Annotated in this window: 52 protein-coding genes and 1 pseudogene (2 of these 53 only partly in view); 12 read left to right on the forward strand and 41 right to left on the reverse strand. The window is 37.9% G+C overall.

The features are described from left to right. The 16 genes and pseudogenes from MHH51_RS16875 to MHH51_RS16950 form a co-directional block, all read right to left on the reverse strand. Positions 1-1,289 carry the 5' portion of a polyprenyl synthetase family protein gene (locus MHH51_RS16875; protein ID WP_339282570.1) on the reverse strand. 1,024 nt of this gene lie to the left of the window's left edge, so only the first 1,289 of its 2,313 coding nucleotides appear in the window; it begins with the start codon at positions 1,287-1,289; the stop codon falls past the left edge of the window. Positions 1,290-1,433: 144 nt separating this feature from the next. Further along, positions 1,434-2,633: pseudogene (eutH, locus tag MHH51_RS16880) on the reverse strand (ethanolamine utilization protein EutH). Between the two features lie 287 nt (positions 2,634-2,920). After that, positions 2,921-5,569, reverse strand: coding sequence for a cation-translocating P-type ATPase (locus MHH51_RS16885; protein ID WP_339282571.1), 2,649 nt, complete (start codon positions 5,567-5,569; stop codon positions 2,921-2,923). 424 nt (positions 5,570-5,993) lie between these two features. Further along, positions 5,994-6,461 (reverse strand): anaerobic ribonucleoside-triphosphate reductase activating protein, encoded by a 468-nt coding sequence (gene nrdG / locus MHH51_RS16890; protein WP_147211684.1) that lies wholly within the window; start codon positions 6,459-6,461, stop codon positions 5,994-5,996. Continuing rightward, positions 6,461-8,338, reverse strand: coding sequence for an anaerobic ribonucleoside triphosphate reductase (locus MHH51_RS16895; RefSeq protein ID WP_339282572.1), 1,878 nt, complete (start codon positions 8,336-8,338; stop codon positions 6,461-6,463). The genes nrdG and MHH51_RS16895 overlap by 1 nt, the downstream gene beginning before the upstream one ends. Positions 8,339-8,641: 303 nt before the next feature. Then, a complete protein-coding gene (locus tag MHH51_RS16900) occupies positions 8,642-9,619 on the reverse strand; it encodes a TraB/GumN family protein (protein WP_339282573.1) in 978 nt (325 codons plus the stop codon). Positions 9,620-9,941: 322 nt separating this feature from the next. Further along, positions 9,942-11,339, reverse strand: coding sequence for a Fe-S cluster assembly protein SufB (gene sufB / locus MHH51_RS16905; protein WP_339282574.1), 1,398 nt, complete (start codon positions 11,337-11,339; stop codon positions 9,942-9,944). A gap of 39 nt (positions 11,340-11,378) precedes the next feature. Beyond that, a complete protein-coding gene (sufU, locus tag MHH51_RS16910) occupies positions 11,379-11,807 on the reverse strand; it encodes a Fe-S cluster assembly sulfur transfer protein SufU (protein ID WP_147210346.1) in 429 nt (142 codons plus the stop codon). Continuing rightward, positions 11,794-13,017: a cysteine desulfurase gene (locus MHH51_RS16915; protein WP_339282575.1), complete on the reverse strand. Its 1,224-nt coding sequence runs from the start codon at positions 13,015-13,017 to the stop codon at positions 11,794-11,796. The genes sufU and MHH51_RS16915 overlap by 14 nt, the downstream gene beginning before the upstream one ends. Beyond that, positions 13,017-14,327, reverse strand: coding sequence for a Fe-S cluster assembly protein SufD (gene sufD / locus MHH51_RS16920; protein ID WP_156984828.1), 1,311 nt, complete (start codon positions 14,325-14,327; stop codon positions 13,017-13,019). Before sufD ends, MHH51_RS16915 begins: the two co-directional genes overlap by 1 nt. 17 nt (positions 14,328-14,344) lie before the next feature. Next, entirely contained in the window at positions 14,345-15,133 is a 789-nt protein-coding gene (gene sufC / locus MHH51_RS16925) for a Fe-S cluster assembly ATPase SufC (RefSeq protein WP_077602046.1), read from the reverse strand. Positions 15,134-16,171: 1,038 nt separating this feature from the next. Beyond that, a complete protein-coding gene (locus tag MHH51_RS16930; protein WP_147210343.1) occupies positions 16,172-16,492 on the reverse strand; it encodes a thioredoxin family protein in 321 nt (106 codons plus the stop codon). A 110-nt stretch (positions 16,493-16,602) separates the two neighbouring features. Next, positions 16,603-16,965, reverse strand: coding sequence for a toprim domain-containing protein (locus MHH51_RS16935; protein WP_147210342.1), 363 nt, complete (start codon positions 16,963-16,965; stop codon positions 16,603-16,605). A gap of 167 nt (positions 16,966-17,132) precedes the next feature. Then, positions 17,133-17,513, reverse strand: coding sequence for a glycine cleavage system protein GcvH (gene gcvH / locus MHH51_RS16940; protein WP_339282576.1), 381 nt, complete (start codon positions 17,511-17,513; stop codon positions 17,133-17,135). 73 nt (positions 17,514-17,586) lie between these two features. Beyond that, complete coding sequence (locus MHH51_RS16945; protein WP_156984830.1) at positions 17,587-17,943, reverse strand: arsenate reductase family protein; 357 nt, start codon at positions 17,941-17,943, stop codon at positions 17,587-17,589. A 17-nt stretch (positions 17,944-17,960) separates the two neighbouring features. Further along, a complete protein-coding gene (locus MHH51_RS16950; protein WP_156984831.1) occupies positions 17,961-18,437 on the reverse strand; it encodes a DinB family protein in 477 nt (158 codons plus the stop codon). 262 nt (positions 18,438-18,699) lie between these two features. Between MHH51_RS16950 and MHH51_RS16955 the strand changes: the two genes are divergently transcribed. Beyond that, complete coding sequence (locus tag MHH51_RS16955) at positions 18,700-19,512, forward strand: ion transporter (protein WP_339282577.1); 813 nt, start codon at positions 18,700-18,702, stop codon at positions 19,510-19,512. 42 nt (positions 19,513-19,554) lie between these two features. Here MHH51_RS16955 and MHH51_RS16960 read toward each other — a convergent pair whose 3' ends face one another. The 3 genes from MHH51_RS16960 to MHH51_RS16970 form a co-directional block, all read right to left on the reverse strand. Beyond that, positions 19,555-21,339, reverse strand: coding sequence for an acyl-CoA dehydrogenase family protein (locus tag MHH51_RS16960; RefSeq protein WP_339282578.1), 1,785 nt, complete (start codon positions 21,337-21,339; stop codon positions 19,555-19,557). Positions 21,340-21,363: 24 nt separating this feature from the next. Next, positions 21,364-22,539: an acetyl-CoA C-acetyltransferase gene (locus tag MHH51_RS16965; RefSeq protein ID WP_156984834.1), complete on the reverse strand. Its 1,176-nt coding sequence runs from the start codon at positions 22,537-22,539 to the stop codon at positions 21,364-21,366. An 89-nt stretch (positions 22,540-22,628) separates the two neighbouring features. Further along, a complete protein-coding gene (locus MHH51_RS16970) occupies positions 22,629-25,022 on the reverse strand; it encodes a 3-hydroxyacyl-CoA dehydrogenase NAD-binding domain-containing protein (protein WP_339282579.1) in 2,394 nt (797 codons plus the stop codon). A gap of 457 nt (positions 25,023-25,479) precedes the next feature. Between MHH51_RS16970 and MHH51_RS16975 the strand changes: the two genes are divergently transcribed. The 5 genes from MHH51_RS16975 (at position 25,480) to MHH51_RS16995 (ending at position 29,979) form a co-directional block, all read left to right on the forward strand. Beyond that, positions 25,480-26,229 (forward strand): metal ABC transporter ATP-binding protein, encoded by a 750-nt coding sequence (locus MHH51_RS16975; RefSeq protein WP_077602036.1) that lies wholly within the window; start codon positions 25,480-25,482, stop codon positions 26,227-26,229. A gap of 21 nt (positions 26,230-26,250) precedes the next feature. Then, the gene (locus tag MHH51_RS16980) at positions 26,251-27,075 is read left to right on the forward strand and encodes a metal ABC transporter permease (protein ID WP_077602035.1); all 825 of its coding nucleotides are present in this window, start codon (positions 26,251-26,253) and stop codon (positions 27,073-27,075) included. Positions 27,076-27,089: 14 nt separating this feature from the next. Then, a complete protein-coding gene (locus MHH51_RS16985; protein ID WP_077602034.1) occupies positions 27,090-27,503 on the forward strand; it encodes a Fur family transcriptional regulator in 414 nt (137 codons plus the stop codon). A gap of 224 nt (positions 27,504-27,727) precedes the next feature. Beyond that, positions 27,728-29,389, forward strand: coding sequence for an IS1182 family transposase (locus MHH51_RS16990; protein ID WP_339282580.1), 1,662 nt, complete (start codon positions 27,728-27,730; stop codon positions 29,387-29,389). A 140-nt stretch (positions 29,390-29,529) separates the two neighbouring features. After that, entirely contained in the window at positions 29,530-29,979 is a 450-nt protein-coding gene (locus tag MHH51_RS16995; RefSeq protein WP_156984836.1) for an SH3 domain-containing protein, read from the forward strand. 191 nt (positions 29,980-30,170) lie between these two features. Here MHH51_RS16995 and MHH51_RS17000 read toward each other — a convergent pair whose 3' ends face one another. From MHH51_RS17000 to MHH51_RS17015, 4 genes are all read right to left on the reverse strand, one after another. Then, on the reverse strand, positions 30,171-30,977 hold the full coding sequence (locus tag MHH51_RS17000; protein ID WP_339282581.1) for a VLRF1 family aeRF1-type release factor: 807 nt from the start codon (positions 30,975-30,977) through the stop codon (positions 30,171-30,173). A gap of 207 nt (positions 30,978-31,184) precedes the next feature. Further along, entirely contained in the window at positions 31,185-32,504 is a 1,320-nt protein-coding gene (locus MHH51_RS17005) for a hemolysin family protein (RefSeq protein ID WP_147210329.1), read from the reverse strand. A gap of 422 nt (positions 32,505-32,926) precedes the next feature. Continuing rightward, positions 32,927-34,432 carry a BCCT family transporter gene (locus MHH51_RS17010; RefSeq protein ID WP_339282582.1) on the reverse strand — a complete coding sequence of 502 codons (1,506 nt, stop codon included), beginning with the start codon at positions 34,430-34,432 and terminating at the stop codon, positions 32,927-32,929. 476 nt (positions 34,433-34,908) lie between these two features. After that, complete coding sequence (locus tag MHH51_RS17015) at positions 34,909-36,390, reverse strand: C40 family peptidase (protein WP_156984839.1); 1,482 nt, start codon at positions 36,388-36,390, stop codon at positions 34,909-34,911. Positions 36,391-36,799: 409 nt separating this feature from the next. On the opposite strand from MHH51_RS17015, the gene MHH51_RS17020 reads away from it, so the two are divergent. After that, positions 36,800-37,807: an aromatic acid exporter family protein gene (locus tag MHH51_RS17020; protein ID WP_339282583.1), complete on the forward strand. Its 1,008-nt coding sequence runs from the start codon at positions 36,800-36,802 to the stop codon at positions 37,805-37,807. Between the two features lie 205 nt (positions 37,808-38,012). On the opposite strand, the gene MHH51_RS17025 is transcribed toward MHH51_RS17020, so the two are convergent. The 4 genes from MHH51_RS17025 to MHH51_RS17040 all read right to left on the reverse strand — a co-directional run bounded on the left by MHH51_RS17025 (position 38,013) and on the right by MHH51_RS17040 (position 41,537). Next, positions 38,013-39,161, reverse strand: coding sequence for an Rpn family recombination-promoting nuclease/putative transposase (locus MHH51_RS17025; protein ID WP_339282584.1), 1,149 nt, complete (start codon positions 39,159-39,161; stop codon positions 38,013-38,015). A gap of 123 nt (positions 39,162-39,284) precedes the next feature. Next, positions 39,285-39,899, reverse strand: coding sequence for a DedA family protein (locus tag MHH51_RS17030; RefSeq protein WP_147210323.1), 615 nt, complete (start codon positions 39,897-39,899; stop codon positions 39,285-39,287). Between the two features lie 136 nt (positions 39,900-40,035). Further along, positions 40,036-40,962 carry an MsnO8 family LLM class oxidoreductase gene (locus MHH51_RS17035; RefSeq protein WP_156984842.1) on the reverse strand — a complete coding sequence of 309 codons (927 nt, stop codon included), beginning with the start codon at positions 40,960-40,962 and terminating at the stop codon, positions 40,036-40,038. Then, complete coding sequence (locus MHH51_RS17040; RefSeq protein WP_147210321.1) at positions 40,959-41,537, reverse strand: DUF1836 domain-containing protein; 579 nt, start codon at positions 41,535-41,537, stop codon at positions 40,959-40,961. Before MHH51_RS17040 ends, MHH51_RS17035 begins: the two co-directional genes overlap by 4 nt. Before the next feature lie 192 nt (positions 41,538-41,729). Here MHH51_RS17040 and MHH51_RS17045 point away from each other — a divergent pair, with 192 nt between their 5' ends. Continuing rightward, positions 41,730-42,374: a hemolysin III family protein gene (locus MHH51_RS17045; protein WP_147210320.1), complete on the forward strand. Its 645-nt coding sequence runs from the start codon at positions 41,730-41,732 to the stop codon at positions 42,372-42,374. Between the two features lie 328 nt (positions 42,375-42,702). Continuing rightward, on the forward strand, positions 42,703-42,867 hold the full coding sequence (locus MHH51_RS17050) for a hypothetical protein (protein WP_339282585.1): 165 nt from the start codon (positions 42,703-42,705) through the stop codon (positions 42,865-42,867). 279 nt (positions 42,868-43,146) lie between these two features. Here the strand turns inward: MHH51_RS17050 and MHH51_RS17055 are convergent, their stop codons facing one another. Further along, complete coding sequence (locus tag MHH51_RS17055) at positions 43,147-43,743, reverse strand: TetR/AcrR family transcriptional regulator (RefSeq protein WP_147210319.1); 597 nt, start codon at positions 43,741-43,743, stop codon at positions 43,147-43,149. A 6-nt stretch (positions 43,744-43,749) separates the two neighbouring features. Continuing rightward, positions 43,750-44,427, reverse strand: a complete 678-nt coding sequence (locus tag MHH51_RS17060; protein WP_156984844.1) for a 50S ribosomal protein L29 — start codon at positions 44,425-44,427, stop codon at positions 43,750-43,752. A gap of 227 nt (positions 44,428-44,654) precedes the next feature. Between MHH51_RS17060 and MHH51_RS17065 the strand changes: the two genes are divergently transcribed. Further along, entirely contained in the window at positions 44,655-44,813 is a 159-nt protein-coding gene (locus MHH51_RS17065; RefSeq protein WP_339282587.1) for a YfhE family protein, read from the forward strand. Positions 44,814-44,904: 91 nt separating this feature from the next. Here MHH51_RS17065 and MHH51_RS17070 read toward each other — a convergent pair whose 3' ends face one another. The 4 genes from MHH51_RS17070 to MHH51_RS17085 form a co-directional block, all read right to left on the reverse strand. Beyond that, complete coding sequence (locus MHH51_RS17070; RefSeq protein WP_339282589.1) at positions 44,905-45,609, reverse strand: hypothetical protein; 705 nt, start codon at positions 45,607-45,609, stop codon at positions 44,905-44,907. Between the two features lie 3 nt (positions 45,610-45,612). After that, the gene (locus tag MHH51_RS17075) at positions 45,613-46,470 is read right to left on the reverse strand and encodes an ABC transporter ATP-binding protein (protein WP_339282591.1); all 858 of its coding nucleotides are present in this window, start codon (positions 46,468-46,470) and stop codon (positions 45,613-45,615) included. Further along, complete coding sequence (locus MHH51_RS17080) at positions 46,460-46,837, reverse strand: GntR family transcriptional regulator (protein WP_147210314.1); 378 nt, start codon at positions 46,835-46,837, stop codon at positions 46,460-46,462. The genes MHH51_RS17075 and MHH51_RS17080 overlap by 11 nt, the downstream gene beginning before the upstream one ends. Positions 46,838-47,094: 257 nt before the next feature. Beyond that, positions 47,095-48,150, reverse strand: a complete 1,056-nt coding sequence (locus tag MHH51_RS17085; protein WP_147210313.1) for a M42 family metallopeptidase — start codon at positions 48,148-48,150, stop codon at positions 47,095-47,097. Positions 48,151-48,345: 195 nt separating this feature from the next. Here MHH51_RS17085 and MHH51_RS17090 point away from each other — a divergent pair, with 195 nt between their 5' ends. Together MHH51_RS17090 and MHH51_RS17095 are read left to right on the forward strand one after the other, a co-directional pair. Continuing rightward, complete coding sequence (locus MHH51_RS17090; RefSeq protein WP_147210312.1) at positions 48,346-48,921, forward strand: copper resistance protein CopC; 576 nt, start codon at positions 48,346-48,348, stop codon at positions 48,919-48,921. 3 nt (positions 48,922-48,924) lie between these two features. Then, positions 48,925-50,025, forward strand: coding sequence for a CopD family protein (locus MHH51_RS17095; RefSeq protein WP_147210311.1), 1,101 nt, complete (start codon positions 48,925-48,927; stop codon positions 50,023-50,025). Positions 50,026-50,087: 62 nt separating this feature from the next. On the opposite strand, the gene MHH51_RS17100 is transcribed toward MHH51_RS17095, so the two are convergent. From MHH51_RS17100 to rfbA, 8 genes are all read right to left on the reverse strand, one after another. After that, positions 50,088-51,398, reverse strand: a complete 1,311-nt coding sequence (locus MHH51_RS17100) for a 3D domain-containing protein (RefSeq protein ID WP_339282593.1) — start codon at positions 51,396-51,398, stop codon at positions 50,088-50,090. Between the two features lie 250 nt (positions 51,399-51,648). Next, positions 51,649-53,340 (reverse strand): DUF6044 family protein, encoded by a 1,692-nt coding sequence (locus MHH51_RS17105; protein WP_339282594.1) that lies wholly within the window; start codon positions 53,338-53,340, stop codon positions 51,649-51,651. Continuing rightward, positions 53,303-54,433: a dTDP-4-amino-4,6-dideoxygalactose transaminase gene (gene rffA, locus MHH51_RS17110; RefSeq protein ID WP_156984850.1), complete on the reverse strand. Its 1,131-nt coding sequence runs from the start codon at positions 54,431-54,433 to the stop codon at positions 53,303-53,305. The genes MHH51_RS17105 and rffA overlap by 38 nt, the downstream gene beginning before the upstream one ends. Positions 54,434-54,437: 4 nt before the next feature. Further along, positions 54,438-54,794 carry an EamA family transporter gene (locus MHH51_RS17115; RefSeq protein WP_147210307.1) on the reverse strand — a complete coding sequence of 119 codons (357 nt, stop codon included), beginning with the start codon at positions 54,792-54,794 and terminating at the stop codon, positions 54,438-54,440. A 37-nt stretch (positions 54,795-54,831) separates the two neighbouring features. Next, a complete protein-coding gene (locus MHH51_RS17120) occupies positions 54,832-55,512 on the reverse strand; it encodes a GNAT family N-acetyltransferase (protein WP_147210306.1) in 681 nt (226 codons plus the stop codon). 39 nt (positions 55,513-55,551) lie between these two features. Continuing rightward, positions 55,552-56,511 (reverse strand): glycosyltransferase family 2 protein, encoded by a 960-nt coding sequence (locus MHH51_RS17125; RefSeq protein WP_147210305.1) that lies wholly within the window; start codon positions 56,509-56,511, stop codon positions 55,552-55,554. Further along, a complete protein-coding gene (gene rfbB / locus MHH51_RS17130; protein WP_147210304.1) occupies positions 56,487-57,515 on the reverse strand; it encodes a dTDP-glucose 4,6-dehydratase in 1,029 nt (342 codons plus the stop codon). The genes MHH51_RS17125 and rfbB overlap by 25 nt, the downstream gene beginning before the upstream one ends. Next, a protein-coding gene (rfbA, locus tag MHH51_RS17135; protein WP_147210303.1) for a glucose-1-phosphate thymidylyltransferase RfbA crosses the window boundary here: on the reverse strand, positions 57,508-57,671 show its 3' portion. It continues 769 nt past the right edge of the window; only the last 164 of its 933 coding nucleotides appear in the window; the start codon falls outside the window, past its right edge; its stop codon occupies positions 57,508-57,510. Before rfbA ends, rfbB begins: the two co-directional genes overlap by 8 nt.

Below are 57,671 nucleotides of genomic sequence, written 5' to 3' on the forward strand. Positions count from 1 at the left end.
AATCTTGCCTTCAGACGCTTCAGACCATTAATCGCCCGGTCCAAAATAATATCTCTTATCTCTGTCTTTCCCGGATAAAGCGTATGGATAAAGTAATAAATAACGGACCAATACATGGCAAAGGGATTTATTAAGCCTGTATCCTGTTTACTATACGTAACAAAATACGTGTATGGCGTTACATTATTATTTGCAAGATCTTCCTCTAAATCTGTTAAATCATCAGCAAGCTGGTTATATATCCCATAATAAAACATATTTGTTTCTATATTTTCGACCTCTGAAAAAGGTTTAAAAGAACGGATAATCAGCCTTGAGGAAGCTGATTTTAAAATAACGGATGTATACAGTTCTTCATTTGTATAATTGTTATTATCTAACCGCTTTTGCCGGTCCAGTTCCTGTGCTTCGAAAAATAAATAAGCATTTTCCAGGAAAATCTGTCTATTTTCTTCCGGCTGACATGACTTTAAATAATGAAATGCTTCTGACAGTTCCTCGTGCACTGTAGAAATGAAATCCCAATGCTTATTCTGCCAGTCATCCGCTTTTACTGGAAGCACTTCCCCTGTTAATAATGTTTGCCGGATAAAATAAGCAAAGGACTTCTTCTCAGCTGCTGTTAACATATCCGCATCGAGAACATCATCAATCAATGGATATGTCAAACCATAATAATAGCCTGTACGAACAGCCTGATCTAACAGCTTCCTTCTTGTTTCTTTGGACAGCTCGTCATCCAATTCTTCAAATTCATGCATGACGATCCCGGCTATAATTTTCATTATTTTTCTTTTCGCTTCATTTTTATCTAATCCATCAGGAAGTATTGCTGAAACATGCTTCAGTTTATCGGATACCCAAAAGAAAACCTCTTCCAATGATTCTTTTTCTGCCATTTGATACAGCTCTGTAACATGGAAAGGTACTTGCTGTTCCTTACTATTCAAATAATTTTTAACACCTTCTGTAACAACAGCTATTCTTTTCTGCATTGCTTCCGAAGTAATATCTCTGCCAAGGTCGCGAAAATAGATATATGAAATACTACGCTCCAAATAGGAATCAAGCTGACCCGTTTTTGTAAGCTGGGAAATAAATGTTTTGCCCGGCTGATGCTTCCAATTATCGATATTTATCCAGTTTCTCTTTTTCGTCTGTTGATAATTATGAAGTGTCTCTATCAAGTTTGAAGCAAAGTCCTCTTGCTGTATTTGAGCTTGCAAGGCTTGAAAATACCCTTTTGCCTGCTCCTGCTTTATCTGAAAATAATCTTTATCCATTAACATGCTCCGCCCTCATTTTTTTCTAAGTAATTAAGTATATCATGAAGCCGGACTTTTAATTACTGATTGCGCAAAAAATTAACGGGAACTTTACATTAGCACGAAAAACAAACTAGTTTTCACCTGAAAAAATTATTCACTTTCCGCTTACTGTTCATCCTCTTTCTCTAGCTGAACAGCCTTTGGAACAGATAATTTAAATGCCAGATAAACAGAAAGGAAAGCTGCCACAATTTTCCCCAGCATAATCGGCAAAATTAAATTGGGCTGGAAATTGGCTGTAAATGATAAATGATCACCAAATACAGTAGCGATACAGACAGAGAATGCAATATTTATTACCTTATCCTTGGCAGGCATGTCCTTCACCATATGGAACATCGCCAATGTATTTGCTACGGATGCTACCAGACCCATGCTTCCGATTTCCTGCATCCCCAAAGCTTTTGCCAGCTTTTGAAGCGGTTTTGCAAATAGATTTCTGAACAAATAAATAAACGGGAATGAGCCGGCAAGCATGATGCCGATATAGCCGGCGACCTCTAGAGCTCTAAAGGTATCCTCTGAATCTGCGATGATAGGATCGAATCCCCAGCCGCCAAACACAAAGCTGAAAAAGCCTGTAAAGTGCTCCACAATGGAAAACACCAAAACTAATTTAATACCTGTATCTAAAAGTTTCCCGTAAATTAAAAAGCCTTTGATCATCTTATCTGGATACAGTCTTAAGCCGATTGCCAAAAGAAGAACAAAGATAATCAGCGGAACCATTGTAATTAGAATTTCCGAAAAGCTTAACAATAACGGGTATAAAGACGGTGCATTCGTTGAAACAGCCTCTCTGATTTCCGGTTTGGAAATGGCAATAAATAAACAAGATACCAGAATTCCTGCCGGGATGGTTAAAATTCCAGCCATCACACCCAAGGCCATATATTTATAATCCTTTTTGTTAACAAGGGCTAGTCCGACCGGTATCAAAAACGTAAGCGTCGGTCCTAAAAAATAACCGATAACCATGGCGATAATCCATGATTCCCTTGTTTCAGCCAATACGTCCGCTAATTGATAGCCTCCCATATCCACAGCAATCATGGAAGTTGCTGCAATGGCAGAGTCAATTCCAAATTAATTAAGAAAAGGGCCGATTACCGTGGAAATAAACTGCGATAAGTAGGGGATGGAAGCCATAATTCCAGCGCATGGAACAAATATCTGGCCAATCACATAAAAACCTTCCATAAATTCTCTTCCAAGCCCTGTCTCCGCATTTTTTATCGCTGCAAATGCACCTATAACTGCACATGCCATAATTATATAAATAATGAAATCACTAATAAACGCCATGCTTTATGTATGCCCCTTTCTTTCTATTACCACTATTTCTTATTCATTATATCTGCGGTTCATTTCTCCTCCCACTGGCAGTTTTCAATTATCAAATATGTAATTTTTTCTTAGTTTATTTTAAGCAGCTGATTTATTAATATTATTTACTATACCTGTAAATTGCTTGTTTTCCAATTCCTTTTTGATATATTTTCATTCTGTAAAACGGATTCATACCAGCCTTCATAATTATAAAGACCTTCTACCCCGCATTAAAACGGTATAATGTAGAAGGTCTTTATCATCTATTCAGCTTTTGAAGGTTTTTTAAAAAACACTTTCGCAATTTCCATACAAATTACTCCGGCTACAGCTAAACCAGTGGCGATTCCCCATTCTGTTAAACCAAATTCAGGAGGGATATTAAATACCTCTCTGGCAAATGGCAGCAGGGTAATGCAGTATAAAACAAACCCTAATACTACAGCTCCAATTACATACTTATTCGAGAAAAAGCCTAATTTAACCGATGTCTGCGTATTCGAACGTGCTGCAAAGGTCTGCAGCGTACGTGACATAATTAATGTAGTAAATGCCATCGCTACTCCCATTTCATTTGAATGAGACAGGCCGATATAGAAGGAAATAATAACAGCAGCTGCAATTAAAATTCCCCTTGTTAAAACAGTCTGCAGGGTACCACCGGCAAAGATCCCTTCATTAACCGGACGCGGCTTCCGTTTCATAACACCTGCTTCAGATTTCTCTACTCCGAGTGCAATCGCAGGCAGTGAATCATTTACTAAGTTTATAAACAAGAGCTGTAAGGCAGTAAATGGATTTGGCAGATTAAAGATAACAGCATACAGAATAGCAATGATTGCGCCTAAGTTTCCTGCAAATAAATAGCCGATTGCTTTTTTTATATTATCAAATACGGTCCTTCCAACCTGAACAGCATTAACAATAGAAACAAAATTATCATCGGTCAGAATCATTGCAGAGGAATCTTTGGATACATCTGTACCGCTTCCCATGGCAATGCCGATATCTGCCTGTTTTAAAGCAGGAGCATCATTCACTCCATCACCTGTCATTGCCGTTACCGCACCTCTTTGCTGCCAGGCGCGTACAATTCTTATTTTATTTTCAGGTGATACCCGGGCATAAACAGAAATTTGCTCAAGCTTGGCCTCTAATTCCTTATCTGACATCTTATCGAGCTCTCTTCCTGTAATGGCAATATCATTATCTCCCATCAGACCGATATCTCTGCCGATTGCCTGTGCTGTCGTTTTATGGTCTCCTGTAATCATGATTGTCCGGATTCCTGCTGATTTGGCTTCTTCAACAGATCCATATACAGCCTCTCTTGGCGGATCCATCATTGCCGTTAAACCGACTAATACAAAATCCTTCTCATCTTCATAAGTAATCTCCGTCTGATCTTCTGACAAACGTTTATAACCATAAGCAAGTACACGCAATGCCTGATTGGAGAAGTCTTCATTTGCTCCCTCAAAGCGCTCAAGCAAATCATCTGTCAACGGCTGTTCTTCTTCATCCAACAGCACATAACCGGCTCTATGGAACATGACATCCGGCCCGCCCTTAACAAATAACAGTCTTTCCCCATCAATATGATGTACGGTGGACATCAGCTTACGGTCTGAATCAAACGGGAGCTCTGCTTCTCTTGGATATTTTTTTCGTAATTCCTGATAGCTGTGAGCATGTTTATCCGCAAATTGAATTAACGCAACTTCTGTCGGATCTCCAATCTCCTGTTCATCCTGATTAATATAGGAATCATTACAAAGTGCTGCAATATAGACAAGTAATTTCTCAGATTCCCCCCAATCATTGGGGTTTTCAGGTAAACGCTCATTTTTATGAAACGGTAAAAAATCATCCGTGACTGTCATTTTATTTTGTGTTAATGTGCCTGTTTTGTCCGTACAGATAATACGTGTCGAACCAAGTGTCTCCACAGCCGGAAGCTTACGAATAATTGCATGCTGTTTTGCCATTTTATTCGTACCAACGGATAAAACAATGGTAACAATAGATTGTAGTGCCTCGGGAATAGCTGCAACAGCAATTGCAACGGAGAACATCAAGGCATTTAATAATGCCGTTGCTGTATTAGCATCGCTGTCACCGAACCAGATGCGTGCTGCCTGAACAGCAAAAATGGCAATACATAAAATAAGGATACCGACACCAAGCTTCTTGCTGAAACTGTTTAATTTCTGCTGCAATGGTGTTTCCTTTTGCTCTGCTGTGGAAAGCATATCGGCGATTTTACCAACCTCTGTTTTACTTCCTGTTCCGGTAACAACAAAAGTACCCCGTCCATAAACAACTAAGGAGCTGCTGTACACCATATTCAGGCGGTCTCCTAAAGCAGCTTCTTCTCCAATCACTTCGGTATGCTTTTCTACAGCCTCCGATTCGCCGGTAAGCATTCCCTCATTTACCCGTAAAGAACCGATCTCTATCACACGTCCATCAGCAGGAACATAATCTCCTGCCTCCAGGTAGACGATATCTCCGGGAACAAGCTCCTTTGCAGCAATCGTTTTTTCTGTACCATCCCGCATAATTTTGGCTTCCGGTGCGGACATATCCCGCAATGCTTCCAGTGAGCTTTCTGCTTTTCTAGTCTGTACTACGCTGATCACAGAATTGATTAACAGTACAAGAAAAATAATAAGAGACTCTACCCATTCTCCAATTAGAATTTGCACTACGGCAGCCGCTAACAGAACAATAACCATTGGATCTTTAAAGGTCTCCAGGAAAAGCTTCCATGTCGGAACTTTTTCTTTATCCTCTATTTCATTATATCCATATTTTTCAAGCCTTGCTTTTGCTTCTTTATTTGATAAACCCTTCTGCGAAGAATTGACTGATTCGAGAACGTCTGCTGTCTTTTTCTGATATGCTTCCATCTCCATAGCTCCCTGCCTATTCGTTTTTTAGTTATCTGATGCTGTTATTACTAATTCTACATGCATCATCAAATCTCATCCCTATTTTTAACGTATTTTAGCAAATTAAACTATTTTTCTCTATTTTGAGCTATTACCTTTTTTTATTAGATTGAAACCTGTTCACTGCAGGTAAGATGGATTCTTTACAATATCTTCACATTCTTTTGGACTCTCAAAATAAATCAACTTACTTACTCTACTGCTATGAAAGTAATTATATACTTATTTTTTCTTTAAAGCTTGTAAAATTACGCAAAAGGAAACATCGCAACTTGAGAAACCCTATGTAGGTTTTCATTGTATCCAGTTGGGCTTATCATTTTCAGCCAATTAAAAACTGATCTGGACGTTATTTATCTCAGATCAGTTTTTTCTTGCTATATCACTCTAATATATTCTTCATTTCAATAATCCGCTGATTCCGACTCCCGCGAAACGATAGAGTTAAATCCCGTTCAGCTAAAATAAATGGACCATCCACCAGTACATCTACATATTTGAGAAGCTCCAGCTGATGCGAATTTTTATTTTCAAGCAGTTGTTCTATTGTCCAGCCCGTATATGCCCATATGTTTTTACCATGTGCTTTCAATTGTCTGGCAACATTTGCCGCAGCTTCCGCCTGGTAAAATGGATCTCCGCCGCTTAATGTAATATCTGTTAAAGGGTTCAAAGCTTCCTCAACAATCTGCTGTACACTTATTTCATTGCCATTTCGCAAATTCCATGACCTTGGATTATGACATCCTTTGCAGTAATGAGGGCAGCCGGCAAAGAATATAACCGTACGCAGTCCTTCCCCATCGACAACAGAATCATGATAGATAGACAATACTCTCGCCGTTTCCATTAGACATGCCTCACTCTGTCATGCTCTTCAGATGCCTTAGCAGTATTCCATTTATCCATTGTTCCTACCAGATAGCCGGTAATACGCCGAATCCGGTCAAATTGCCTTTCATCGGTTATCCCGCAAGCTGGACATTCATTATCAATCATTCCTGTATAGCCGCAGCTTTTGCAGCGATCGACTGGATGATTGATACTGCCATACCCGATTCCGCTCTCAGCCATCGTTTTTACAAGTGTATCGATTGCTTTTACATTTTTGCTGATATCTCCATCCACTTCGATATAAGTGATATGGCCGGCATTTGTATATGGGTGATATACTGCTTCCCGTTTTATTTTCTCCACAGCACGGATTGGGTAGTATACAGGAATATGGAAAGAGTTCGTATAATAATCTCTGTCTGTAACTCCTTCTATCCTTCCAAAATCCTTTTGATCCTGTTTCGTAAAACGGCCGCTTAAGCCTTCTGCAGGTGTTGCAATCAGCGAATAATTCAAATCATAACATTCCGAAGCCACATCACATTTCTTCCGTAAGAAGGAAACAATCTCTTCCCCCAGCTCCTGTGCCTGCTCTGATTCTCCATGATGCTTACCTATCAATACTTTTAAACACTCTGCCAGACCAATAAAACCAACGCTCAAGCTTCCCTGCTTCAGCACTTTTTCTAATCTATCTCCAGAGTTAAGCTCATCACTGCCTGTCCAGACGCCTTCTCCATGCAAGAAAGTGAAATTATTCACAAGTTTATTCGTCTGAAATAAATAACGTTCATATAATTGACGAATAACGATTTCTGCATAATCCTCTAATTTCTGCATAAATGCTTCCATGGTTGAAGTTGTAAGAGCTATTTTTACTAGATTAATACTGGTGAACGAAATATTTCCACGTCCTACACTGTTTTCCTCTCCATGCCTATTTGCCATAATACGTGTACGGCAGCCCATATAAGCTACTTCTGAATCAGGATTCCCTTCTTCATAATAAGCTAAGTTAAACGGTGCATCAATAAAGCTGAAATTTGGAAAAAGCCGTTTTGCCGTTGTTTCGAGAGCTAACTGATACAAGTCATGATTTGGATCGCCTTTGTAAAAATTAACCCCTTTTTTCATTTTAAAAATTTGAATTGGAAAAATAGGGGTCTCTCCTTTTCCTAATCCTGATTGTGTAGCTAAAAGCAGATTTTTTATAATCAGCCTCCCCTCCCTGCCTGTATCTGTCCCGTAATTAATAGACGTGAATGGAACCTGACCGCCGCTTCTGGAATGGAGGCTGTTCAAATTATGTATGAATGCTTCACACGCCTGATAACATTCCTGCTCTGTTTCATTCCAAGCTAATTTCTCCAGTTCCTTTTGATCAAGGGGAAGCTGATATTGCTGTAATTTATGAAGCCGTTTTTCATAGGATTTCTTCACATAGGGAGCCAAATCATAATCAAATGCTTGAAAACTCTGACCACCATGCTGCTGATTTTGGTTGCTTTGAAAAACAATTGCCGCTAATGCCATCGCACTCATAATGCTTTGCGGGGATCGCATATGTCCATGCCCTGTGTTAAATCCTTTTTTCAATAATTTTCCCAAAGGGATTTGACAGCAGGTCGCTGTTCCTGTAGGCATGTAATCTAAATCATGAATATGAATATAGTTATCCTCCATTGCCTGCCTTGCTTCCGGACGCAGCATATTTTGTTTTGCATAAAATTTAGCGCTCTCACTGGCAAATTTGTTCATTTGTCCGCACGGTGATTTTCCGTCAACATTTGCATTCTCCTGGATTAAATCCTGATTAGAGCTGGATACAATATCCTTAAAATCCTGCATTAAATCTATATTTGTGCTTGCAGGGGCTTCTTTTATTTCTACCATTTTCTATGCCTCCCTATTCTTCTCCATCCATTCATTTCTTCATGTTTTCAATGTATTTCTATTTAACTTACCCAAAACTATATATAGTATAACAAGATAAAAACGTTACTATATATAGTTAAATCTTAAATGAAGATGCAAGGGAGTTCAAATGTACATTTTATGACTTTTTAAAATATCTCTATAATTTTTTGCTTTATCATTTCCGCTTCAGTTAAAAACGTTCTATAATTTCGTTTTATTATAGAAAAACCTCGTAAGTCTGCGAATACTTACGAGATTTTTGAATATTTTAGATCTGATTTAATAAACATGCTCTACTTCATAGCCTTTGTCTTCAAGCTCCGTTATAATACTTGGATCAACGGTGAAATGAGCCGTCCCCACAAAGACAAAATAAACCTGACCGCTGTCTTCCTGTAAAATTTCATCCAAGCTGTTTGCCATATCAATATTCCGTTTATCATTCAACTCTTCCATATATTCATCATTAATGCCTGCTTCTTCATAACCATCGGACATCGTTTCCATTGCTTCGATATTTCCCTCAAGCCATGCATCAGCCAGCCCTTCCATCTCTTCAGCAGCCTCATCATAACCCTCAACAGCTAGTTCCAATGTCTGTATTTGGGTTTCCATGGAATAACCGCTAAGCACCTCAAATTGTTCTTCCGCACTTTCTAAAGAAACAATTTCTTTCCCTTCCTCTGTTGCTTTTTCAAGAAAATATAGATCGACAGCAGATTGTGAGTCGACGTCACTCGTCATGGTCACAAGTTCAAGCAGCATCATCTCCACGAACCATGGCTGAAAATCGTTCATTGTTTCTAAATCCAATCCATTCTCTTCAAAAATAGATGCAAGCTCCTCATATGTTTCTTCCGGCAGTTCTTCTTCCAGTGTACTGTCATCTACATATGTAGCATATTCTAATATTTCTTGCTGTGAAGGCGTTTCTTCCAGTAAATTAAATTCAGGCAGAACAATATCTGCACTATCAAACGCTTCTTCAATAGCCGGATCTAATGGATAGAAATCATCGTTTCCTAAGTGAATCGTTCCCTGCAAATACATTTCTGTATCACCAGATTCCACCTTCCATAAGAAACCGCCTTTTCCTTCGCCGTTCTCTTCTTCATTATCGGTTTCGCCCGCTGTCTCTTCTTCTGTTGCAGCTTCATCTGCTGTATCTTCAGTTTCTGCTGCATCTTCATCTCCACCGCATGCGGTCAACACACCTGCAAATAAAAATATGAATAGTGCTAATAAAATTTTTTTCATTCCTAGATTCCTCCTGTTATTTTCCTGACTCTATCATAAGGTCTTTTAATTAGCCTATCATTATTTATGCTGCAAATGGAAGAAAAAAGAGGTTGAATACTGCATTATTTGGTATGAATGAAGCTTATATGTATTTCAAACAACTAATAAATGATAATAATAGATAATTAAAATACTGAATACTATGTTATTTTTTATATTTTGCAAAATAGATTATGTGTCTAAAATGTATAAATATCATTTTATTTTATTTGTTTGGTAATAAAAAATGACTGCCGCATAGAACCTGGCAGTCATTTTTTATTTTAGCTTTTACAATTTTTTATCCGATTGATCCTTCCATTTCAAAGCTGATCAATCTGTTCATCTCAACAGCATATTCCATTGGAAGTTCTTTTGTAAATGGTTCAATGAAGCCCATAACAATCATTTCTGTCGCTTCTTCCTCTGATAAACCGCGGCTCATCAGATAGAAAAGCTGTTCCTCAGATACTTTGGAAACTTTTGCTTCGTGCTCTAAAGAAATATTGTCGTTAAGAATTTCATTGTATGGAATGGTATCGGAAGTCGACTCATTATCCATAATAAGTGTATCACACTCAATATTAGCACGGGCTCCGTCCGCTTTACGTCCAAAGTGTACTAAACCGCGGTAAGATACTTTACCGCCCTGTTTAGAGATGGATTTAGAAACAATTGTTGAAGACGTATTTGGCGCCAGGTGATGCATTTTTGCACCAGCATCCTGCAACTGTCCTTTTCCTGCTAAAGCGATAGAAAGCGTATTTCCGCGTGCACCTTCTCCTTTTAGAAGGATAGCTGGATATTTCATCGTCAGCTTGGAACCAATGTTTCCATCAATCCATTCCATCGTTGCATTCGCATCACAAACTGCACGTTTTGTAACAAGGTTATACACATTGTTTGCCCAGTTTTGGATTGTCGTATAACGGCAGTAGCCGTCTTTCTTAACAATAATTTCTACAACAGCACTGTGAAGAGAGTTTGTTGTGTAAACTGGTGCTGTACAGCCTTCTACATAGTGTACAGATGCTTCTTCATCAACAATGATAAGCGTACGCTCAAACTGTCCCATATTTTCAGAGTTAATACGGAAATAAGCTTGTAATGGCGTTGTTGCTTTTACGCCTTTTGGTACATAAATAAATGAACCGCCAGACCATACTGCAGAGTTTAATGCAGCGAATTTATTATCAGAATAAGGAATAACTGTTCCAAAGTATTCTTTAAATAGTTCTTCATTTTCTTTCAGTGCAGTGTCTGTATCTTTAAATACAATACCAAGTTCCTGAAGGTCTTCCTTCAAACTGTGGTAAACTACTTCTGATTCATATTGTGCAGATACACCTGCAAGATATTTTTGTTCTGCTTCAGGAATACCTAATTTGTCAAAAGTCTGTTTGATTTCTTCAGGCACCTCATCCCAAGTTCTACCTTGCTTTTCAGAAGGTTTTACATAATAAACAATTTCGTCGAAGTCTAAACCTGAAAGGTCCCCGCCCCATTGCGGCATTGGACGCTTGTAGAAATGATCTAATGCCTTTAGACGGTAGTCAAGCATCCACTGTGGTTCTTCCTTCATTTTCGAAATTTCTTTAACAATATTTGGCGTTAATCCTTTTTCTGTACGGAAAATAGATACGTCTTTATCATGAAATCCATATTTATACTCTTCAATTTCCGGCATATTTTTTGCCATTGTTAATAACCTCCCTCTGACAGAATAAAAACTTCTGTCTTATTCGTCGTGCACTCCCTTTTCCATCGCTTTCCATGCAAGTGTTGCACATTTAATCCTTGCAGGAAATTGGGAAACTCCCTGAAGTGCCTCGATGTCGCCCATATCCTCTGAATCGATATCTTCACCTAACATCATTTTAGAGAACATTTCTGACATTTTTAGTGCCGTTTCTACTTCCAGTCCCTTAATCGCCTGTGTCATCATGGATGCGGATGCCATACTGATGGAACATCCTTCTCCCTGGAATTTCGCATCCTTTACAATCCCATTCTGGATATCTAACTGCAATTGAATACGGTCACCGCAGGTCGGATTATTCATATCCACTGTCACAGAATCCTTTTCAAGTGTTCCTTTGTTGCGCGGATTTTTATAATGATCCATAATAACTTGTCTATAAAGTGTATCGAGGTTATTCAAAGCCATTCCCAAAATACTCCTTTGTCTTTAACAGCCCTGCAACTAAAAGATCAATATCCTCTTTCGTGTTATAGAGATAGAAACTGGCTCTGGCGGTTGCAACCACATCCAGCCATTTCATTAAAGGCTGTGCACAATGATGACCGGCCCGGACAGCGATTCCTTCCGCATCAAGAACTGTCGCAGTATCATGCGGATGTACGTCATCCAGATTAAAGGTCACCAGCCCTGCCCGTTTCCGAGGTCCATAAATTTGAATACCATCGATTGTTTGCATTTGCTCCAGCGCATAGGCTGCCAGCTCTGTCTCATGAGCCAGTATTTCATCCTGACCGACTTCATTTAGAAAATCGATTGCTGCTGCAAGCCCAATTGCTCCAGCAATGATAGGTGTACCGCCTTCGAATTTCCAAGGCAGCTCCTTCCATGTAGAATCATATAGATTCACAAAATCAATCATCTCTCCGCCAAATTCAATCGGCTCCATACTTTCTAAAAGCTCCTGCTTGCCATAAAGAGCACCAATACCAGTCGGTGCACACATTTTATGACCTGAAAAAGCATAAAAATCACAATCTATATCCTGCACATCCACCTTGATGTGCGGAGCTCCCTGTGCTCCATCTACAACCATTACAGCTTGGTGCTGATGGGCAATTTCCGTGATCTCTTTTATTGGATTAATCGTTCCAAGAACATTGGAAACATGCGTTATTGCAACGATTTTTGTCTTTTCATTTACTGTATTCTTAACATCATCAAGTGAAATTGTACCGTCTTCTTGTAACGGCAGATACACTAAGCGAGCTCCAGTTACTTTAGCAGCCTGCTGCCAGGGAATCAAATTACTGTGATGCTCCATTGGAGTGATCACTATCTCATCATCCGGGCCGACATTGGCTCTTGCGTAGCTTGATGCTACCAGGTTCAGCCCTGCTGTTGTGCCCCGGTTAAAGATAATTTCTTTTGTGCTCTTCGCATTAATAAATTCCCGAACCTTTTCACGTGCTCCCTCATACTGATCAGTCGCTCTTGACCCAAGGGTATGCACCCCACGGTGAACATTGGAATTATTATATCTATAATAATCACTCACCGCTTCGATAACCTGAACCGGCTTTTGTGAGGTTGCGGAAGAATCCAAATATACTAAGGGATGCCCGTTCACTTCCTGTTGAAGAATTGGAAATTGTTCTTTAATGGCTTTTACATCCATTAATAAACTTTCCTTTCAATCACTTGTGTTAATTGTTTACGCACAGACTCAATTGGAATTTGAGATACTACAGGTGCTAAGAAACCATGAATAACTAATCGTTCTGCTTCTTCCTGCTCCAGCCCTCTGCTCATAAGGTAATACATCTGCAATGGGTCAACACGGCCTACAGAAGCAGCGTGACCTGCTGTTACGTCATCTTCATCAATTAGAAGGATCGGGTTGGCATCTCCGCGAGATTTTTCACTTAGCATTAATACGCGAGATTCTTGCTCAGAGTTCGATTTAGTACCGCCATGCTCAATTTTACCGATAGCGTTAAAAATAGTGGTCGCTGCACCCTTCATAACACCACGCTGTAAAATATACGCGTCTGTTTGTTTTCCAAACTGGCGGATACTTGATGTGAAGTTCTGTGTTTGTTTCCCTCGTCCAACCGAAACAGCTTTTGCTTCTGAATTTGAATTATCCCCTAACAGGTAAGTGATATTTTCAGAAATTGTATTTCCGTCATTCATTTGACCAAGCGCCCAGTTGATTTGTGCATCACGTTGAGCTACTCCGCGACGATTAACATATGTTGTCGTACCTGCCGCAAAGTTATCTACTGCACCATAAGCAACCTGTGCGTTATCATGTGCAAATACTTCTGTTACAAGGTTGGCAACAGTCTCTTCTGTATCATTATGAGAAATATAGTTCTCTACATAAGTCACAGAGCTTCCTTCTTCTGCTACAACAAGCACATGATTTAACAGTGCACTGTCTGTGTCCTCCTGCCAGAAGATTGCTTGAAGCGGATCTTCTATTTGTACATTCTTAGGAACGTATACAAATACCCCACCGTTCATAAGTGCAGCATGAAGTGCTGTCAAACGGTTCTGATCTACTGCAACAGCATCATTCATATAATATTTTTCTACCAGCTCACTATGCTCATTAATTGCTGTGAAAATATCTGTGAAAATAACGCCTTTATCCTGAAGATCCTGTGCAAGACTGTTATATGCCGCAGTTTGATTACGTTGAATATATAAGTTCTCCATGCTGGCATCTTTATCAAAGTATGCTTTCAGCTCTTCAGGCAGTTCATCAAGAGAAGCAATTGTAGCTGCTTCTTTATAAGAATGCTGGAAGTCTGTAAAATTCCAGTTCGAAATTTTTGTTTTATCCGGTTTTGGCATGTCTAATGAATCAGCCATTTCCAATGCTTTTGAACGAAGCGTAGCCATCCAGCCCGGTTCATTGCGATCTTTGGAAAATGCTTGAATATATTCTTGATTGAATGGAAGCTTTGTTTCTACAGTCATGATTACCCCTCCTTACATTACGCGTTTTGTTCTGCAGTTTCTTCGTCTTCAATTCCTAATTCTTCTTTAATCCACTCATAGCCTTCTGCTTCAAGGCGTTTTGCAAGCTCAGGTCCGCCTGATTTTACAACACGGCCCTGCATCATTACGTGAACAAAGTCGGGTGTAATGTAGTTTAATAGACGTTGGTAGTGAGTAATAATTAAGCATCCAAAGTTATCAGAACGCATTTTGTTGATTCCTTTTGATACTACTTTCAGTGCATCGATATCAAGTCCTGAATCAATTTCATCAAGGATAGCGATATCTGGCTTTAATTGCATTAATTGCAGAATTTCGTTACGTTTTTTCTCTCCGCCGGAGAAGCCTTCATTAAGGTAACGTGTTGCCATATTTTGATCTATATCAAGATAGTCTAAATCTTTGTCAAGTTCTTTGATAAACTTCATCAATGGAATTTCATCGCCTTCTTCACGTTTTGCATTGATTGCAGAACGAAGGAAGTCAGAAGTTGTTACACCACTAATTTCACTTGGGTATTGCATTGCTAAAAATAGACCAGCGCGGGCACGTTCATCTACTTCCATTTCTAATACATCTTCCCCATCAAGTGTGATAGTTCCCTCTGTTACTTCGTATTTAGGATGTCCCATGATTGCAGATGCCAATGTGGATTTACCTGTACCGTTTGGTCCCATGATTGCATGGAATTCTCCACCTTTAACCGTTAGGTCTACCCCTTTTAATATCTCTTTGTCTTCAATAGATACATGAAGATTCTTAATTTCTAATACTGAGCCTGACATAAATCATACCTCCAAAACTTTATTTTAAATGAAATGAATAATATATTCATTCTCAATTTATTCTCATTACAATCTTAAAGCATTTCAAATTAATTCGCAACTGTTATTATCCGTCTATAAGACGCGTCAAAATATACCGTTAAAGGAGTATTTAAAAACCCTTTTTCAGCCTGCTTGCGGAAATTTCTGTTCTCTTTATTTTTCATCTAAAAAACCGAAAAATAGATTACTTTCTTCTGTAAAAACACAGTAAAAAATACCTATTATATTCCACTCGGCTTCCTTCTGTTTCCAAAAGTTTGTTTCATATAAAAAAGCTGATGCCCTTTGACACCAACTTCTTTATTATCTTTATTTCAAACGTCTGAGTTCTACTCCTGATGAGATCATTTTCGCATTTTGATATTCTTTTTCTCTTTGTTCTTCTACTTTTAATTTCTTTTCCAGACTTCTGTCATATTCTTGGTAATTGACGCCTCTCGATTGTCCAATAGCTTTTTCCATTTCCGAAGTGTAGCTTAAACCATTCTCAGTGGTAATAATAAATCATCCTTTCGGTTTGTTTAACACAATAAATATGCTAACACAGGTATGATTCCCGCACAAAATTGATTTAAACTTATATTTTCGGATAATTTATGATAATCGTTCCTCACGAATAGCTAAAGTCTTATATCCTTAATATTCTTCTAAAATGCTCGTTATTATGCGCTGATTGGCGCCAGAACAGTGATACCTTCATAGTTATTGATAATAAAATCTTGAATTTCTTGAGTTTACAGTACCCAACTAATTTATTCAACATTTTTTTATCTTCTGGGCACGTTGTAATAACATCATTTTATTTAAAGAAATTACCTTTTAAATTATTGAAGGCTGCTTCGATTTTAAAAGGCAAACCTCTTCCCCGCTCCAGATAAGAGTTTTCATATTTTATTAATGAAGTGTCAGCATATTATCATGCGATTCAAAGATTGCCATTCATATTTTCTACAGTCTCACTAAGGTTCAAGGTGATTATTCATTAAATTCCAAAGCTTAGTTATTTAATGCTGTGAACAGCTCTGGTTTATACCTCATTAAATACTGATAAATATTTGCTGTAGATTTAAATGTGTACACTTTCTCCACAGCTTCTCCGTCTTCCATAAAAACGAGACAGGGGACACTTTCTATTTTGTGCTGCTGCATAAACTCCGGATGCATGGAAGCATTCATTTCTGAAAAAATATCCTCCTTGTGCATTTTTTCCACATTCTCAAGCATTGCCCGTGCTACCGTACACGTCCCGCAAAATGGTGTATAAATATATAATATGAGCCGATGATGACTTACTTCTGCTTCATTAAACTGTTTCAAGTTGATTCCCCTCAATCTTTCTCCTCTTCATGAATATCAGAAGAAATATTAGCCTTTGCAACAAATTCCTTGATGAATAAAATCTATTTTTATTTTAACGTGTAAACTTATTATTTTGCAAGATAATTGAGGTCTATTCCGATTCGCTTGCCAGCCAGAATACTTGCCAATGTCTTCATTGGAGTAGCTGCAACTTCTCTGAATTCACTGCTTACATAAATATGCTCTGCATGCGGCAATTCTCTTGCCAGCTGCTTTCGAAGTTTCATTCCGGATTCATCCTCGTCCACAAGAATAAATACATCAGTATCATCCAAATGATAATATTCCAACAGTTCCTCAAATCTTTCTACGCCTATGGTTCCATTTGTACAAACAATGGTGATGGTATTATCGTCAAGAATTTTTTCAATATGTTTTTTATCAGATAACCCTTCAACGATTATAACTTTACTGTAATCATCTTCCATCATCGTCTTGCACTCCTTATCGCAACTAATATGCTTTTTCTATATTATATGAAAAGAAAAGAGCTAACTATACACGAATGTGGAAAAGTCAGCTCTTTTCACCCTTTTTTAGAGCCCTTTTGAAAACTTCAGATGAATATTCTCTAAAATAGGCGCGTAAGGTAATTATATTATTCTTCTATAAATTCCTGGTATGCTTCTGCATCTAATAATTCACTTAGATCATTATCATCCTCAACCTCAATAACGATCATCCATGCTCTTTCGTATGGTGATTCATTTACAAGCTCAGGACTGTCTTCCAGCTCTTCATTTACTTCTACAACTTTTCCGCTTACAGGAGCATATAGCTCGGATACGGTTTTAACTGATTCTACACTTCCAAATGGCTCATCAAGCTCTAAAGAATCACCGACTTCCGGTAACTCCACAAAGACAATATCTCCAAGCTCATCTTGTGCGAAGTCTGTAATCCCAATACGAACTTTTCCATCCTCTTTCTTTACCCATTCATGTTCTTTTGAATATAAATAATCCTCTGGCAAGCTCATTTCGTATCCCTCCAAAATCATCATTATTTCTCTTTAACTATACATTGAAGCGGGTTTAAATTCTAGCCCTACCTTACTTCCAAACAGATTCATAGGTTTCTTCATTAAAACCGGCAGTCACTTTCTTTCCATCTGTCAGGATTGGCCTTTTTATTAACATACCATCAGAAGCTAAAATCTCCGCCATTTCCTGAGGTGATAAATCATTTATTTTTTCCTTTAAGTGAAGCTCACGATACTTTTTACCACTAGTATTAAAAAACTTCTTTGCAGGCAAATCGCTTGTCTCCATCAATTCCAGAATTTGGGTTTCACTTGGAGGCTCCTCTACTATATGAATTGCTTTATAATCGATTTGATTTTCATCCAGCCATTTTTTCGCATTTCGGCAGGTACCGCACTTGGGATACCAGTAAAAAGATAATGTCATTTATATTCCTCCGTTCTTTACTCCTGTTCCTCTTTTGTCGGCCCCATGACTCCCGGTACCTTCAAGCCAGCTTGTCTAAGTAAAACTGTCATTTGACCGCGGTGATGAATCTGATGACTGACCAGCATCCGCAGAATACTTCCTTTTGGAGCAGGTCCGCCAAAATCACCGGTTTCATTTACTAAAGCCTCATCTGACAGTTGTTCTTTTGCTTTCTCTACAACACGTTTTGAAATATCCTCATATGCTGCCAGAATTTCATTTGCTTTTGCCGGATTTTGATCAGGGTCGTAAGGAGACTCGAGATTAACGCCTACTAAGCTCATGAAAAATACAGGACTGTTCACTAAATGCCAGCCTAGCCAGCCGAGACTGTTATGTCCTTCTTCAATAGATTGATCCAGTTTTTCATCTTCTAAAGCTTTCAATACCGCTTTGGTTCCATCAGCAGACTGTGACCATTCTGTTAAAAAATCATTTAATCTTCGATACATGATAGCCCCTCCTATATTTTGATTTCTTTTTTATTAGCGTACCATGAAACTTCAGCTTTAATCCAATATATTGAATTGTTTTTAAGAGGGTTATTTTCTCATATGAAATCACACAGTTCAAAATGACAAACCAATTAAAAATTAGTACAATAAACAACGGGTATGTCTTTGCATTGATTAATAGAATCTATTATTTGAGACACTTCAATTTATGTGAATATTCTTTAAAAAATGATACGTACTAAAGAAAGGACACACGTTAATGACATGGAAAGCTTTTCAAAATAGATGTGCTGCCATCGCAGAAAATAAAATATTTACAGATATCATTATCGGTCTTATTTTACTGAATGCTATTATTGTTGGATTAGAAACATATCCGGCAATTAATCAGCGCTATGCAGCGTCTTTGTATTGGATAGATGCTGTGCTCCTTATTATTTTTATGGTAGAAATTATGATCCGGATTATTGGCAGCTATTCATTTGCTCATTTTTTTAAAAATCCCTGGAATGTATTTGATTTTGTTATTGTAGCAGCCAGCATTCTATTTGTCGGTTCTAATTATGTAATTGTCTTGCGTATTTTCAGAATACTCCGGGTACTCCGTGCCATTTCCATTATTCCATCATTAAGAAAAATGGTGAATGCACTTCTGTTAACAATTCCTTCAATGGGAAATATTATGATCTTGCTTGCCATTTTCTTTTACATCTATGCTGTTATCGGTACCATGTTGTTTCAATCCATTGCTCCTGATCATTTTGGATCGCTTCACCGGACCTTGTTGACCTTATTTCAGCTTATCACGCTTGATTCCTGGGCAACAGGCGTGATGTATCCTATTTTAGAAGAAACCAGCATAGCTTTAATCTATTTTATTTCTTTTATCCTTATTGGCGCATTTGTCATTATTAATTTATTCGTTGGGGTAATCGTAAATAATGTAGAAGAAGCAAATCGTGAAAATCAGCCCACGCCGACTGATTTAAAGCTGGAAGCGATGGATAAAGAACTCAAAGAAATTAAAGCTTTACTAAAAGAGGATGTTCAAAAAAAAGCAACAGAGGAATAAATCGTTGAAAAGAGGCTGGATATCCAGCCTCTTTCTGATGTATCAAACAATATATTTTTCTTCCTCAATAATTTTTGCGGCAATTTCACGTTTCTTTTTAACCGTATTGATTGGTGTATGTCTGGTAAGCTTACGCAGAGAGGACTGCATGATACGCAATGTATCTCCTTCTTCTGCTGTAATTAGAATTTCCTTTGCCGCTGCTTCTATCCGGTTAAATGCTTCCTGGACATAGACTTCTGTATACATTAACTTTTGATGTGCTTTTTCCAGTCCAGCCTTAGCAATGGCTTTTTCTGTACGAAGAATAGCAGACTCCATATTAAATACTTCCGCTGTCATATCAGCTAATTTAATTAGAATTTCTTGTTCGCGGTCTAATTTTTTGCCATATTTCTGTGCTGCTAAACCAGCACCCAGCAGAATCATTTTTTTCGCATTTCTTAATAAATACTTTTCTTGTTCTAAAGCTTCTGTTCCCACTTCCTCCGGCATCATCATCATTAATTCTTCCTGCAGCCCCTGTGCCTTTTCCAACAGTGGCAGTTCACCTTTTAAAGCTTTTTTCAGAAGCGTTCCCGGTACAATAAGTCTGTTAATTTCATTGGTTCCCTCAAAAATACGATTAATACGTGAATCACGGTAAATACGCTCCACTTCATACTCCTGCATAAAACCATACCCGCCATGCAGTTGAACAGCTTCATCTGCTGCATAATCCAGTAATTCTGTAGCCATATATTTTGTCATCGAGCACTCAATTTGATACTCAGCGATTGCCCGGGCGACTTCACGGCCATCCTGCAGCTGTTCGTCGGATAATGCACCCATCCGCTGTTCAAATAACCCCACGGTTCGATAAACTGCACTTTCATTTGCATAGATTTTTGATGCTATTGTTGCTAATTTTTCCTGTGTCAAAGTGAAGCTTGAAATAGGCGTTTGGAATTGTTTACGTTCATTCGCATACTTTGCTGCTAATTCTAAAGCACGCTTCGATCCTCCTACTCCGCCGACAGCCAATTTATAGCGGCCCACGTTCAGAATATTAAAGGCAATCACATGTCCGCGGCCTTTTTCACCTAACAGATTTTCTACAGGAACTTCCGCATCCTCTAATACAAGCGTTCTTGTGGAAGAACTTTTAATTCCCATTTTCTTTTCTTCCGGCCCTGTAGATACACCAGGGTACTCTCTTTCAACAATAAAAGCACTGAAATGCTCACCGTCAATTTTTGCGTATACGACAAAGACATCCGCAAATGCTGAGTTGGTAATCCATTGCTTCTCTCCATTTAATATATAATGTGTGCCTGCATCGTTCAATTTCGCTGTTGCTTTTGCTCCAAGTGCATCAGAACCTGAGCTCGGCTCTGTTAATGCGTAAGCAGCAATTAACTCACCAGTAGCTAATTTAGGTAAATATTTTTCCTTTTGCTCCTCATTACCAAAGAAGACAATTGGCAGTGATCCAATTCCAACATGTGCTCCATGGGTAATTGAGAATCCTCCTGCACGGGAAAACTTCTCTGTAATTAAGGAAGAACTGATTTTATCCAGAGCCAGACCGCCATATGCTTCTGGGACATCTGCACCTAGCAGGCCTAATTCTCCTGCTTTTTTGAGCAGCTTAACAGAATGGTCAAATTCATGATTTTCCAGATGATCAATCTTAGGAACAACTTCTCCCAATACAAAATCTTCTGTTGTTTTCGCAATCATCCTATGTTCATCTGTAAAATCCTCTGGTGTAATGATATCCTCTCCGGAAATATCCTCAACTAGAAAACCGCCGCCTTTAAATAATCTTTCTTTTGTCTCACTCATTATTATTACCCCTTTTCTAGTAGTTTATAAAAGCTCAAATACGCCTGCAGCACCCATACCGCCGCCGATACACATGGTTACTATTCCAAATTGCTCGTTTCTCCGCTTCATCTCATGCATTAAGCTGACTGTCAGCTTTGTGCCAGTACAGCCCAGCGGGTGACCTAACGCAATGGCACCACCATTTACATTCACCTTATCTGTATCTAAATCTAACGCTCTGATAACCCGCAGTGCCTGTGATGCAAAAGCTTCATTTAATTCAAACAACCCTATATCAGATAACTCTAACCCGGCCATTTTTACTGCCTTTGGAATTGCTTCTACCGGTCCGACGCCCATAATTTCCGGTGCTACTCCAGCTACAGCAAAGGAACGGAATTTTAGAATTGGTGTTAATCCTTCTGCCTCTGCCTTTTCTCTATCCATTAATAAAACAGAAGCTGCCCCATCACTCATTTGTGAAGCATTCCCGGCAGTAACGCTGCCTTTTATATGAAAGGCCGGGCGCAGTGAGCTTAAAACCTCTATATTTGTTCCTGCACGGACTCCCTCATCCATTTCAAAGGAGAAGGATTTTTCTTCAATCTTATTGTTTTTTCCTACAAAACGTTCTTTCACTTCTACAGGAACAATTTCATCCTTAAACAGACCTTTCTCCATTGCTGCAGCAGCGCGTTCATGACTCTTTACTGCAAAAGCATCCTGATCTGCTCTTGAAATGTCAAAACGATTTGCTACTTCCTCTGCCGTATGTCCCATGTTCATATAGTATTCTGGCGCATTTGCAACCAGGGCCGGGTTGGGTTTAATAACATGCCCGCCCATCGGAATCATAGACATCGATTCTGCACCGCCAGCAATAATTGTCTCAGCAGCACCGACCATAATTCGTTCGGCACCGTAGGCAATCGTTTGTAATCCTGAAGCACAGTAGCGGTTTACGGTAATTCCCGGTACATCATGACCTAGCCCAGCCAGACCGGCAATATTACGCGCCATATTCATTCCCTGTTCTGCTTCCGGCATTGCACAGCCAATAATCACATCATCTATTGACCCTTGATAATTACCGGCTCTTTTTAAGGTTTCTTTTACAGTTAAAGCTGCCAGGTCGTCTGGCCTTACATCCCGTAATGATCCTTTATTTGCTTTTCCTACTGGTGTTCTTGCACCAGCCACAATTACTGCTTCTTTCACGGATATGCCCTCCTTTAAATGCATGCTCCCTTTAAGTACGTGTTCAAAAAGTTCGATAAATTGGGCTTTTTGAATAATCTCTTTTGAGATTAATTTCGCAACGGCTTTCCTTTTACCAGCATATGCTGCATTCTCTGCTGAGTCAGCGGTTCTGCAATAAGGCTTAAGAATGCTTCTCTTTCCAGATCAAGCATCACCTGTTCATCAATCTCTGTACCTTCCTTTATCCTTCCGCCAGATAAGACATAGGCTAATCTTTCAGCAATTTTCAAATCATGCTTCGAAGCATATCCGCCATAGTGCAGCGATTTTGCTCCCATAACCATTGCTGCATAGCCCGCTTCTCCGACAACCGGAAATTTCTCCCTCACAGGCTTCTCATATCCTTCGTTGAATAAAGATAATACACGTTTTTTGGCATCGTAGAGAACGTGATCCGGATTTCTGCTGATGCGGTCATTTTTATTCAGATATCCATTTTCCATAGCTTCTCTAGCAGAGGTGGACACCTTAGCTGTTGCTACTTTTTCAAAAACATCATTTGCAACCTTCGTTAAGTCAAAATCTACACCTTCGGGAAGATTTCTAAGCTCTTTTAAATAAAGCTCCTTTGTGCCTCCTCCTCCAGGGATAAGCCCGACTCCAAATTCGACAAGCCCCATATAGGTTTCTGGTGAAGCCTGAATCGCTGCAGCCGGCAGAGATACTTCCGCACCGCCGCCTAATGTCATATTAAATGGTGCAGCAACTACCGGTTTGTCGGAATACTTAATATTCATCGTCATATTTTGAAATTGACGGATAACAAGATCTAATTCGAAAATATTATCATCCTGTGCTTCCATCAGCATCATCGCTAAATTAGCACCGACACAGAAATTTTTGCCCTGGTTTCCAATTACAAGACCTTTGTAATTTTTATTTACTTCTTCAATCGATTCATTGACCATCTGAATAATATCCAGTCCGATTGCATTACTTCTTGAATGGAATTCCAGGAGCGCAACGCCATCTCCAATATCAATCAGGCTGGCACCGGTATTTTTTTTGATAACTCCCTTTTGCTCTTTTATTGCTGCTAAGGATAATTCTTTCTTGTTTACTTCCTTTTGTTTATAGCCATCTTCATGGTAAAAGTAACTATCTCCTTTTTCCTGCTTATAGAAGGTTTCATTCCCTTCTTCCAGCATATCAAGTACCCAGCTTGGCACGGCGGTATCTTCATCCTGAATGCGTTCCACAGCAGCACTTACACCAATCGCATCCCATATTTCAAATGGCCCTAATTCCCAGCCGAAGCCCCATTTCATTGCATCATCAATGGAAACAACATCATCTGCAATTTCTCCGACTAAATCAGCAGAATATAATAACACCGGCTTAATAATAGACCAAATAAAATCAGAAGCTTTGTCGCCTTTTTTATTTACAAGCGCTTTCATTTTTCTTTTAACGCCCTTTTCCTGCTTTGCTAATTCGACGGCTGCTGTTTTTAGTTTCTTCCTTTCCTGGTACTCTAAAGTTGACGGATTAATTTCTACAATCGTCCGGTCCTTTTTCTTTTCATAAAATCCTTTTCCGCTTTTCGCCCCAATCCAGCCTTTATCAATCATCTGCTTTAAAAAGTCGGGAACAGTGAAAATCCCCTTTTCTTTTGGATCGGATACATGATGGTATACATTGTTCGCCACATGATAAAATGTATCTATTCCGACTACATCCAACGTCCGGAATGTCGCACTTTTCGGTCTGCCGATCAATGGGCCGGTAATTGAATCTACTTCTCCGACACTTAGACCCTGTTTCTCCATTTCCTGGACAGTCACCAAAAGCCCGTAGGTCCCAATCCTGTTTGCAATAAAGTTTGGTGTGTCCTTTGCTTCTACAACACCCTTCCCTAACACATCTTCTCCAAAGTTTTTCATAAAAGAAAGTACTTCTGTTCTTGTCTTATCGGTCGGAATAACCTCTAATAATTTCAAATAACGCGGCGGATTAAAAAAGTGAGTACCTAAAAAATGCTCCTGCATATCTTCTGAGGAATCTGCAATCATTGCCTCAACAGAAATTCCTGATGTATTAGAGCTTATAATTGCCCCGGTCCTGCGGTGCGCATCCACCTTTTTGAACAGCTCTTTTTTCGCTTCCAGGTTCTCTACAATAACTTCAACAATCCAATCTGCTTCTGACAGAAGCGCTAAATCATCCTCCAAATTAGCAACCTGAATCAGCTCTAAGCTTTTTTTAGAAGTTATTGGCGACGGCTTTTGTTTTAACAGCTTTTTCTTGCTCTCTTCAACAATCCTGTACCTGACCTTTTTATCTTCTAATGTAAATCCCTGCTTCTTTTCTTTGTCTGTCAAGGAATCTGGTACTCTGTCAAACATTGTTACAGATAAACCCGCATTGGCTAAATGCGCGGCAATACCAGAACCCATTACTCCTGAACCTATTACTGCTGCACGTTTAATGGAATATGTCATTTCACGATCCTCCAGACTTTCTTGAATGAATACTCATTCATTTTTGAGCCAAAAAATAAAGATATTGGCACATCGAATATCTCACATTACTTATACTATAACGGAATATTTATTTTTTTGCAATATTTTTGTAAGGGGTTTCAAAAATGATTTTATTTCATCGGATAAATTAGTAATCAGAACAGACTCACAGCAGCCTCTGAGATATTACATTCTCATCCTGTCACAGATCATTGGTTATTTATTGCAGGAAAGTTCCACTTTTTCTCTCAAACTTTATTGATTTTCAGACTGAATATATTCCTATAAAAACCGGGTTTCTTCTATATTAATATATGTTTTATTTGAGACACTCATAAAAGTCGTAATCATTCCTATTTACAAAAAGCGTCCCTTGCGATATGATAGATAAAGTACTTTTTATTATAAATTGTTACCATAAGAATGGAGGAATAAGATGACAACACCTGTTGTGTCCATGTCAAATATTAACTTCCATTATGGATCTCGTAAAGTCTTAGATAATATAAACTTTGAAATTCCCAATGGAGCTTTCATGGGACTAGTTGGCCCAAACGGCGGCGGAAAAACCACTTTAATCCGGCTGATCCTTGGCTTAGAAAAACCGGAAACGGGAGAAATAATGGTTTTTGGACAGCCTATTCAAAAACTAAGGAATAAAGATAGAATCGGCTTTGTCTCACAAAAAGCAAACTCATTTAATAAAGGGTTTCCTGCAACAGTATATGAAGTAGTTGCTTCCGGGCTCACTGCACAGCTTGGTTATTTCAGATTCATATCTAAAAAAGATAAGCAAAAAATTCATGAAGCTATTGCGCAGGTTGGTATGACAGAATATACGAAACAAAATATTGGAAACCTGTCTGGTGGCCAGCAGCAGCGAATCTTTATCGCAAGAGCCTTAGTCAGTGATCCTGAGCTGATCATTTTAGATGAGCCGACAGTAGGAATTGACTATGAAAATGTGAAAAGATTTTATGAGCTGCTTTACAAGCTGAACACAGAATACAAAAAAACATTATTGCTGGTAACGCACGATACAGGCACCATGACCCAGTATGCGACAGACATTGTTTGTTTAAATAAAACGATGCATTTTCATGGTAACCCTGATGAATATGCGTCACTTACGGAAGCAGACTTCTCGCAAATTTACGGTCACCCGGTAAGTCTGGTTACGCATTAATTCATAGTTGGAGGATAGACAATGCTTTTGGATTTTTTAACTTACCCCTTTTTAAGATATACTTTTCTTACAGGTATCTTAATTGGTATAATTGCCCCTTTATTAGGGACTTTTATCGTAGTGAGACGACAGTCATTAATAGCTGATGCCCTCTCACACGTCACTTTAGCCGGAATTTCCTTCGGGTTGATGGCTGAAAAAAAATATGGCTGGGTTATTTCCCCAATATATAGCGGAATGGTGTTTTCTGTGATCGGCTCGATTTTCATTGAAAAGCTGCGTACGGTATATAAAGCCTACCAGGAAATATCAATTCCAATTATTTTATCTGCCGGTGTAGGTCTCAGCGTTATTTTCATCTCTATTGCTGACGGATTTAACACAGATTTATTCAATTATTTGTTTGGATCTGTATCGGCAGTAACTATAAATGATTTTTATGTCATTTCAGGAGTTGCCGCCTTCGTTCTTGTTATTATCTGGCTCTTCTTTAAAGAATTATTTACCATGTCCTTTGATGAAGAACAGGCAACTATCGCCGGACTGCATGTGAAATGGATCAATATGCTGTTTATTATATTAACGGCACTGGTTATAGCTGCTTCTATCCGTATTGTGGGTGTATTACTTGTTTCAGCTTTAATGACCTTGCCGGTAGCAGCAAGTATGCGTATTGCTAAAGGATTTAAACAAATGATTTTCCTGTCAATCCTTTTTGGTGAAATTGCGGTTATATTTGGGATTATCTCAGGTTATTATTTAGACATTCCACCAGGCGGAACAATTGTTATGACATCGTTATTCATATTATTAGTCGCTATAGGAATTAAAAAAATAAGAAAATAAATGGAGGTTTTTTGATGAATCTTCAAGATGCAATCAATGTATTAAAAGAAAAAGGATATAAAACAACTGGAAAACGTAAGGATATCCTGGAATTCTTTGCTTCCGAGGATGGATACCGGCCTGCAAAGGATTTGATTGTTCATCTGGAAAACAAATATGGTACAATCAGCTTCGACACAATCTATCGTAATCTGCATTTATACCATGATTTAGGTATATTAGAAAAAACAGATTTAGAAGGTGAAAAGCATTTTCGGTTAAGCTGCAGTCATCACCACCATCATCATTTTATTTGTACGGACTGTGGAAAAACAAAAGAAATTGATATCTGCCCAATGGATACAGCCTCTGCAGAACTGACAAATTATGAAATTGATGACCATAAATTTGAGATTTATGGAAGATGCCCTGCTTGCCTGAATGCTTAAGAAATTTGTTTCCAACTGAATAATGACCTTTCAGCTGCAGGATTCGGTTCTATTGCTGAGGCTGGGACAAAAGCCAGTAAAAATAGAAAAAGTGACTTTCTACTATGATTTTAAGTAGGAAGTCACTTTTTTAATTTGATTAAAAAATGAAATAAACGTACAAAAAAAGGATACCTTCTGATAAAGTTAAAGTACCACTACAAAAACAGAATCGAGGTATCCTTATGTTTAAATATTATAACGTAAATCAAGTCGTTTTGCCATTAGATTTCGAGATGAAATTACAAGAAAATGATATTGCTTATACCATCCATGAATTTATCGAACAGATTCCAGAAGAAGCTTTCACCGGTTTTACCCGTCAAACAGGCTGTCCCGCCTATCACCCGCGTATGATGATGAAAATTATTTTATGTGCTTATACCCAGTCGGTGTTCTCTGGCCGAAAAATCGAAGCATTATTAAAAGATAGTGTGCGAATGATGTGGCTTGCGCAAGGATATGAGCCGAGTTACCGTACTATCAACCGTTTTCGTGTGAATCCAGAAGTAAAAGAACTATTGCGTCAGTGCTTCGTCCAATTTCGTTGTCAGCTGGTGGAAAAAGAGTTGATCGATGCGGAGGCTATCTTTATTGACGGGACCAAAATTGAAGCCAATGCCAATAAATTCACCTTTGTCTGGCGAAAATCGATCGAGCGTTATCAAACGAAACTTGTAGAGAAGTCCCATGCCCTCTATGAAGAATTAGTGGAAAAAGAAATTATTCCAGAAATCAACCGGGAAAACCCGGAAGCTCTATCGACGCAAGAACTTCAACAGATGGCAGCGAATTTGGATAAGTCAGTCCAAACGTATACGAAACAAATCGAATCGATTGAAAAAGCACAAGACCGAAAAGCCCTGCGTTCGGAACGAAAGCAGCCAAAACAAGCCTTAAAACAGGTGCACGATTTCATCTGTCGTCAAGAAAAATATGAAGAAGCCTTGGAGATTTTAGAAGAACGTAACAGCTATTCCAAGACGGATCACGACGCAACCTTTATGCGATTGAAAGATGACCATATGAAGAACGGACAGTTGAAAGCTGCTTATAATGTGCAATTGGCAACAGAAGGACGTTACGCATTAGCCTATGATATTTTTCCGAACCCTACCGATACACGAACGCTGATTCCTTTTTTAGATCGTATTGAAAAGGATTATTTTGCGTTGCCTGATGTCCTCGTAGCTGATGCGGCTTATGGAAGTGAACAGAATATAGAAGATGTCACCCTGAACCGGTTACGAACTGCCTTGATTACCTATAGTATGTACCGCAAAGAGAAGAAGAAAAAATATAAAAATAATCCCTTTAACACCGCTAACTGGGATTATGATGCCGAAATAGATGCCTTTACTTGTCCAAATGGTCAAGCTGTTACTTATCGCTATGACTCCAAACGCACAGACAAGTATGGTTACCAGCGACAATTTAAGGTCTATGAATGTGAAGATTGTACAGGCTGTCCTTTGCGAGAGCAATGTACCAAGGCAAAGGAAGGTAACCATCGGAAAATATTTTATAATGAAAAATGGGAAGCACAAAAGAAAATGATACGAGAACAGCTTTCAGATGAAGAAATGGGCAAGCTTTACGGAAAACGTAAGATAGATGTGGAGCCTTTCTTTGGATTTTTGAAGGCTAATTTGGGTTTCACTCGTTTCTCTGTACGAGGAAAATCCAAAGTGGATAATGAATTGGGATTCGCCTTAATGGCAGTGAATCTGAGAAGATACACTGCCTCTAGCTGCTTTTTTATGTATCTACTTATAAATGATTTCAAAAAAGATGGATTTCACATCAAAACCCAATGTGAAATCCATCTTTTCATTATTTTTGGCTAGTTATGTCCCAGCCTCTTTTAATTTATGTCTCCAAATATATCAATTTTATATACTGCAAAAAAATTTGGGGAATTGTGTTTCTTTATATCGAAAAGTTATGTATACTACCTTTAGAACGTTTAAAATAGGAGCAGAGTAATATGCGTAAAAGTAGCAAATTTCGATTATTTTTATTATTTATTGCAGGAATTGTTTTTGTTGTATTTGTTTTCATTATGCAAAGACAATTCAACAATCCTGAGTTCGACTATCAAAATGAAGTCGCAGGAGTAAGTCAGTCCGGACAGGAAGAAAAAACAGAGGATACTGACAAAGCTGATGAGGAAGCAGATACAGATGATGAATCTAAGGAAGAGGCAGAAGAAGCTGATGAAGATACTGACAATTCCACTGGAGAGGATTTTCAGGTTACAGCAGATTTATTAAATATCCGCAGTGGACCCAGTGCAGATAGTGAAGTAGTAGCAACACTGGTTACAGGAGATATTGTTCAAGTTATCGGTGAAGAAGATGAGTATGAATGGGTTGAGGTCACTTATCAAGATGTCACCGGCTACGCCAATGCTGGATACTTAGAACCGGCTGAGTGATAAGAGTAAAGCTTTTTATCAGCAAAATGACATCCTCATAGAAAAACCGAACTTTTTTCCTTCTTCATCTGATTGATGAATAGGAAGTTAAAGTTCGGTTTTTTATTAATGGAATTCACAGCTGCCTTTCATAAAACAGAGTGAAGCTATGGCTCATGGAGAATGCCACGTGATAAGCCGGCTTCACCTGTTTAATCCAGCACTTTTTCTAAAATTTTACTTTCTCTATGATCCAGCATATTTTTTAAGATAACATCTTCCACGTCCTTATTCATTTCTGTTTCCAGTGTTTTGGACGCCGGTGCTTCACCAACAATGAAAATTCGTTGCCATTCCCGGTCTTTGGCCTGCTTGTCCAGCTTAGGAGCGATACTTTTATACCACCGATATTGATTTGCTTCATAACGATCGTTGAACAGGTCTCTTTGTATGTTACTCGATCCCATACCTTGTTTCGCTCTGCCATGACGCGGTCCCTGTTTTACCTTCCATGTGTCCTCTTCCACATCTAATTCGTATTCTGCTGTATCTTCAACCTGATTTAAATTTGTATCAATCAGCTTAACTTGATCTTGCTGAACAAGAATAATACCTGTTCTCGGGTATTTCTCTGACAGTGTATTTAATTGATCCAACACAGGACTTTCCTGCCATTCAAATTCATTTTCCAAGCGCATCTGAACACGCTCAGCAAACCAGACCTCCTCGTCTGCTGATGCTACGATAATAACTCCCTTCATTACATTTCTTTCAATTTCATCCATAAATTTCTTTACTTTTTTCTTTATTTTTTTGTAGTTTGCAAGCTCTTCTTCATTATTTCCTTCTTTTAAATAATGTTCAAAGTTATTCAATCCATTTTTAAGGTGGATTTTCCATTCTCCGCCTTGCTGATCTGGGTCGCTTAAATCTGTATTGAGGTACATTGTAAATATCTTATTTGCTCCAGATCCTCTTACATTATCTAAATCTTTTACAATATCTTGAATGTCTTTCATTATATATAAGCCCTCCTCCAAAATCAGTATATATTTAGTATGTAACCTAAATATTAAGAATTTAAACTTCAATAACATACAAGCTTGATAATAAAAGATTTTTATACAAAAAAACCGAACCTCTTCTGAATCCATTTTGCTTTACTAGACTCAGGTTTGTTCGGTTTTTTTATGTTTTCTATTTTTTAATTACTTTAAAATAAGCTTTTATTCTATCTCAGATTCTTCCTCAGAAATCTTTGTTATTTTCACTCTCTTAATCTGATACCCATCCTTTTCAACAAGAACAAATTCATACCCTTCGAACTCCATTACAGTCCCTACCTCCGCTTCGAGGTTGTGGGTAAAAAACCAGCCGCCGATAGTATCTACTTCATCATCTTCCAAAGTAATACCCAGCTTCTGATTAATATCATCCAGGCTGACCCGGCCAGCAACTAAATAAGTTGTTTCGTCAATTGTTTCAAAGTCGGGTACTTCATCTTCATCAAATTCATCCCGGATATCTCCAACGATTTCCTCCAGAATATCCTCAACAGTAACTAACCCTGCTGTGCCGCCATATTCATCATTTACAATAGCCATATGAATTCGTTCCTTTTGCATTTTTAAAAGGAGCTGGCGAATTGGTGTTGCTTCGGATACATGAATAATCGGACGGATATAATCTTCAATTGTCGCAGGTTCATTATTGCTCAGCTTTCCAGTAAATACTTCTTTTAAGTTTACCAGACCGATAATATTATCCTTATCTTCATCGGCAACCGGATAACGGGTGAATTGACCTTTGTGAATGATCTCAATATTTTCTTCAAAACTATCTTCCGTCGAAAAATAGACCATTTCTGTTCTTGGTGTCATAATTTCTCTGGCTACTCGTTCATCAAATTCAAATATGTTATTTACATACATCATCTCTGATTGATTAATTTCACCACTTTTATAGCTGTCAGCTAAAATTAAACGTAATTCTTCTTCGGTATGCGTCTCCTCATGTCCACTCATCGGTTTTAATCCGACTGCCCTGGTTAATAATCGTGCTGATCCATTTAATAACCATATAAATGGAAATAACAGGCGATAGAACCAAGTCAGTGGCCATGCGACAGCTAACGTTACCTGCTCTGCTTTTTGAATTGCTAATGTCTTTGGAGCAAGCTCCCCGACAACTACGTGCAAGAATGTTGCAATCAGGAATGAAATTAAAATGGAAAGCGTCGTAACCAGACCTGTTCCAATATTAAATTCCTCCAAAAGTGGATGTAGCATTCTTTCAAATGTCGGCTCTGCTAAACGCCCAATTCCGAGTGCTGTAATTGTAATCCCCAGTTGACAAGCAGATAGATACTCATCAAGATGTGTAACGACCTTTTTAGCTGCAGCAGCCGATCCTTTTCCAGCCGCAATATGCGGCTCCAGCTGAGTACTTCGAATTTTTACAATAGCAAACTCTGACATAACAAAAAAAGCAGTTAATGCGATTAAAATAGCAACCGCAAATAAATTTATGATGGTCGATATGTCCAATTAAGATCCTTGTGCAAGGATGCACAAGGATTTCACCTCCTGAAAATTTAAAGATTATTTATTAGATTTGTGTTCAAAAAGTAAGATGTAAAACGCTAAGATACTCTTCTACGAATGTCATTTGTTTTACTTTTTGAATCCCCTCTTTTAGTTTGTTATAAAGGTTCCCCTTATAACATTTTTTCCTTCGCACGCCGATGATCCAAATGATCAGGCTGCTTAAATATTGCCATATGATTATTATAAATACAATTCCGCATTACCTTCCCATCGAATCACCCTTTCTCCTATCTTTATTATAATAGATAAAGGCATAATATGTCTACTTGACTATCGAAGTATACCAAACAAACTTGCAGTCGGAAAAATAAGCCAGCTGTCATTATAACGACAGCTGGCTTATTTTCACTTTATCTTATAAATTAACCCTTGGTTTTATCCTTTTCCTCTCTCTGCAGAATTTTAATAAAAGAGATCATCAATATAATGATAATAACCACAAATGGCAATGCAGATGTAAGAGATGCAGTCTGCAGGGCTTCCAGTCCTCCTGCAACTAAAAGAACAACTGCAATAGCTGTAATTAACCCTCCCCAAATAAATTTTGTAATTAGTGACGGGTTCAAACTCCCTCTAGATGTCATGCTTCCTAAAATATAGGTTGCGGAATCCGCTGAGGTAACAAGGAATGTAAAAATCAGAATAATTGCCATAAGAGAAGTGATTGTACTTAGCGGTAAGGTACCAAATGTCTCAAATAATGCCACAGCTAAATCGTTATCTACTGCTTCAGCAATCATGGTTCCATTTCTTAAATCACTATATAAGCTTGTTCCTCCAAATACAGCAATCCATATACAAGCAATGGCGGGAGAAGTCACAAGAACACCAAAGATATACTGGCGGATTGTACGCCCTCTTGATACGCGTGCTACAAACGCACCAACAAATGGGGACCATGAAATCGCCCAGGCCCAATAGAAAATAGTCCATTCCGTCACCCAATTGTCTCCAGTATATGGAGTTAAACGTAAGCTATATCCGACAAAATTCGTTAAATAATCTCCTAACCCTAATACAAATGTTTCTAAAATAAATACCGTTGGTCCTGCTAGAAAAACAAAGACAAGCAGAATTAAACAAAATGATAGATTAATAGTACTTAGCCATTTCATTCCTCGATTCACACCACTGATAGATGATCCCAAATACACCAGCAGCATAGCGAACGCTATTATAATTTGCATCCATACACCGTCAGGCAGCTCAAAAACAGATGATAAACCGCCACTCATTTGCATAATTCCTAATCCTAGAGAAGTCGCTACTCCCATAACAGTAGCAATTACCGCAAGTGAATTAATAGAGGTGGCTGCAAGTGGATTATTTCCTACGACAGGTTTTACGGCTGTTGAAATTAATCCATCTTTACCTTTACGAAATTGCAGATAGGCAATAACAAGTCCGACTAATGCAAAAACAGACCATTGGCTAATTCCCCAGTTAAAAAAAGCATATCCCATAGCCACTCTTGCAGCTTCTTCCGTCTGGGGTTCTAAGCCTGGAAACGGAGTGTCAAAAAAGTGGCTCATCGGTTCTGCTACACCCCAAAATACCAGTCCTGAACCAAAACCTGTAGAAAACAGCATCCCTATCCAGGGAAAGAAACCAAATTCAGGCTTTGAATTTTTTGGACCTAATCTCATCTTGCCATACTTACTAATAGATACACCTATTAGAAAAATGACAAATACAAAGACAGATAAAAGGTAAAACCATCCAAAATTCTGTGTTGTAAAATCAAATAATCTTGTTGCTACACTTTGAAAACCTGTTGGATTAACCGCGCCGATAATAACCAAGGCTAAAATCACAGATGCAGATATAAAAAATACAGGATTTAAAAAGCTTTTTCTATTTTTTCTCATACATCGATCCTTTCTATGTTTATTTACGGGGAAGGATATATGTTACTATTCCCAATAACTAAGAAGGTAAACTATATTATTTTTACAATGCAATCATTTTGATGAGACTGATAATAGAAGTTCTTTCATTAGATAGGGTCGAGGAATATAATTGGCTACTCTGTCAAACAAATAATTACATAAATAAAGTAAAGGATATTTTTAAGTAAGCATCTTTATCTGTCCTAATAACATCAAAACAGTCTTATTTCACTTTATATACAGAATTTATTGTACTAAAATACTTCTGATTTAAAACGTTTTATTCTATATTAATCGGGTATATATAAATATCAATTCATTTCCAGAAAAATGATTACTATAATACCAGAGTATCAGACAAGAATTGACATGGTTATAGCAGTACTCACAAAATAAAAAAGCCCTCACACGAAGCATTTCTTCATGTAAGGACTCTTGGGTAATATGACTGATTATTATTGTACGCGACGTACTGTTCCGCTGAATTGGCCGCCCCAGTAGCTTCCTGGTGACATATCAGCAACCGCAACACCTGTGCTGCTTTGAGAACCAATAAACTTGTTGTTTCCTAGATAGATACCAACATGACCATTTGTTCCATTTGTATTAAAGAATACTAAATCTCCAGGCTGTTTACTACCTGAATCAACAGCTTTTCCAGTGCCAACTAATGCACCAGTGTAAGATGGGATGGAGTATCCAGCTTGAGCGAATGCCCAAGATACAAATCCAGAGCAATCAAATCCTGTGCTCGGGCTTTTTCCTCCCCAAACATATTGGTTTTGATAAGTTTGGCCTTGCGCAGCGCTAAGTACTGCACTGATTCCAGAACCTGTAGATGGAGCAGATTCTTCTTTTGGCTCTTCTTTCTTCTCAGGTTTTTTTGGTGCTTGAGTTTGAGCTTGGTTAGACTCACTTGATCCGCCATTAGAACCTGATTCAGTTGTGCTGGAAGAATTATCACTATTTCCAGAGTTATTATTATCATTGTTATTAGTATCTTCATTATTTGAAGCTGCTTCTTCCTGACTGGCAGGAGCTTCTTCTTGTTCAGCCGGTTCTTCAGCTGATTCCTCACTAGACTCATTTTCAGTATTGCTTTCTTCTTCACTGCTATCTTCGTTTGAACCTACACTGGCACTTGCTACTAATGTTTCCGGTGCTGGAGCAGTTGCAACTTCTAAACGGTCAGCTACATCTTGCTCAATTGCAGCTAAGCGGGAATCTTCAATTTGTAAATCATCAATAAGTGCTGTCAACTCATTTTCTTTATCCTTTAAAGAAGACTCTTTATCCTCAGCAGCATCTTTTTGTTCTGTAATAGTATTATTAATACCTGTTAAATCTGTTTTTAATTGATTTAATTCATCAAGCTTCGACTCAACAGTTTCCTGTTTATCAGCTACTGCTTGTTTGTCTTCTTCCTGCTGTTCAAGTAAAGCTAAATCAGAATCAGTAATTTTATTTACTGCAGAAACACGTCCTACAAAATCACTGAAATCCTGTGCTCCAAACAATACTTCAAGATAGCTGATATCTCCACCGTTTTGCTGTAGAGATACTGCACGTTCTTTCAAAATCTCCGTACGTTTTTCAATTGCTTCTTCTAATTCACCAATTTCAGCTTCCAATTCACTGATTTCAGCTTCAGTTGTAGAAATCCCGTCTTCTGTTTCATCCAGCTTTTGCTGATTTTTTTCAAGAGCTGAATTTAAATCATCAATTTCCTGCTGTAAATTTTGTAGGTCAACTAGAACATCAGCTACTTCGTTTTCTGCATCTGATAGATTAGCTTGTACAGAATCACGATCTTCCTGTACTTGAGATTGCCGATTTTCTAAATCCTCTACTGATTCTGCCTTTACTGGACCTGAAAAAAATACACTACTTAATCCTACTACGGAAGCCGCAGTCAATGTCATTACTGTCTTTTTCAACTCATATTCCCCGCTTTCAAATTTTACACCGCAAATCTATTATCTATGTATTTTGTGCCGATTATCTGCGATTCTTTTATTTTTATATTCATATTATTTTCTTCATTTATTTAATAACTTTGTAAATCTTATCATAAGAAAATGTCATGCATATTATAGAAATATTACATTTATATTTCAATAACGACAAATCCATTTAAAAATCGGCATAGATTGTACGTCGTTCCCCATCTGTCAGCATTCATATTCTAGTAAATTTGTATTGGATTTATTTTATTTTCCCGAAAAATATACTATATGCATATTCTTTCGTCATTTAATTCACATAAAAATGATACAATACAATGAATGAAAGATTATACTAGTTCTTTTTTTACAGATTATTATTTGATAAAAAGTAGGGATTTAAGTGAAAGTACAAACAATTATTGGAAATAGAGTAATTAAAACCGGTATCGCTGTATTTTTCACAGCACTTATTTGTAATTGGTTTGATTTCCCGCCAACATTTGCCGTTATCACCGCAATTGTTACCATTGAACCAACTGTTACAGATTCTATAAAAAAAGGGCTTGTCCGTTTCCCCGCTTCGGCAATCGGTGCTGCTTATGCCGTAATATTTCTGTCTTTACTCGGCAATTCACCTTTTACTTACATGTTAGCCGCAGTTCTGACTATATTTACTTGTTTCCGGTTAAACCTTCATGCTGGATTGTTAGTTGCAACCTTAACGGCTATTGCCATGATTGAAATAGTAGAAGACAGCTATTTTTTAAGCTTTCTTATTCGATTAGCAACAACAACCATTGGGTTATCTGTTTCTACGCTGGTAAATATGTTTGTTTTTCCGCCAAATTACCATCATTCAATCCATAAACAAACAGAATCTATCCGTGAAAAATTAAGTAATCATATGAAACGATGTTATTATGAATTGATTTTTACAAAAATGCCATTAGATATGGGTATGAATAAAAAGGTAGGCGCTGTGTATAAAGAGCTTGAAAATGCAGTATTACTTTCACTCTACCAAAAGAATGATTTAAAATACCACCGTATTCTGGAAAAACGCGAGAGTGAATTGACCCGCTTAAGAAGACAGATTCATTATCTGCGAACAATTCAATACCATGTAACTAATATTGCGGAGCAACCATCAAAAGAATTTGAATGGAGTACACAAAAACAAAAATATGTGTTTGAAAATGTATGCTATTTTGCTAATGTGCTTTCAGGAAAGATAACCTTTGAGGAAGAAGGATGGAAGAAAAAACGGGCACAGCTTCACAAAATATTTCAAGACACCTTAAGATCAGCTCAATTAGACAGCCCAGAAAAATTACCGATAGAATTAGTTGCTATATATGAATTGATTTCTATTGTAGAAATTATAGAGGACTATTTTACGATGGAATAATATTTAACATCTTTGAAAAAGAAGCAAGCCTGGTTTAAAAACTTTGCTTCTTTTTCTATCAAACTATTAAATATCCGTAATTAAACAGGAGGGCGAAACTGTTATTATAGATTCAGGAGACGTGGGCAGTTTTAATAGCGGGTCATTTCCTCTCCGCTTATCTTTTAAATCCCTTCTGAACATTCTCTTTATGCTGTATTTAAAATTAAAATAAATCTTTCATATTCTCTTCTTCTATTTGCATTTTCAGTGCTGCCACTTCTTTATCAGACAATCCTGTTACATTTTGGACAAACAAACTATCCATCCCCTGTGCAAATAAATTACGTGCAACGACATTCCCGTAACGGATAATTATTTTGGCCGCCTCACGATTCGCAAGCAAAGATTTTTCCTCTGCTTCCAGTTTCTTTATTTTTTCTTCTGTTGCCTTTAATTTATACTGTTCATACTGCCTTTTCAATTTATTGTACTTTTTCTCTGCAAGCTCAGCCCTTTCTTCGGCTGCTTTTCTTTTTTGTCTTAAAATTTCTATCTCTTGTAATAATTGCTGCTTTCTTGATTGCTGATTTCTGTCTTTGTGTGCTAATCGCTCATCCTCTGCGCTGCTGATATCTCTCCATGCTTGCATAGCCGCCTCTATATCCTTATCAGTCTTTGCAATTTTCTCTAACTCTCTATAAATATCAAGGTAAAAATAATTTTTATTATCGTCAACCGCCGCAAGTAGTAATAACCATCTGGCCAAATTATTCTCTTCAGGATCTAACTGTCCTTCCTTCCAGCTGCGAATCAGTTTTGGGATCTCTACAAATTGTGTTTCCTGCATATTGGTTAAGGCAATTTTTTCTTCTTTTTCCGACAGCCTGAATACGCTGTAAAATTCTTCACTTTCATGGAATAATTCAAAATTCATAATGCTTATGGTAATAACAGGATGTTGTTCATTCAATTCTGAATCTGTTTCAAATTGACGGCAATATATTTTTGACCAAAAATATAGGGATTGCTCCTCCACGGCGTCCTTATTCGGAAAAAGAATCTCTACATAAATCGATTCTTTATCTTCTGTTTCAACCAGCATTGTAAAATGTGATTTTTCACCTCCAGCTGCTTCCCACCATGGAAATTTAAAATCATAAATCTTTGCTCTTTCGAGTTTGATAAAAAAAGCATTTAAAAAGGCAATCATAATTTTTTTATTACGTTCATCACCAAAAAGCCTTCGAAAGGTATAACCGGCCTTTAAGTCCAGTAGATGGCAGGACTCTTCTTTAGAAACAGCATTCTTATACACTTCTCCGTTTTCGCATATTTGAGGAAATAATGTTGTTGCTTTCCGAGGATAAATCATGGAAACACATCCTTATGTTTTAGTAGAGGACTTACCAAGAAGATAATCTAAATACAGTTAACCAAACGTACGTTCTTTTGTCAATGAATTTTTTTCATCAAAAAACTGCAGGAACAGGGGCTCCTACAGTTTTTCTTTCTTTCTCTTCCTAATATACCAAATAATGCAAAGTATTAATCCTGCAATGATTAAAGCATATACAACATTAGAATAGACATCCATAAATCCAGCAACATGATGCCAATTTTCTCCCAGAACTGCTCCAATACCGATTAAAATACTATTCCAAATAATAGAACCGATGGCTGTTAAAAGAATAAAAATCCCGAAATTCATTCTTCCCATACCAGCTGGAATGGATATCAAACTCCTTAAAAGCGGGACCATCCGACAAAAAAATACTGTCCAATAGCCATATTTATCAAACCATTCATCTGCTTTATAAATATCTGACCTTTTTAAGCGCAATATATGTCCATATCGGTCAACTATTTTCTCCAGCCGCCCAACATCTAATATCATACCTATACAATATAGGAGCATTGCACCAATAAGAGCCCCCAAAGTAGCTGCAGATAGTACACCTATATAGGTTAATGTGCTGGAGGTTGTCATGAACCCTCCAAAAGGAAGGATAATTTCAGATGGTATCGGCGGAAATAAATTCTCTAAAGTCATCATCAGGAAAATTCCTAAATAGCCAAATTGCTCCATAATGGATGTAACCCACTGTCCCATAATATCCTCCATATAAGCTTGTCTTCTTCATTAAAATATATTCTATCATGTGACTGGCTATGATTTTTATTTCATTTTAAATACAAGTGTTAAGTTTTTAGGGTCAGCAATAAAAACATCCTGGTTAAGTAACAAATTAATTCATAATGGATGCCAGTTTCTTGTATGAGTATTTCCTTGCTTCATAGGTCGGTGCCATTGTAAGCACCATCATTTCTTCACATTGATAAGCTTCCTGTAATGCAGCCAGCTTTTCCTGAACGAGTGTTATATCGCCGATAATCTGTTTATCAGCAAATTTTGCCTGCTCATCCTGGTCTATCTGCGGGGACGAAGCTTGCTCTTCTCTTCTGCGTCTTGTTTCTTCTGCTAACTCTATTGCCTCCTTTTCCGTTTCTGCACAAAGAACGGATACAGCAACAATAGCAGATGGTTTCTCTGCTTGTCTCAGATAGCCGGCAACAATTTCCGGGCCATTATCCGCTCCCATAAAATGGCCAAATACGTATGGGAGTTTTTTAGTGACAGCAAGCTGAGCACTTCTCTGGCTGGTACCTAAGAGCCAGGGCTGCGGCTGAACTTCTGGTACAGGTGTAGCTGTCACCCTTGAATAAAGATGCTCTGGCGCAAAATCCTCTTGCAGGAAATGAAGCAGCTCATCAATATAATCAGGCATTGCTTTAACCTTCTCTAAAAAGTTGCCTGCCAGGGCAATAGATGCTTCTGCTGACCCGCCTGGAGCCCGTCCCAATCCTAAATCTACCCTGCTTGGATACAGTGCAGCCAGCATCCGGTAGCGTTCTGCAATATTATATGGACGATAATTCGGTAAGAGTACAGCTCCTGAACCGATTCGAATCCGCTCTGTTCTGCTTCCGATAATTCCTAATAAAATATCCGGAGCAGGGCTTGCTAACACAGGTGTATCGTGATGCTCCGCAATCCAATACCGTTCATATCCCAAATTGTCGGCCAGGACAGCCAATTCAATACTTTCTTCCAAAGCCTGCTTTCCATCAGCATCTGCAAATAGAGGAGATTGATCTAAAATACTCAGTTTCATTGTTCTTCCTCACCTTTCTGCTCTAATTGATCTACCAGCTTCTCAGCTGCACGGCGGTAAAAATTACTCATTCCGGTCAAACTTGTGATCAGCAAAAGCTGCTGTAAGTAATCATCGTTCACTATATCTTTATCTAATTCTGTTTCAAATATTTCTTCCTGTTCTGCTATATACTCTTTAAAATGAGCAACATTTCTATCCATTAAATAAACATAATTATTATAAAAGCCCTCCAGATCAAAATCGTCATGCTGCATTCTTTGATTTACCTCTTCAAATGTTTTCCCGATATCTTTAATAGATAAAACACTTTTCATTTGATAAATCATACTGATCAGCAGCAGATGCTCTTTCGAATACTTTTTATTTTTTATGGGAAAGAATAATTTAGCCTTTGCATAATTATTAATCATCGTTTTTGTTAATACTTTATCCTCCTCGTAGCGCTTTGCAGAAGAAAATTTGCTTTCAAAAAGCTGAATGACCTGATCCATATATAAATCTAAATCAGGTATTTCCTTTGAATTTAACTGGTTTTCCAAATGAAGTCCTTCTAATTCCTTTTTTATATTCATAAGCTGTCCTTCCTTCTTCGGTTTTCCTGTCTTTTTTTACTGTATATTAATCAATTCATGTATTTATTTTAGTGTTTCTACATTTTATTATAGGGAACTCTATTCAAAAATCAAATGTTGACTACTTGATGAAATAGGTATATATTTATTACATAGTATTTGAAACTACATATGTGATTGGAGATGTTTTATTTGAATAAATTTATTAGGGAACCGATGAATGCCTTTACCCATTTTATCGGGATTATCTTATCAATCATTGGACTAATACTACTTGTTGTAAAAGCAGCACGGGTAGGTACACCTTTAGATGTCGGTGCTGTCGCTGCATTTGGTATTAGTTTAATTTTGTTATATACTGCTTCAACTGTTTATCATTCTGTTATTGCCGGGCCAAAAACAATTGCCTTTTTTAGAAGATTGGATCACTCCATGATATATGTGCTCATTGCTGGTACATATGTCCCGCTCTGTCTTATCGCCTTACATGGAACAATCGGCTGGGTATTATTTTGGGTGATTAGCGGTTTAGCTCTGCTGGGCGTCTTATTTAAATTAATCTGGTTCCATTCGCCACGGTGGCTATCTACCCTCCTATACGTCTTAATGGGATGGGTTGCCATATTTTATAGCGGCTCGCTCGCACCAATAATTGGGAATGGCGGATTAACCTACCTGATTGTTGGGGGAATATTCTATACCGTGGGGGCAATTATTTACTGGTTAAAACCAGAATTCCTGCGTTCCCGTTATTTTGGCTTCCATGAGATATTTCATATTTTCATTCTGCTCGGAAGTATTTTTCACTTCTTATGTGTTTATCTGTATGTTATTTAAATCTAAGTATATCTAAAAAAACCTCGAATTCACTAAAAATGAACGAATTCGAGGTTTTTGCTTTCTATCTCAGGAAAAAATTTAAAATAGTTTACTCCATGATACTACCTTTGGCATAAAAGAGAATGCTCTTTTTTACTATCTAAAAAATGTTTAAAAACCTAATATGAATGCTATTTTGTATTTAGAAAAAGGAAATTTACCAGCGGAAAATCAATTTATACAGCCATTTTTCACGAAAGAAACCCTATTTTACCATTTTGCTTCTCTACCCTAAGTCTATATGATTAGAATCAAATTTATTATTACTTGGGGATGTAGTAAAATAATGCTAACAACAGTAAAAGAAAATATAAACAGTTACCATACGATCAACACAGATTATGATAGGCTGTGGAAAAACTTAATCGAAGAACTATTTCAAGAATTCATACAATTTTTCACACCGGACCTTTACTCAGAAATTGATTTTGCTAAAGAGGCAGATAACTAGTACGTTGAGCTTTTTCAGTTTGTTATCAATTCAAGAAAAGGAAGAAAGTATTCGGATAAAGAGATATCTGAATTAACAAGTCTCGGGGTTAAGGAAGTGACTGAACTTCGAAAATCACTCGAAAATTAATTAAAATAACTGTAAAAGAACCTATCTTTGTTAATTATTCCACTTCAGCAGACATAGGTTCTTTCAATTTTGATGACGGGCCTTATTTTAAAATGATAATATAAAAAAGATTACATATCATTTGAGGAATTTCCCTTTATCACACAACATTTATTTAACTATTTTCGTAACCATTTTAATTAACTCCTGCTGATAATTTTCTAAATCAAAACTTTCACTTTGCAGGAGCATGCTCTCACTCGCAGCACCATTGATAAGTATAGCTGTTGCTTTTGGCTGAAAATCAGAAGAGAATATCTTTTTCCGCTGCCCCTCTGCCAAAATATTTTCTAAACGCAGGTAAAGCGGATCCTCTTCTTCTTCGTTTAATTTATAGTAGGGAATATTATCCTCTGTCCGGGCATTAAAAATGATTTCAATCAGTGCAACATTATTTTCAACATGTTCATATTGATAGGTGAGTGTTGCTTTTATATAAGCCAGCAGCTGTTGATAAATATCTGCCTCTCTCTTTACACGGTCCTCAATAAATTCAAGCTGTGCACCGATTAAGTAGCTTAATGTATGCTGAATCAGCTCTTCTTTATCTGCAAAATGATAAGAAATTAATCCCGTGCTAATTTTTGCGTGTTTTGCTATTTTAGCAAGACTCAATTTTACATAGCCAATATCATTCAACACATCAATAGTTGCTTTTAAAATCTGTTCTCTCCTTGCTTCCGAGATAAATGTTTTTTCTTTCGCCATTTTATATCACCCTCTTATCATCCGGACATACTGCCGTTTGTCCTCATCGCGAATAACTGCTCCTTTATCTGCTAAATCGTTCCGCAATATAGCTGCTTCTTTTTCATCGTCTTCCTTCAGCGCCTTTTCTCTTGCTGCAAGCAAACTGTTTACAGAAGCCGGAAAATCAGGATGCTCCGGTACCCAGCGCTGATAATCAGATTGATAAGGATCCTGAGTCTTCCAAGGAAACCGGTGTTCAAGCAAAGCAGCTTCTATTTTCAGCAGCTTTACATCCGTTTGTGCACGATACAGTTCTTCACCTTTTTGACCTAAAACGACAATATCTTTTCTATCCATATAAATTGCCGAAATTTCACTTTTTTGCAATTGTACTTCTTTATCATACCTTTTCATTGTAACTTCTTGATCCGTAATCGTCATTTTTAATGATTCACTAAAGGCATACAGCGCAAAAAGAATTCCCGCAATCAAACCGGCAATTACCCCAATAATAGATACCCAGAAACTATTCCAGGATACAATCCATTCAAAGAACAGACCAAAAGGAACAAAAGGAATCTTAATCAGCCAGCTTGAGATAATTTGAATAAACCAGCCAATAATTGCTCCTAGAAGCGGACCACCAATAATAATGATTGCTTTATCAAGCTTTGATAAACCAAGTACGGTTTCATTTTGCATATTTTAGAATCTCCTCTGCGTATTTATTATAAGTAATTTTTGATTGTTTAATCAAATTTTAACACAATCAATTAATTTATTCCAATAAAGGTGAAACAAACGGTATTTGGGAAGATAATAAAAAGCTGATAAAATTTCAACCGGATAATGGTTATGTTTTATGTTTTAATTCGTTTAAACAGGGAAAATATTTAGTAGAAAAACTTTATTGGAAGGGATGATTACTCATGAGAAATACACAATATCAGCCAGCAAAAAAGAGGGACGTTGCTGATGCTCAAGAGGTCCATTACTCTAAAGAATTTAAGCAGGCAGATATTGCCGGCGGCTTCCGGAGACCTAGGATTAATGAAGCAAAATCTGAGAACCCTAATTTAAAACAATAAATATTTTTCTCTTTAACAGTATAATATAAAACTTTTAAAAAGGAGCTGTCATCAAATGTTTAATGTGCATTTGATGACAGCTCCAGCTTCCTTAACGCCTATTCACTATAGTGATTTTCCTTATAAATGGGAAACCTATCAGATAAAGCACAATACCGATTAAAAATAGCATTACAAAGGTCATAAGCGTTATATTGGAGAATAGATCAACAGCCGCTTGAATCATCCAGCCCTCAAAAACACCATATAGTATAACAACCAGCAGGACTCCTAATAAGCTTCCTGCCCCTGCCAGACCGGTACGATAAAAAATTAATCCAATTAAATATAATAGTGCCATAATAAAAAACATCACAAATGTATCTACTACGATCCTCATCACCCAGTTATCTGTTAAAAGCATCGCTGGATGAACATAAATATAGTTTGTAACCCCGACAATGTTAAATATCCACTCTGTTATCTGTTGAAGGGTGCTTCCTAAAAATGCCATAATAAAAGAGTAAACTGCCATAAAATATAAATGCATAAGATACATATTCTTACGGGTCGCCCCCATCTTTAATCCGAATGGAACGCTGCCTTTTACTAACAGAACCCCAACAACACCTACATTAAAGTAAGTTCCGAACGGGATAGCGAAATACATTTTAAAATCGTCGACAGCTCCAAGTAATAAATAACAGATAATAGCTGATGCGATAATACACCCTATAAAAATAGCAAAAAAGATTTTGGCTGTACGAATTATTTCCGTTGAATAAGCGTAAAACATACCTTTTATTTGATTGTTCATGGATTATGCTCCTTTCTTTTTCTCCGTCAAATGAATCATTAACTCTTGAACTGGTACGCCTTCTACTTCAAGACCTGCATCTAACGCCTCTTTCCTGCTGCCAAAAGCATAAGCCATAGAGCTGCCGGCTAAGTCATTACGCTGAATAATTTCTTTATCTGCTAAAAAGGCATCTACCTGATCCTTTGGTCCAGAAATTGCGATTGTTTTCGCCCGTAGGTCTTCTGCGCTTTCCTGTAAAATAACGGAGCCTTCCCTTAAGATAATGACTTCCTCAAACATTAAGCTGACCTCATCAATTAAATGTGTCGAAAAGATAATCGTCCGCGGATTTTCCTGATAGTCCTCCAATAATATTTCATAGAACTTTTTACGAGATGGAGCATCCATGCCGATATAAGGTTCATCAAATACAGTAATTGGCGCTCTGCTCGCTAATCCTGCTGTAATACCTAATGCAGACTCCATTCCTTTGGATAATGTCTTTACTTTGGCTGATTGCTTTAAATTAAAAATCTCTAATAATTCTTCTGCCATTTCTTGATTCCAATTTGGATAAAAGTAAGAATAGATTTTCAATACTTGTTTTATCTTTAGCTCTGGGCTGAAATTATTTGCTTCTTTAATCAAGCAGATGGATTCAGTTAACCGCTGATTATCAAAGGGATTTTCTCCATCAATTGTAATGCTGCCTGCAGATGCTAAAATCTGTCCGCTTAGAATATCCATAAATGTCGTCTTACCCGCTCCATTTCTCCCTAACAAACCATAAATTTTATTCCCCTCTAAAGTAAGAGAAACCTGATCCAAAGCATTATTTTCTCCATAGTTTTTACTTAACTGATCTACTTTAATTTCCATTTGCTTCATCCTCCCGGTTAAGCATATTGATCAATTCTTGCCTATCCATCTCCAGCTTCTGTGCTTCCTTTTTCATTGGAAGTAAATAATTTTCATAAAAAGTCTGTTTTCTTTTTTCAATGACAATCCCTTTTGCTTCATCTGTCACAAACATGCCAACACCCCGTTTCTTTATCAAAATACCCTCTGAGACAAGCTCATTGATTCCTTTTCCAGCAGTTGCCGGATTAATCTGATAAAATTTAGCAAACTCATTTGTGGAAGGTGCACGTTCTCCACTGTTCAATGAACCGTCAATAATAGAATCTTCAATTTGTTCTTTTATCTGCAGAAAAATCGGTTTGTTTTCATCCAATTCTTTTTTCATTAGCCTCATCCCTTAATTGGTTAATTACTTATGTAACTAACCCTATAACATAAACTTTAAAAAGTCAACTTGCTTTTTGTAATTAATCATCTATTTTTGTAAAGAAACCCTTATGTACAAAGAGTTTCATCTATTGAAATTTTTATTATTAAACAGCACTATTCTAGAGAAATAAGTTAGTTAATAAACGTCAGTTGAGGTTTTATGCACAAAAAATAAGACCAGGTAAAGTACCCCGATCTTATTGTTTCGTTCTATTATCCCTCTACCATTTCTGACTGAACATAATGATAAACTAAATTCTCTGTGTGCTTGAGAGACAATTCATGTGTACGTTCAAATGCATGTGATGCATCAATCCCCGGACCAATAAGTCCATGAATGACATCATGGCCGGCATGAATGGCTGCTGAGGCATCAGATTGGTAATAAGGATAAATATCTAATTTATACTCAATCTCGTTGGCTTTCGCAATTTCAGTGAGATGATTGCGGAGACCGTAATGGTATGGACCTGAAGCATCCTTCACACAAATGGATACCGTGTATTCATCCGTTCTTTGGCCATCCCCAATAGCTCCCATATCAACTGCTAAATATTCTACTGTTTCCGGCGAAATATTAGAATTGCCGCCATAGCCGATTTCTTCATTATTGGAAAAAAGGAAATGCGTTGTATATGGCAGTTCCTTTTGATCTGCCGCAAGCTTTTCAATCACTTTGATCAGGATAGCAGCACTTGCTTTATCATCCAAATGACGGGATTTGATAAAGCCAGATTCCGTTTTTTCCACCCGCGGGTCAAAGGAGATGAAATCACCAATTTCAATGCCCAATTTACGAGTATCTTCCTCACTCTTTACCACTTCATCAATCCGCACTTCCATATTTTCTGTATCTCTTTTCAGCTCACCGGCTTTCCGATATACATGAACAGCAGTTTGATGCATTAAAATGGTACCTGTATATTTTTTCCCGCTTACTGTGTGAATAGTACAGTATTCCCCTTCTACAAAGTTAAGTGGAAAGCCGCCGATAACTTGTATTTTCAAACGGCCATCTGTTTTTATTTCTTTGACGATTGCCCCTAATGTGTCTATATGAGCTGTCAGGAAGCGGTGCTTAGACGTATTTTTCCCTCGTAACGTCGCAATCAGACCGCCTTTACGATTTCTTTTCATCTCTACATTGCTCTTCTCCAACCGCTGTTCAATAAATTGAATCGCATCCTTTGTGTAGCCGGACGGACTTGGTATCGATACCAACTCTTTAATTAATATCATTGTTTCTTCTATATTGGGAAAACTACTCATTATTATCCCCCTTGTAAAATTAAGTTATATTCATTAGTCTACTATAGTTTATAAGAAAAAGCATTGTCATCAATTGTTCATAGTTTATAAAAATGTGATTATTTTACTTTGATTAGACTTGTTACTCGTCTTATTCTTTTGTAAGCTTAGGTTTGAAGAAATTATATTTAATTCAATAAAAAGGAGAAAAACATTATGAAAAAACTTACAGGAGCTTTAGCTCTAGTTACCTTATTATTCGTATTCAGTGCAAGCCCTGCCTTTGCACATACACATCTTGATACATCTGATCCAGAGGAAGGCTCAACAGTAACAGAAGCTTTAGACAGTGTTACCCTTTATTTTGAAACAGTGATTGAAGAAAGTGCTGTATTGGAATTACAAGCAGAGGATGGAACAGAGATTACACTTGATAATATTACTGTGAATGATGATGAATTATCTGCTGATGTTACAGAGCCTTTAGAAAATGGAGCATATACCCTTAGTTGGGATATTATTGGTGTGGATGGTCATCCGATGGAGGATTCCCTTTCGTTTGAAGTGGACATTGAGGAAGCAGCAGCTGATGAAAATACAGAGGAAGATACAGAAGGACAGGAAGATGAAGATGCAACGGAAGAACAGGCTGATGAAAATGAGGCCGCTTCTGAAAGTGATGTTCAAGATACAGCAGCAGAGGATAGTAATTCAAATACCCTGCTGATTACTATTCTGCTTGTTGCAATTATCGCTGTTGTAGCTATTGTATTACTAAAAAGGAAGAAATAATGTATGTTCTATCTAACCATTTTCACAGAAACATTCTTATACCTTTGCCTTGCCTTTTTAGCAGGAAGCTTTCTGGTCAGATTGCTTCCTGCCACTTCTTCTATTAAGATCAAAGTATCCTCTAACCTACAGCTTGCGGCGATTTGGGGAATTGCCTTATTTGCATTTATTCCGCTTATTCAGCTAATCAGCCATATTGCCAAGCGAACTTCATTAGGCTCAGGCTTTGAAACTGTCTTATTATCCTTTCGCATTGGAAATGCCTGGTTATTCTTATTTATTATTTGCGTTCTTTTCAGCGTTTATATTGCTTTTGTCAAAGATACAAACAGTAAACAAGCGGCATGGACAGGAATTATTTTCACAGCTCTGACGGCAATTGGAATTGGCTGGGCAAGTCATGCAGGGTCATTCGAAGGAGTTTCGGGAGCAGTAACGCATTCAATCCATATGTTTGCGGTAAGTGCCTGGGTTGGAACCTTGATCATGGTAAGCTGGTTTGCGCCAAAATCTATCGACTGGCTGCGTTTTATAAAAGGATATCATCCATTTGCATTGATCTGTTTCGCTATTGTCGTTCTCAGTGGTATTCTATTAGCACAATTCACTGTTGACTTGAGACAATATGGCGACGCTCTTCTAGTTTCTTATGGACAAAGCTTATTTTTAAAACAATTATTTATCATCCCGCTATTGCTATATGCCATATTTAACGGCGTATGGATGAAACGGCGTTTACAAGCTGATACAGCCTTCCAGGCACAGCCCTGGATACGAGTGGAATTCTTTATTATTCTATTTATCTTATTACTGACAGGTATTATGAACGAGCAATCACCGCCGCTTCATATTGAAAATCTTATTGCGCACAGCGGATATGCTCCGATATTGAATATGTTTTATGATGGATCTATGGATGGCGCAGGAATAAATTTAGTATTAGACGGATCTGTTTTCTTCTTTATCAGCTTAGCAGCTGTGTGTCTTGCAGCCAACATTTATATTTTTAAAACGAAGAGACATCCTGCACTTTCTTATCTTACATCGCTTCTCTTTGTCATAATGGGATACTTTGCTTTTATACAAAGTATTGTAATCAGCTGATAAAAAGTATGCGTAATAAACAAAAAGCATGTATCCTTTATTTTCAGGATACATGCTTTTATTTATCTTTCTAATATCGTTACTTTAACATCTTTTCTTCCCCAGCTGTGCGCTTGAGATGTATCTGGAAAGAAAACATCAATTTTATTACCTTTAATTGCTCCGCCTGTATCTCGTGCTACAGCTACTCCGTAACCTTCCACTTCTACAATACTGCCGAGTGGAATAACACTTGGATCAACAGCGATTACTTTTGCACCAGGATTTTGTTTTAAATCAAATCCAGTTGAAGTAATTCCACTGCATCCAGAGCAGTTCGCCGTATATGCGGTTGATGACACTGTAAATGATTTTCCAGAGCTCTGCTCATCTTTAACTGCTACTGATTCTTCTTTTTCAACTTTATCTTCATTATTTGAGCTCTTCTCTTCTTTTGGTTCAGAAGGCTCTTCTTTCGGTTCTTCCTTTTCAACAGGAGCTTCTTCATTTTCTTTTTCTGAATCATTTGTAATTGTTTTTGCTGCTACACTTGTTTCTTTTTCCTGATGAACTTTTACTTCTTCTTCCGCTGCTTTTTCTTCAGCTTCTGCAAGCTTAGCTGCTTCTTCTTCCTTTACTTTTTCCTCTTCAGCAGTAATATCTGCTTGTATATCAGCTTCTAAAGATGCCAATTGTGAATCAGTAATTTCCAGCTCAGCAACAAGTGATTCTAAATCAGCCTGCTTCGTTTCTAATTCATCTTTTTGTGCATTACTATCTGCCAATGCCAGTTCAACACTCTCTTTTGCAGTTGCCTGTTCATCTTTTAAATCATTCAAATCAGCCATCTTGTCTACTTCTTCTGAACGCTTATCCTCTAAGGAAGCTATATCTTCCTCCTGCTGTTCAATTAATGAAGCATCAGAATCTGCAATTTTGTTGACTGCATTTGCCCGTGAAATAAAATCTTCAAAGCTCTGCGCACCGAAGAGCACCTCTAAGTAATTAATGTCTCCGCCGGAATGCTGAACAGATTTCATACGGTCTTTTAATATTTCAAAACGTTCCTCGATCTTGTCTTCAAGCTCTGACATTTCATCTTCTAATACAAAAATATCTTCTAATAAAGCATCAATCTGTTGATCTGTTTCATCAATCGCCTGCTGCTTTTCTTCTAATTCTGCTTCTGTACTTGCAATTTCACTCTTTAACTGCTCCAATTCTTCTAACACTGAAGCAATTTGTTGCTCAGAATCAGACAACTCCGTCTTGACTTCCGAACGCTGATCACGAACTCCCTCGAGATCATCAGCAGTTTCTGCTTGAACTGGTACAATACTGGAACTCATGAAACCAACTACCATTACTATCGCTAGCAAAAATGATTTCTTCAATTCTTTTCCCCCTGTTCCTGCATCACTACTACATAGGTCTCTCTCTCTTAAAAAAGCATTAAAACCCTTTTTTATTATGCAGTTTTGTGAATCATAGGATAAATTTAACACAATATAAATTCCTAGTGCAGTGTAACATCTGGAGATTGCAGAAAGGTTATCGAAATATTACAGTTTTGTATCACATCAAGAGAAAAAAGCTGCCCAAGCCTGTCATACGAATGCTTTCAAGCGTAATATTACAATCCAGTTACATTACGTGATATAAATAAATTTCCCATACAGAATCTTTTTCTTCAAAAGTTTCCTCCAATGACAATCCGATATCTTCTGCATTTTCAATCGGAACAGCGGATAATATATATTCTCCTCCTAATTTCTTTAAAGCGTCTGTATCAATAGCTAAATCCTGAATAGATTCATTTCTGTTCTTCGTAAACATATAATCCTTGCCCTGCTCTGCTGAATACATGTATAGTCTTCCGCCCCAGGTATCAAAATAGTTTTCTAAGGTCGGGCTTTTGTCCAGTTCGCCGGCAATCACCTTCCGAAAGGCATGCTTATATTCGAGTGGAAAGCTATTATTATACGTATCCAGGGTGTAAAATCCATTATACTGAGCTATTGTCGGGTGTAAGCCGATGCTGACAACACGATAATCACTTGGATCCTCTCCAATATAGTCCTTAATGGATGTAAACAAGTCCTCTGAGTAAAATTCCTTAAAAGTCGGGGTATTTGCTTCCCTATATTTAAACTCTTCTGTCAGACCGAACAGCATTACACATTGCATTATAATAAGTGCAACCACAATCAGCTTCCCAATTTTTTTAAACCTCCAGAGGATACCTAAAGCGAGTGCAAAGGCAATATACCAAATTGGCGGATCCATGAAATGAATCCGTGCAAAATTAAATGTATTTAAAACAGAAATACTTTCTTTCAGCGGCTGCCAGCCCTCCCAGTACCAGAATGCATACCAGAATGACAATACCAAATTCGCTAAAAACAGTGCAAAAAGCCACTTTGGATGCCGATTTTTAAATAAAGCGATCAAGACGGCCAATAAAATAACGGGGACAATAATATAGGCCTGAACTGCTTCATCATGCGTATGACCGTATAAAAAGTTCTCCCATGCCAATTCATAACTCCGTTCAAACGTATTACCGCTCAACTCCAGTTCTTCTCGATGTGAGGTAAAGCTATCATCAAAAAACATAGATGTAATTAGCAAATAATCCTTCATCAGAAAAATACCCGCCATCATTGCCAGTGCGGTAAAAAAAGTCCAATTCCATTCTTTATAACGGATTCGGTCAATCAGCCATAATGCACCGATTACCGCCAGAAAGAAAACAAAGCTGAGGACAAAATTCGCAAAAAACGGTATTAGCAGAAGCAATACCCAAGTATGCTTCGGAGCATTTGTCCGATATTTCCGAATCATTAAAAAGACATATAAAGCAAGCGGCATGCCAGCTATAGAAAGAACTCCTGACGGCCAGTAGGGAAGCATAGCAAAAGCAAGCGAAATGCCAACCGTTATCCAGGGTGTTGTCTCTTTTTTTACAACGAAGCGTGTTAATAATAAGTACATGCCAAAAAACGCTGCAAAGCGCATAATAGTCTGGCTGATAGTATAAGCTGTGATTGGTTCGAACAGGACATACAGCCAAAGTGCTGCATCAAATGCAGAAGGCAAAGCACTGCGTGGAAGTCCGTCAATTGCATAAGGAAGCTGCACATCTGTTAAAGTGAAAATAGAGCCGCTCTCAGCAAGCACTTTATACCAGACAATATTAGAGTCCATATTATCATGGACTCTAATATGTACATCTTCACCATAAATCACATAAGGAGATAAGTAAGCAAGTAAAATAAGACAGCCCAGCCATATCCACTTATTGTGCATAAAATTGCTGAATGCTTTGAATGACATACTCTACATCCCCTTTACTTATTCCATAGTAAAGTGGCAGCCGTAATAAACGTTCACTTTCTATCGTTGTATATTGGTCCTCTCCAGAGAAGATGCCGCATTCTTTCCCTGCGACAGAAGAATGAAGCGGAACATAATGTGTTGCGGTTAATATATCACGTTTCTTTAAATAATGGATCAGTTGTCGGCGAACATTTGAATCCCTTGTTTTAATAAAGAAAAGATGTGCATTATGCTTCCTGCCTCCCGGGATAGAAGGAAGTTCTATTTCTCCTGTTTCAGCGAGAGGTGTCAATCTTTCTTGATACATTTCCCACGTCCTCAGACGATTTTCATTTATTTCTTCTGCATGCTCCAGCTGTACAGAAAGATAAGCAGCATTGAGCTCACTGAGCAGATAGGAGGAGCCAATATCTCTCCATGTGTATTTATCCACTTCTCCACGGATAAATTGAGAGCGGTCCGTCCCCTTCTCTTGAATAACCTCTGCGCGCTCCATTAAGGAAGGATCATTAATATATAACGCTCCTCCTTCACCACAAACATAATTTTTAGTTTCATGGAAGCTGATGGTTCCCAAGTGTCCAATGGTTCCTAAAGCTTTCCCTTTATAAAAGCTCATTAAGCCTTGCGCTGCATCCTCGACAACCCACAGCTTATACTTTTCGGCAAGCTCCATGACGCTGTCCATATCACAGGAAACACCAGCATAATGCACAACTGCAATTACTTTTGTCTTATCTGTGATTGCTGCTGCAATTTGCTCCGGGTCGACATTCATTGTCCCTGGTTCGACATCAACAAAGACAATTTTCGCCCCTCTAAGAGCAAACGCATTTGCTGTCGAAACAAAGGTATAAGAAGGCATAATAACTTCATCTCCTTCTCCAATCTCTGTCAGTAATGCTGTCATTTCCAATGCTGCTGTACAAGATGGGGTAAGCATAGCTTTTTTGACACCCATATTTTCTTCGAGCCAGCGTATACATTTTTCCCCATAGGTACCGTTTCCTGATAATTTCTGTTTTAATATTGCATCACTAATTGCTGCATCTTCTTTTCCTATATAGCATGGTTTATTGAATGGTATCATGGTATCACCTCATTATCAGAATACCTATTACGACAAAAGCAAAGCCAATAATTTTCTGTGTACTGACCGGTTCTCCAAATAAAAGAACAGATAAAATAAACACAAGAACAAAAGAAAGGCTCATAAACGGATAAGCGTAACTGATATCAAATTTCGTCATAGCTGCCATCCAGCTTAATGCCGCTAAAAATGCTGCAATAAAACCGGATAGTATCCAGGGGTTCCAGACAAGCTGAAATAAAAACAAAAACTTATCAAATAAGCCGTCCGGCAGTTCTCCCTGTCTATCCATTGTCCATTTTATAATCAATTGTCCATAGACAGTAAATAGAATAGTTCCGGCAATATAAAAATAACCCAAGTTCCTCTCCCCCTAACACTTCATTTCATTACCCTTTTTAATAGAAGGAACCATTCACTTTATGATAAATATCCTTACCCGCCCGTAACCGAAAACCTAATCCGATAAAGACATTTAATGATGCCGGATTACTGGGAGAGATCGATGTAATCAGCTGCTCCTTACCTGTCCGTTCAAACTGCTCCTTAACGCATGCTGCTGCAAAAGGACTGGCAAATCCTTGCCCACGGATATCTTTATGCATTGCCAAAAGCAGAATATTCTCTTCCTGATAAGCAAAGAAGCCTTCCACACGCCCCTCCTGCTTATAAGCAAGAATCAGCTTTTGCTCAATTAAGTCCTTTACCCAATTTCGATAACGTAGATCAGCCATCTCATTTGGTACTTGAAAATCACGGTGGTATCTGCCGCCTTGAAATGCTTCTTCGGCAATAGCTAATATATCATCTGCATTATAATTTTCATGAAAGGATACATCACCAGCCCGCTCTTTTAAAAATTTATCGCGGTAGCAGTAGGGCTCCATTAACGTATCTGCATAGTAAAAACCATATTTATGAAGTAATGCCTTATCTGCGAGCGGGTCTACCTTAACGGTAAAATGCCCCTCAACATCTGCCGATTCCCTTAATGCATCTTCATTATATTCGGTCAATTGATAGGTTGCGAGCGGGAAATTACGGCTGTCCCAGGGCGTGGGTTCTAAATATTTACTCATTCTCCTCTTCCTCTCTACCAGACTTCTTCTTTCAATATGTTATTTTTGTTGAACTTTTTGAACTGCACCTTTTATATCTTTAATTAAATAGATTGGCCGGTTTTTCGCTTCATTGAAAATTTTTCCAAGATAGAGGCCGATAATTCCAAGCTGGAAAAATATTAAGCCGCCAATAAAAAAGATAGATACCATCACACTGGTCCAGCCTTGAACAAGCTCATCTAAAAAGAAATAGCGAAAAAACAGATATAACGCATAGATAAAAGAAGCAAAAGCCATCAGAAATCCCACACCAATTGAGAGCCTCAAAGGTTTATTTGATTGAGAAACAATCGCATCCGTTGCCAGAGCAAATAATTTTTTCAATTGGTAGGATGACTTTCCTTCTTTTCGGGCATCATGCTGCACTTCTATTTTTGTCTGCTGATATCCCATCCATTGAATAAAAAAAGGGAAATAACGGTTCTGCTCACGCAGCTTTCGAAAGCTCTCTACTACTTTTTTATGGGAAATGCTGAAGTTCGCTATCGAAGCGTCTGTCTTTTTCCCTGTAAAATAATCATAGACTTTATAAAAGGACTTGGACGTGAATTTTTTCAAATTTTTATCCTGCCTTTGCACACGCTGTGCAAACACAACATCATAACCATCCATTGCCCTTTCATACAGAGACACAATTTCCTCCGGGCGGTCCTGCAGATCACAATCCATCACAACCACCCAATCTCCGGATGTAAAATCAAGACCTGCGGTTATTGCATGATGCTGTCCAAAATTACGGGACAGGTTAATTCCCTTTATTTTTTTATCTTTTTGGTGAAGTTTAAGAATTGTTTCCCAGGCATGATCCGGGCTCGCATCGTTTACCATAATAATTTCATAATCTGCTGGAATGGACTGGATTGTTTGAATAATTCGGTTTGCAAGCTCGATCAGGCAGCGTTCACAGCCATAGACTGGAATCACTACAGAAATTAAATCGGTACGTTCGTTTTCCATTTTTGTAAATACCATCCCACAGTTTTTCTCAGTCCATCCTCTAAACCTACTTCGGGCTGCCAGCCTAGTTCTCTTTGTATCTTGCTTGCATCAATAGCATATCTTTTATCATGACCTTTACGATCCTCAACAAAGGTAATCAAGTCAGAAAAATGCTCCAAACGGTAAGTTTGAAGTAAATCCGATCTTTGTTCATCTAGTAAATGACAAATTAAATTTGTAATTTTCATATTTTCCTGTTCATTATTCCCGCCAACATTATATATCTCCATGGTTTTGCCCTGATGATAAACCATGTCAATGGCTCTGCAGTGATCCTCTACAAATAACCAGTCACGTATATTCTTCCCGTCACCGTAAATCGGTATCGGTTCATTTGCCAAAGCATGCCGGATAATCGTCGGAAGCAGCTTTTCTTCATGCTGTCTCGGACCATAATTATTCGAACAGGAGGAGATAATAACATTCATACCATACGTGTGACCAAAGCTTTTCACTAAAAAGTTCGCACCAGCTTTTGATGCACTATACGGATTTCTTGGATCGTAAGGAGTCTCTTCTGTAAACTTGCCAGATTCTCCTAATGATCCATAGACTTCATCGGTCGATATTTGATGAAACCGGCGCTCCTGAAGCACTCCCTTTGTCTCCCAGTCGGCTCTGGCCGCCTGTAAAAGATTCAAAGTCCCCACCACATTCGTATTAATAAATGGACTGGCGTCATCAATGGAGCGGTCTACATGAGACTCAGCAGCAAAATGAATCACACCCTCAATATCGTATTCTTTGAAAATTGCTGCCACTGTATTTATATCCGCAATATCTCCTTGAATAAAATGATAGTTCTCTTTATTTTCTACTTCTGTTAAGTTATTTAATGAACCGGCATAGGTCAGCTTATCAATATTAATTAACTGCTGGTCAGGATATTTCCTCTGATAATATTGGATGAAATTAGAGCCGATAAATCCGGCTCCGCCTGTAATTAAGATAGCCTTACTCATTTCCTACCAGCCCTAACATTGGATGATGATCAATAGCATCCCAGTATTGCTGGTTATGCTTTCGATTTGCAATTTCCATTAAATATTGTCCATAGTCTGTTTTCTCCATAGATTTTCCTTTTTCATAAAGCATATCCCGGGAGATATAATTCAGAT

The sequence above is a fragment of the Oceanobacillus sp. FSL K6-3682 genome, from assembly GCF_037976165.1.
Taxonomy (GTDB): Bacteria; Bacillota; Bacilli; order Bacillales; family Amphibacillaceae; genus Oceanobacillus; species Oceanobacillus sojae.

Excerpts from the sequence above, each read along its gene's own strand:
- MHH51_RS17070 (WP_339282589.1), bottom strand. The coding sequence starts at position 45,609 with ATGAACAATCAAATAAAAGGTATGTTTTACGCTTATTCAACGGAAATA.
- MHH51_RS17050 (WP_339282585.1), top strand. The coding sequence starts at position 42,703 with ATGCTAACAACAGTAAAAGAAAATATAAACAGTTACCATACGATCAAC.
- MHH51_RS17085 (WP_147210313.1), bottom strand. The coding sequence starts at position 48,150 with ATGAGTAGTTTTCCCAATATAGAAGAAACAATGATATTAATTAAAGAG.
- MHH51_RS17105 (WP_339282594.1), bottom strand. The coding sequence starts at position 53,340 with ATGTCATTCAAAGCATTCAGCAATTTTATGCACAATAAGTGGATATGG.
- MHH51_RS16955 (WP_339282577.1), top strand. The coding sequence starts at position 18,700 with ATGACATGGAAAGCTTTTCAAAATAGATGTGCTGCCATCGCAGAAAAT.
- MHH51_RS17090 (WP_147210312.1), top strand. The coding sequence starts at position 48,346 with ATGAAAAAACTTACAGGAGCTTTAGCTCTAGTTACCTTATTATTCGTA.
- nrdG (WP_147211684.1), bottom strand. The coding sequence starts at position 6,461 with ATGGAAACGGCGAGAGTATTGTCTATCTATCATGATTCTGTTGTCGAT.
- MHH51_RS17120 (WP_147210306.1), bottom strand. The coding sequence starts at position 55,512 with ATGAGTAAATATTTAGAACCCACGCCCTGGGACAGCCGTAATTTCCCG.
- MHH51_RS17055 (WP_147210319.1), bottom strand. The coding sequence starts at position 43,743 with ATGGCGAAAGAAAAAACATTTATCTCGGAAGCAAGGAGAGAACAGATT.
- MHH51_RS16900 (WP_339282573.1), bottom strand. The coding sequence starts at position 9,619 with ATGAAAAAAATTTTATTAGCACTATTCATATTTTTATTTGCAGGTGTG.
- MHH51_RS16990 (WP_339282580.1), top strand. The coding sequence starts at position 27,728 with ATGTTTAAATATTATAACGTAAATCAAGTCGTTTTGCCATTAGATTTC.
- MHH51_RS16975 (WP_077602036.1), top strand. The coding sequence starts at position 25,480 with ATGACAACACCTGTTGTGTCCATGTCAAATATTAACTTCCATTATGGA.
- MHH51_RS16995 (WP_156984836.1), top strand. The coding sequence starts at position 29,530 with ATGCGTAAAAGTAGCAAATTTCGATTATTTTTATTATTTATTGCAGGA.
- sufU (WP_147210346.1), bottom strand. The coding sequence starts at position 11,807 with ATGGCTTTGAATAACCTCGATACACTTTATAGACAAGTTATTATGGAT.
- MHH51_RS16945 (WP_156984830.1), bottom strand. The coding sequence starts at position 17,943 with ATGACATTATCTTTTTACTGGTATCCCAAGTGCGGTACCTGCCGAAAT.
- sufC (WP_077602046.1), bottom strand. The coding sequence starts at position 15,133 with ATGTCAGGCTCAGTATTAGAAATTAAGAATCTTCATGTATCTATTGAA.
- rffA (WP_156984850.1), bottom strand. The coding sequence starts at position 54,433 with ATGATACCATTCAATAAACCATGCTATATAGGAAAAGAAGATGCAGCA.
- sufB (WP_339282574.1), bottom strand. The coding sequence starts at position 11,339 with ATGGCAAAAAATATGCCGGAAATTGAAGAGTATAAATATGGATTTCAT.
- MHH51_RS17095 (WP_147210311.1), top strand. The coding sequence starts at position 48,925 with ATGTTCTATCTAACCATTTTCACAGAAACATTCTTATACCTTTGCCTT.
- MHH51_RS16895 (WP_339282572.1), bottom strand. The coding sequence starts at position 8,338 with ATGGTAGAAATAAAAGAAGCCCCTGCAAGCACAAATATAGATTTAATG.
- MHH51_RS17060 (WP_156984844.1), bottom strand. The coding sequence starts at position 44,427 with ATGCAAAATGAAACCGTACTTGGTTTATCAAAGCTTGATAAAGCAATC.
- rfbB (WP_147210304.1), bottom strand. The coding sequence starts at position 57,515 with ATGAGTAAGGCTATCTTAATTACAGGCGGAGCCGGATTTATCGGCTCT.
- MHH51_RS17075 (WP_339282591.1), bottom strand. The coding sequence starts at position 46,470 with ATGGAAATTAAAGTAGATCAGTTAAGTAAAAACTATGGAGAAAATAAT.
- MHH51_RS17040 (WP_147210321.1), bottom strand. The coding sequence starts at position 41,537 with ATGAATATAAAAAAGGAATTAGAAGGACTTCATTTGGAAAACCAGTTA.
- MHH51_RS16960 (WP_339282578.1), bottom strand. The coding sequence starts at position 21,339 with ATGAGTGAGACAAAAGAAAGATTATTTAAAGGCGGCGGTTTTCTAGTT.
- MHH51_RS17125 (WP_147210305.1), bottom strand. The coding sequence starts at position 56,511 with ATGGAAAACGAACGTACCGATTTAATTTCTGTAGTGATTCCAGTCTAT.
- MHH51_RS17010 (WP_339282582.1), bottom strand. The coding sequence starts at position 34,432 with ATGAGAAAAAATAGAAAAAGCTTTTTAAATCCTGTATTTTTTATATCT.
- MHH51_RS16915 (WP_339282575.1), bottom strand. The coding sequence starts at position 13,017 with ATGGATGTAAAAGCCATTAAAGAACAATTTCCAATTCTTCAACAGGAA.
- MHH51_RS16970 (WP_339282579.1), bottom strand. The coding sequence starts at position 25,022 with ATGACATATTCCATTAAACGTGCAGCAGTAATAGGTTCAGGAGTAATG.
- MHH51_RS16980 (WP_077602035.1), top strand. The coding sequence starts at position 26,251 with ATGCTTTTGGATTTTTTAACTTACCCCTTTTTAAGATATACTTTTCTT.
- MHH51_RS17035 (WP_156984842.1), bottom strand. The coding sequence starts at position 40,962 with ATGAAACTGAGTATTTTAGATCAATCTCCTCTATTTGCAGATGCTGAT.
- MHH51_RS17080 (WP_147210314.1), bottom strand. The coding sequence starts at position 46,837 with ATGAAAAAAGAATTGGATGAAAACAAACCGATTTTTCTGCAGATAAAA.
- MHH51_RS16935 (WP_147210342.1), bottom strand. The coding sequence starts at position 16,965 with ATGATGGAAGATGATTACAGTAAAGTTATAATCGTTGAAGGGTTATCT.
- MHH51_RS16950 (WP_156984831.1), bottom strand. The coding sequence starts at position 18,437 with ATGTATCGAAGATTAAATGATTTTTTAACAGAATGGTCACAGTCTGCT.
- MHH51_RS17025 (WP_339282584.1), bottom strand. The coding sequence starts at position 39,161 with ATGATTTATCCTCGGAAAGCAACAACATTATTTCCTCAAATATGCGAA.
- sufD (WP_156984828.1), bottom strand. The coding sequence starts at position 14,327 with ATGACTGTAGAAACAAAGCTTCCATTCAATCAAGAATATATTCAAGCA.
- MHH51_RS17030 (WP_147210323.1), bottom strand. The coding sequence starts at position 39,899 with ATGGGACAGTGGGTTACATCCATTATGGAGCAATTTGGCTATTTAGGA.
- MHH51_RS17000 (WP_339282581.1), bottom strand. The coding sequence starts at position 30,977 with ATGAAAGACATTCAAGATATTGTAAAAGATTTAGATAATGTAAGAGGA.
- MHH51_RS17065 (WP_339282587.1), top strand. The coding sequence starts at position 44,655 with ATGAGAAATACACAATATCAGCCAGCAAAAAAGAGGGACGTTGCTGAT.
- gcvH (WP_339282576.1), bottom strand. The coding sequence starts at position 17,513 with ATGAGCTTGCCAGAGGATTATTTATATTCAAAAGAACATGAATGGGTA.
- MHH51_RS16985 (WP_077602034.1), top strand. The coding sequence starts at position 27,090 with ATGAATCTTCAAGATGCAATCAATGTATTAAAAGAAAAAGGATATAAA.
- MHH51_RS16885 (WP_339282571.1), bottom strand. The coding sequence starts at position 5,569 with ATGGAAGCATATCAGAAAAAGACAGCAGACGTTCTCGAATCAGTCAAT.